The sequence below is a fragment of the Psychrobacter sp. Sarcosine-02u-2 genome, assembly GCF_002836335.1.
Classification (GTDB): domain Bacteria; phylum Pseudomonadota; class Gammaproteobacteria; order Pseudomonadales; family Moraxellaceae; genus Psychrobacter; species Psychrobacter faecalis.
Genome location: NZ_PJBX01000168.1, coordinates 1 through 53,260, shown reverse-complemented (window position 1 = coordinate 53,260; position 53,260 = coordinate 1). Strand labels below are relative to the sequence as shown.

General features: G+C 44.0%; 42 protein-coding genes, 1 tRNA gene and 1 other RNA gene. 18 read left to right on the top strand and 26 right to left on the bottom strand.

All coding sequences use genetic code 11. The annotated features are described in order from the left end of the window. Positions 1 to 82: 82 nt before the first annotated feature. From tsf to CXF58_RS09490, 5 genes are all read right to left on the bottom strand, one after another. Positions 83 to 964: a translation elongation factor Ts gene (gene tsf, locus CXF58_RS09515; RefSeq protein WP_068403979.1), complete on the bottom strand. Its 882-nt coding sequence runs from the start codon at positions 962 to 964 to the stop codon at positions 83 to 85. A gap of 245 nt (positions 965 to 1,209) precedes the next feature. Beyond that, the gene (gene rpsB / locus CXF58_RS09510) at positions 1,210 to 2,019 is read right to left on the bottom strand and encodes a 30S ribosomal protein S2 (protein WP_068403976.1); all 810 of its coding nucleotides are present in this window, start codon (positions 2,017 to 2,019) and stop codon (positions 1,210 to 1,212) included. Between the two features lie 301 nt (positions 2,020 to 2,320). Beyond that, positions 2,321 to 3,580 carry a multidrug effflux MFS transporter gene (locus CXF58_RS09505; protein WP_102077342.1) on the bottom strand — a complete coding sequence of 420 codons (1,260 nt, stop codon included), beginning with the start codon at positions 3,578 to 3,580 and terminating at the stop codon, positions 2,321 to 2,323. A gap of 259 nt (positions 3,581 to 3,839) precedes the next feature. Next, positions 3,840 to 4,652 carry a crotonase/enoyl-CoA hydratase family protein gene (locus CXF58_RS09495; RefSeq protein ID WP_102077340.1) on the bottom strand — a complete coding sequence of 271 codons (813 nt, stop codon included), beginning with the start codon at positions 4,650 to 4,652 and terminating at the stop codon, positions 3,840 to 3,842. Between the two features lie 138 nt (positions 4,653 to 4,790). Continuing rightward, on the bottom strand, positions 4,791 to 8,276 hold the full coding sequence (locus CXF58_RS09490; RefSeq protein ID WP_102077339.1) for an ATP-binding protein: 3,486 nt from the start codon (positions 8,274 to 8,276) through the stop codon (positions 4,791 to 4,793). A 456-nt stretch (positions 8,277 to 8,732) separates the two neighbouring features. On the opposite strand from CXF58_RS09490, the gene cysM reads away from it, so the two are divergent. The 7 genes from cysM to CXF58_RS14060 all read left to right on the top strand — a co-directional run bounded on the left by cysM (position 8,733) and on the right by CXF58_RS14060 (position 16,978). After that, the gene (cysM, locus tag CXF58_RS09485) at positions 8,733 to 9,701 is read left to right on the top strand and encodes a cysteine synthase CysM (protein WP_102077338.1); all 969 of its coding nucleotides are present in this window, start codon (positions 8,733 to 8,735) and stop codon (positions 9,699 to 9,701) included. A 24-nt stretch (positions 9,702 to 9,725) separates the two neighbouring features. Continuing rightward, a complete protein-coding gene (locus tag CXF58_RS09480) occupies positions 9,726 to 10,550 on the top strand; it encodes a 3'-5' exonuclease (RefSeq protein ID WP_102077337.1) in 825 nt (274 codons plus the stop codon). 136 nt (positions 10,551 to 10,686) lie between these two features. Further along, a complete protein-coding gene (gene rlmD / locus CXF58_RS09475) occupies positions 10,687 to 12,228 on the top strand; it encodes a 23S rRNA (uracil(1939)-C(5))-methyltransferase RlmD (RefSeq protein WP_102077336.1) in 1,542 nt (513 codons plus the stop codon). Positions 12,229 to 12,702: 474 nt separating this feature from the next. Continuing rightward, a complete protein-coding gene (locus CXF58_RS09470) occupies positions 12,703 to 15,255 on the top strand; it encodes a RelA/SpoT family protein (RefSeq protein ID WP_068403961.1) in 2,553 nt (850 codons plus the stop codon). Between the two features lie 64 nt (positions 15,256 to 15,319). After that, positions 15,320 to 16,255 (top strand): bifunctional DNA-formamidopyrimidine glycosylase/DNA-(apurinic or apyrimidinic site) lyase, encoded by a 936-nt coding sequence (mutM, locus tag CXF58_RS09465; RefSeq protein ID WP_102077335.1) that lies wholly within the window; start codon positions 15,320 to 15,322, stop codon positions 16,253 to 16,255. Positions 16,256 to 16,537: 282 nt separating this feature from the next. After that, complete coding sequence (locus CXF58_RS09460) at positions 16,538 to 16,828, top strand: hypothetical protein (protein WP_228706589.1); 291 nt, start codon at positions 16,538 to 16,540, stop codon at positions 16,826 to 16,828. A 6-nt stretch (positions 16,829 to 16,834) separates the two neighbouring features. Beyond that, a complete protein-coding gene (locus CXF58_RS14060; protein WP_228706588.1) occupies positions 16,835 to 16,978 on the top strand; it encodes a hypothetical protein in 144 nt (47 codons plus the stop codon). Positions 16,979 to 17,066: 88 nt separating this feature from the next. Here CXF58_RS14060 and mscL read toward each other — a convergent pair whose 3' ends face one another. From mscL to CXF58_RS09445, 3 genes are all read right to left on the bottom strand, one after another. Then, positions 17,067 to 17,510: a large conductance mechanosensitive channel protein MscL gene (gene mscL, locus CXF58_RS09455; RefSeq protein ID WP_102077334.1), complete on the bottom strand. Its 444-nt coding sequence runs from the start codon at positions 17,508 to 17,510 to the stop codon at positions 17,067 to 17,069. A 278-nt stretch (positions 17,511 to 17,788) separates the two neighbouring features. Continuing rightward, complete coding sequence (typA, locus tag CXF58_RS09450; RefSeq protein WP_102077333.1) at positions 17,789 to 19,636, bottom strand: translational GTPase TypA; 1,848 nt, start codon at positions 19,634 to 19,636, stop codon at positions 17,789 to 17,791. Between the two features lie 351 nt (positions 19,637 to 19,987). Beyond that, entirely contained in the window at positions 19,988 to 21,184 is a 1,197-nt protein-coding gene (locus CXF58_RS09445) for an OmpA family protein (protein ID WP_102077332.1), read from the bottom strand. 553 nt (positions 21,185 to 21,737) lie between these two features. Between CXF58_RS09445 and CXF58_RS09440 the strand changes: the two genes are divergently transcribed. Then, a complete protein-coding gene (locus tag CXF58_RS09440; protein ID WP_102077331.1) occupies positions 21,738 to 22,325 on the top strand; it encodes a pilus assembly FimT family protein in 588 nt (195 codons plus the stop codon). 19 nt (positions 22,326 to 22,344) lie between these two features. Here CXF58_RS09440 and pdxJ read toward each other — a convergent pair whose 3' ends face one another. The 13 genes from pdxJ to coaD all read right to left on the bottom strand — a co-directional run bounded on the left by pdxJ (position 22,345) and on the right by coaD (position 33,667). After that, positions 22,345 to 23,142 carry a pyridoxine 5'-phosphate synthase gene (gene pdxJ, locus CXF58_RS09435; protein ID WP_102077330.1) on the bottom strand — a complete coding sequence of 266 codons (798 nt, stop codon included), beginning with the start codon at positions 23,140 to 23,142 and terminating at the stop codon, positions 22,345 to 22,347. Between the two features lie 75 nt (positions 23,143 to 23,217). Next, positions 23,218 to 23,997 carry a DNA repair protein RecO gene (gene recO, locus CXF58_RS09430; RefSeq protein WP_102077329.1) on the bottom strand — a complete coding sequence of 260 codons (780 nt, stop codon included), beginning with the start codon at positions 23,995 to 23,997 and terminating at the stop codon, positions 23,218 to 23,220. A gap of 74 nt (positions 23,998 to 24,071) precedes the next feature. Next, on the bottom strand, positions 24,072 to 25,064 hold the full coding sequence (era, locus tag CXF58_RS09425; protein WP_373429179.1) for a GTPase Era: 993 nt from the start codon (positions 25,062 to 25,064) through the stop codon (positions 24,072 to 24,074). A gap of 369 nt (positions 25,065 to 25,433) precedes the next feature. Beyond that, positions 25,434 to 26,231: a ribonuclease III gene (gene rnc, locus CXF58_RS09420; RefSeq protein WP_102077327.1), complete on the bottom strand. Its 798-nt coding sequence runs from the start codon at positions 26,229 to 26,231 to the stop codon at positions 25,434 to 25,436. Positions 26,232 to 26,381: 150 nt separating this feature from the next. Next, a complete protein-coding gene (locus tag CXF58_RS09415; RefSeq protein WP_102077326.1) occupies positions 26,382 to 26,777 on the bottom strand; it encodes a DUF4845 domain-containing protein in 396 nt (131 codons plus the stop codon). A 169-nt stretch (positions 26,778 to 26,946) separates the two neighbouring features. Then, positions 26,947 to 27,849 carry a signal peptidase I gene (lepB, locus tag CXF58_RS09410; protein WP_102077325.1) on the bottom strand — a complete coding sequence of 301 codons (903 nt, stop codon included), beginning with the start codon at positions 27,847 to 27,849 and terminating at the stop codon, positions 26,947 to 26,949. Between the two features lie 102 nt (positions 27,850 to 27,951). Then, complete coding sequence (gene lepA / locus CXF58_RS09405; protein WP_068405877.1) at positions 27,952 to 29,751, bottom strand: translation elongation factor 4; 1,800 nt, start codon at positions 29,749 to 29,751, stop codon at positions 27,952 to 27,954. Between the two features lie 308 nt (positions 29,752 to 30,059). Beyond that, positions 30,060 to 30,136 (bottom strand) — tRNA-Met (locus tag CXF58_RS09400). Between the two features lie 138 nt (positions 30,137 to 30,274). Further along, an RNA gene (gene rnpB / locus CXF58_RS09395) (RNase P RNA component class A) lies at positions 30,275 to 30,641 on the bottom strand. 89 nt (positions 30,642 to 30,730) lie between these two features. Next, positions 30,731 to 31,450, bottom strand: a complete 720-nt coding sequence (gene bioD, locus CXF58_RS09390) for a dethiobiotin synthase (RefSeq protein ID WP_102077324.1) — start codon at positions 31,448 to 31,450, stop codon at positions 30,731 to 30,733. After that, entirely contained in the window at positions 31,447 to 32,781 is a 1,335-nt protein-coding gene (bioA, locus tag CXF58_RS09385) for an adenosylmethionine--8-amino-7-oxononanoate transaminase (protein WP_102077323.1), read from the bottom strand. The genes bioD and bioA overlap by 4 nt, the downstream gene beginning before the upstream one ends. A 6-nt stretch (positions 32,782 to 32,787) precedes the next feature. Continuing rightward, the gene (locus tag CXF58_RS09380; protein WP_068405886.1) at positions 32,788 to 33,036 is read right to left on the bottom strand and encodes a YfhL family 4Fe-4S dicluster ferredoxin; all 249 of its coding nucleotides are present in this window, start codon (positions 33,034 to 33,036) and stop codon (positions 32,788 to 32,790) included. Positions 33,037 to 33,157: 121 nt separating this feature from the next. Continuing rightward, on the bottom strand, positions 33,158 to 33,667 hold the full coding sequence (gene coaD / locus CXF58_RS09375; RefSeq protein ID WP_068405888.1) for a pantetheine-phosphate adenylyltransferase: 510 nt from the start codon (positions 33,665 to 33,667) through the stop codon (positions 33,158 to 33,160). A 248-nt stretch (positions 33,668 to 33,915) separates the two neighbouring features. Between coaD and smpB the strand changes: the two genes are divergently transcribed. Beyond that, on the top strand, positions 33,916 to 34,392 hold the full coding sequence (gene smpB, locus CXF58_RS09370) for an SsrA-binding protein SmpB (protein WP_068405891.1): 477 nt from the start codon (positions 33,916 to 33,918) through the stop codon (positions 34,390 to 34,392). Positions 34,393 to 34,506: 114 nt separating this feature from the next. Here the strand turns inward: smpB and rarD are convergent, their stop codons facing one another. After that, entirely contained in the window at positions 34,507 to 35,529 is a 1,023-nt protein-coding gene (gene rarD, locus CXF58_RS09365) for an EamA family transporter RarD (RefSeq protein ID WP_068405895.1), read from the bottom strand. 272 nt (positions 35,530 to 35,801) lie between these two features. On the opposite strand from rarD, the gene CXF58_RS09360 reads away from it, so the two are divergent. The 6 genes from CXF58_RS09360 (at position 35,802) to CXF58_RS09330 (ending at position 42,286) form a co-directional block, all read left to right on the top strand. Then, positions 35,802 to 36,269, top strand: coding sequence for an Lrp/AsnC family transcriptional regulator (locus CXF58_RS09360; RefSeq protein WP_068405899.1), 468 nt, complete (start codon positions 35,802 to 35,804; stop codon positions 36,267 to 36,269). 140 nt (positions 36,270 to 36,409) lie between these two features. Continuing rightward, positions 36,410 to 37,168 (top strand): YidX family protein, encoded by a 759-nt coding sequence (locus CXF58_RS09355; protein ID WP_228706586.1) that lies wholly within the window; start codon positions 36,410 to 36,412, stop codon positions 37,166 to 37,168. Positions 37,169 to 37,397: 229 nt separating this feature from the next. Then, positions 37,398 to 39,866: a YgiQ family radical SAM protein gene (locus CXF58_RS09350; protein ID WP_068405902.1), complete on the top strand. Its 2,469-nt coding sequence runs from the start codon at positions 37,398 to 37,400 to the stop codon at positions 39,864 to 39,866. Between the two features lie 521 nt (positions 39,867 to 40,387). After that, positions 40,388 to 40,801, top strand: coding sequence for a hypothetical protein (locus tag CXF58_RS09340; protein WP_102077321.1), 414 nt, complete (start codon positions 40,388 to 40,390; stop codon positions 40,799 to 40,801). 209 nt (positions 40,802 to 41,010) lie between these two features. After that, positions 41,011 to 41,544: a hypothetical protein gene (locus tag CXF58_RS09335; RefSeq protein ID WP_102077320.1), complete on the top strand. Its 534-nt coding sequence runs from the start codon at positions 41,011 to 41,013 to the stop codon at positions 41,542 to 41,544. A 34-nt stretch (positions 41,545 to 41,578) separates the two neighbouring features. Further along, positions 41,579 to 42,286, top strand: coding sequence for a hypothetical protein (locus CXF58_RS09330; protein ID WP_102077319.1), 708 nt, complete (start codon positions 41,579 to 41,581; stop codon positions 42,284 to 42,286). 77 nt (positions 42,287 to 42,363) lie between these two features. Here CXF58_RS09330 and ligA read toward each other — a convergent pair whose 3' ends face one another. The 3 genes from ligA to CXF58_RS09315 form a co-directional block, all read right to left on the bottom strand. Further along, complete coding sequence (ligA, locus tag CXF58_RS09325) at positions 42,364 to 44,472, bottom strand: NAD-dependent DNA ligase LigA (RefSeq protein WP_102077318.1); 2,109 nt, start codon at positions 44,470 to 44,472, stop codon at positions 42,364 to 42,366. A 264-nt stretch (positions 44,473 to 44,736) separates the two neighbouring features. Further along, positions 44,737 to 45,750: a cell division protein ZipA gene (locus CXF58_RS09320; protein WP_102077317.1), complete on the bottom strand. Its 1,014-nt coding sequence runs from the start codon at positions 45,748 to 45,750 to the stop codon at positions 44,737 to 44,739. A gap of 226 nt (positions 45,751 to 45,976) precedes the next feature. Then, the gene (locus CXF58_RS09315) at positions 45,977 to 49,897 is read right to left on the bottom strand and encodes an AAA family ATPase (protein WP_102077316.1); all 3,921 of its coding nucleotides are present in this window, start codon (positions 49,895 to 49,897) and stop codon (positions 45,977 to 45,979) included. A 139-nt stretch (positions 49,898 to 50,036) separates the two neighbouring features. On the opposite strand from CXF58_RS09315, the gene CXF58_RS09310 reads away from it, so the two are divergent. After that, positions 50,037 to 50,351: a DUF4298 domain-containing protein gene (locus CXF58_RS09310; RefSeq protein ID WP_102077315.1), complete on the top strand. Its 315-nt coding sequence runs from the start codon at positions 50,037 to 50,039 to the stop codon at positions 50,349 to 50,351. A gap of 3 nt (positions 50,352 to 50,354) precedes the next feature. Here the strand turns inward: CXF58_RS09310 and CXF58_RS09305 are convergent, their stop codons facing one another. Further along, a complete protein-coding gene (locus CXF58_RS09305; RefSeq protein WP_180952564.1) occupies positions 50,355 to 51,158 on the bottom strand; it encodes a sulfite exporter TauE/SafE family protein in 804 nt (267 codons plus the stop codon). A 207-nt stretch (positions 51,159 to 51,365) separates the two neighbouring features. Between CXF58_RS09305 and CXF58_RS09300 the strand changes: the two genes are divergently transcribed. Together CXF58_RS09300 and CXF58_RS09295 are read left to right on the top strand one after the other, a co-directional pair. After that, entirely contained in the window at positions 51,366 to 52,400 is a 1,035-nt protein-coding gene (locus CXF58_RS09300) for a biotin--[acetyl-CoA-carboxylase] ligase (RefSeq protein WP_102077313.1), read from the top strand. 59 nt (positions 52,401 to 52,459) lie between these two features. Next, a complete protein-coding gene (locus CXF58_RS09295) occupies positions 52,460 to 53,188 on the top strand; it encodes a pantothenate kinase (protein ID WP_102077312.1) in 729 nt (242 codons plus the stop codon). The last annotated feature ends 72 nt before the right edge of the window (positions 53,189 to 53,260 follow it).

The following is a 53,260-nucleotide window of genomic DNA, read 5'->3' as shown; positions in this document are numbered from 1 at the left end:
TAAGTTGTGTCCAACTTATGGGGGTCAGTTCAATATAACGGGCTTTTTAATATCTATACGATGTGCTTTTATGATGTAAAGCTTATTTGTTCGCCGCTTGCGTGGCAGCAACTTCAGCAGCAAAGTCTTCTTGCTTCTTCTCGATGCCTTCGCCAACTTCTAAACGTTTAAAACCAAGGACTTTTACGCCTTCAGATTTTAATACGTCACCAACTTTTTTCTCATTGTCCATAACGTATGGTTGACGTAGTAAGGTTACTTCGTCTAGGTATTTTCGCAAGCCGCCTTCGATCATTTTTTCAACGATATTGTCAGGCTTGCCAGATTCTTTCGCTTTGGCTTCGATGATATCTTTTTCGCGTGCTAGTACATCAGCATCTACGCTTTCGTCATCTACTGCAACTGGGTTGAAAGCTGCAATGTGCATGGCAAGGTTTTTACCAGTTTCTTCACTGCCGCCTTCATAAGATACGACCACACCGATACGTAGGCCGTGACGGTATGCAGCGATGTTTGCGCCTTCTAGGACTTCAACGCGGCGAATTTGAATGTTTTCACCGATTTTTTGTACCAAAGATACACGCGCTTCTTCAACGGTTTGCTCATCGCTATAAGACAATTCAGAGATAGCAGCAACGTCAGTGACATTGTTTTCTAGGGCAAGATTGGCCACTTTTTCTGCAAATGCAGTGAAGTTTTCATCTTTTGCAACGAAGTCAGTTTGGCAGTTTACTTCTAGCAAGAATGCTTTGTTGTCACCTTGAGCGATGATAATAGCGCCGTCAGCTGCGATGTTACCTGCTTTTTTAGCCGCTTTCGCTTGACCAGATTTACGTAGGTTATCAATGGCAACTTCGACATCGCCGTTTGCTTCTTCTAACGCTTTTTTACATTCCATCATGCCAAGACCAGTACGGTCACGCAATTCTTTTACCATTTTGGCAGATATTTTTACTTCTGACATAAGAGTTACCTTTTATGATGTAGGTGAGTATTGTTATGTAAGGGAGTGCACGATATCTAAACGCGCTGACATTCTGTGCAATAAGTCAGTAATGCTCGGCGCGTTAATAATAAGGCATGACGAGTAAAACTACATCATGCCTATTATAGATTTCCATAAACTTTATGCGATTAATAACCTTATATGGCTGCTAATAGCTAAACTATCAAGGCATCCTTACAAAGTTAAACCTTATCGCTTAGCAATTACTCTGCTGGAGTCGCTGCTTCTTCAGTTTTCGCGTCAGCTGCCGCTTCAGTGGCAGGAGCTTGCTCAGCGTCTTGTGCTTGGTCAGCTTTACCGCCTGCTTGAGTTTGCGCATATTCTTTACCAGCGATAATCGCATCAGCAATAGAAGTTACATACAAAGTCACAGCACGGATAGCATCATCGTTAGCTGGAATGATGTAATCAACGTTATCTGGGTTTGAGTTGGTATCAACGATACCGATAACTGGGATACCTAGATTTTTAGCTTCTTTGATAGCGATTGCCTCATGGTCTACGTCTACGACGAAGATAGCGTCAGGTAGGCCGCCCATGTCTTTGATACCACCCAATGAACGCTCAAGTTTTTCCATATCACGAGTACGCTCTAATGCTTCACGCTTAGTCAGCTTAGCAAAAGTACCGTCTTCAGATTGTTTTTCAAGCTCTTTTAGGCGATTGATTGACTGACGTAGGGTTTTCCAGTTAGTCAACATACCACCTAACCAGCGATGGTCAACGTATGGCATGCCAGCGCGTTGTGCTTGCTCGCGGATAACGCCGCTTGCTGCGCGTTTAGTACCGACGAATAATACTTTGTTTTTCTTAGCAGCTAGGCCGTTTACGTAAGTCAATGCTTCGTTAAACGCTTTTACGGTGTGCTCTAAGTTGATGATGTGAATCTTGTTACGGGCGCCAAAGATGTATGGACCCATTTTTGGATTCCAAAAACGTGTTTGGTGACCAAAGTGAGCGCCGGCTTGTAATAAGTCGCGCATTTCGATTTTGGTTGGATTGTTTGAAGCCATGTGAAATTCCTATTGGTTGGGTTATGCCTCCACATCACAAAAACTGCCTATCTAGCGACACGCATTTGCTAACGGTTGGTGTTTATTAGAACAGCACTAACTTTTTTGCAAATTAATCAAGTCGCCAAACACCCAGCAATTTTTCGCCATGATGTGTGTGTCATTGTTTGATGGGTTGGTTTAAAAATTGAGCTATGATTTGAAAGTTCAGAATAATACTGAATGATAAAAATAGCTGGGCTGTATTTTACCATATAACGCTTAGCGACTGCTAGCGCTATTATGCATCGCTACCCTTCAATCACTCCGCAGTGTCCAAATCCAAATCACGGTCTATCTGCCAAATTAAATACGCCCCCAAACTCATGAGTACAAAGAGTGCAATACCGATTTTTAACACAGGATTAAGAGGGAATAAGTTTAATAATAAACCACCAAAAATACCGACCGAAAACATCAACGAGCCTTGTAAAGCACTGGCCATACCCGCACGGCGTTTTTGAAAAGCAAGCGCAATCGCCGAGGCGTTTGGCTGTGTCAAGCCCAAGCCCGCAATACAAAAGAAAATACAAGCTAAAACTAGCGGCAACCATGCATCCGTACCAAAAACAATACCGGTTACAAATAGCGCGGCGGCTGAGATGACCTGCATCATTGCCCCAAATCGTAGAATACTTAAAATACGAAAACGATTAGTCAGCCATTGATTCAGCTGGGTCAAACCTACGAACCCTGCCGCATTCATTCCAAATAACCAACCAAAATGAGTGGCCGAGACGCCATAGGTATCCATGATTAATTCAGAAGCTGAGCTGATATAGACAAACATTGCACCCATTAATAAGCCGCCACCTATCGCTGGATAATTAAAGGTCGGGTCTTTTAATAAATCCCAATATTGACTGAGCACTTCTTTGGCAGGACGGACGTTACGGTTTTCTTCAGTCAAGGTTTCAAAGAAGAAAAACTTGGTCAGTAATAAATTCAACGCCCCAAAAGCCGCCAAAAACCAAAAAATAGAATGCCAACTAAAGAACTTTAAAAATAAAGCACCAAGCGATGGCGCTAATATCGGCGCTAAGCCCATGACCAATATCATAATAGAAAAAGCTTTGGCGGTTTGTTTGGCTGTCAGGCGATCACGTATTGCCGCCCGCGTCACAACCGCTCCCACGCATGCGCCGAGCGCCTGAAAGGTTCGACCGACAAACAATACGTATTCATTATCGGTCGTCGCACAGACAATCGAGGCAATCACATATAAAATCATGCCCATATATAAAGGTTTGACGCGACCTACACGATCACTAAAGGGGCCATAAAACAGCTGACCAAATACCAAACCAAGAAAATAGGCTGGCACAGAGTTGGCCATAAAGGCGGTCGATACGCCAAAATCCTCTGCCATCGACGGCAATGCTGGCAGATACATATCAATCGATAATGGCCCTACTGCCACGATAAGCCCAAGCATCATAATCCATGCAACGGGCAAATCAGCAGAGCGCACTCGGTCAGCAGCATTGGGTTTATTGGGCAGGGAGGGTTTTGGAGCAGACATAATGAGACCATATGATAAAGAAAGGATTATTTTATTATTGATACGTGGTTTGTTGAGTAATTTTAATCGACTTTTATTGCAAAACAAGCCTTTTAAAAATACCGTCTATAAACAAGCTGCAACGCAAACACAGCAACGTAAACAGATAAAAAAACAGATAGTGCTATATTGCACTATCTGCTTGTAATTCAATAGATGCTTGATGTGAATAAAATAAACCTATCTCACTCAAATACAGTGGCCAAATATGGCTGATTTTTTAACGGAATTGACGTTTGCCAAAAGCGGTACTGGCTTGCTTGGCTTTTCTAAGCGCCAGTTTACGGTTGCGTCCAAACATCATTTTTAGTTGCCAAAATTTTTCTTTATATAGCGTCGTAGCTGGCTGCTCGAACATGGCATTGATAACGCGCTTACTTGCCAGCACCGCATCGGGTGAGCGCTCAGCAAACTCGGCGGCAAGCTTTTGCGCCTGCTCAAGTGGCGTTTCACTACAATGGCTGACCAAGCCAAGCACTTGGCCTTCCTCGGCATTGACTGTACGCGCGGTCATTGCCAGCTCCTTTAAGACATCAGCGCGTACGACGCCAAACCCTGATTGCGTTAAGCCCATGTCAGGTACGAGCCCCCACTTAGCTTCCATAATAGACAATTTACACTCAGGATGGCTAATACGCACATCACAAGCCAGCGCCAGTTGTAAGCCCGCGCCAATACAGTAACCTTCTAAAACCGCAATCACTGGCACAGGCACATCACGCCAAACCAAGCAGACGCGTTGAAAGAGACTTTGCCAAGGTTTAACCAGCTCCCATAGCGCAAACGCTTGGTTTTTAGGATGGTTTAAATCGCCCAAATCGATACCAGCACAAAACGTGCCTTCTGCGCCATTAAGAATCACTGCGCGTACCGCTTTATCTTTACTGATACGCCCTGCGACCGCAATTAACTCTTGCACCACTTTAAAGCTCATGGCGTTCTTTTTTTCCGGTCGATTAATGGTCACCGTTATTATATTGTCGGTCGCGCTGACTTGTAATGTCTCATACTGGTAAGTGGCAATAGCGTGCATAATCATCCTTAATAATAAATAAAACACTTAGAGAGTTTGTTAATCCGTTTAATATTAACAGCCTTGAACTCGCCCTTCCTTATCAATAACTGACTACTAGGGTATCGTTTATCCTCAGCGGTTTGATAATTATCCGCTTTAAATCATTTTCCACGTCATATCATTTTCACTTAGACGATGATAATTAAGCTGCGGATACGCCGATAAATCGAGGGTTTGTAGATTGTTTAACGCCGTCAATAACGCTTCATAATAAGGCTCGAGCATCGCAAACTGAGCCGGCGTGGTATGTTGAATATTCAATAAGCACTTATCCTCTAGGTCTTGGCTGGCCTGACGTAGTTGCGGCACACCGGTATAGCGACTGCCACCCAAGATACGATGGGCAATTTGCGCCAGCGCGCTGCGGTTACGAGTGTCCCATGCCTGCATCAATGCTTGCTTTTCATCATTGATGGTATCAAACATCATAATGATGAGCTTGGCCGCTAAATCGGGTTTATTGGCTGAGCGCGTCAACGCATCTTGCCAATTTAAAATCTCCGAGGTATCAAGGATATTTGCGCCCATGTCCGTATTATTTTGCCCATGTGCGGTATTTACTGCTTGTTCATCTTTAGCACGCTCTGACATTTGATAAGGCAGATAAGATAAGGGTGCTTGCCCCTGCCCTTGATAATGCAGATTCTCATAGTGTGGCTTTTCATAGCGTGGTTTCTCGTAACGTGGTTGGGTTTCGCGCGGTGTCTCGCGTCTATAATCTTCACGCGGCTGACTGTCACGCAAATAGTTATCGCGGATTTTCTTCAGTGATAAAGGACGGGTAATTTTTGCCGGACTCTTCACTTTATTATCAGAACTTGTATTGGCGATATGATTATCCTCGTTATCTTTGAGCAAAGGATAAGTTGGGGTTGTCCCATCTACGTAAGACGTCAAGGCGTTTTGATTTGCCCCACTTTGTAAGTCAGCGTGCAAGTCAGAGCTATGCAAGTTATCACTATGAATAGTGGTTAATGGCGGCACTGAATCGGTACGACCAAGCCATTTTTGCAGCACTTGTAGCAACTGTGGCTGGCTAATAGGTTTGCCGACATAATCATTGATGCCGCTCGCAATTAGCTTATCGCGCTCATCGGCTAAGCCATGAGCCGTTAAGGCGATAATCGGAATGTGATGATCAGGGGTTTCGATATTACGGATTTGCCGCGCCGCTTCATGCCCTGACATACGCGGCATTTGAATATCCATAAATATCAAATCGATACTGTTTTTGTGCGCCGTACTACCTTTATCATCTGTCGTAGTATCGTCAAGATGTAATGGATTAACCGCCGATTTACTAGCATCATCACGCGCTTCGGCTTTAGAGATTTGGGTCTTTTTCGACAGACTTTGGCTATTAGTTTTAGCATTTTTAATATGTTTGGTTTGCTGTTTACTGATGATTTCTATCGCATCAAAACCGCTGCTGGCGGTAATGACATGGATGCCAAGTTCACTTAGCAGCGCATCAAGCACCAACAAGTTTGGCAGATGGTCGTCGACAGCCAAGACGGTTACGCCCTTCCAGCGCGGCTCTTGAACGCCACTCGGAGCGCTGCGTTTCTGCGTATCAAGCATCGCATAGAGCTGTCTTTTATCTAAAGGCTCATACAAAATATTGGCATGATAACGATTGAGCAGTGCTTGATCGGCGGCAACTTGATAGCCAAATACCGCCAGCTTTCCTTGATAATGCAGACGAATTTGTTTGAGTAGCGCCATCATATCGTCTTGGGTATCGTCATCTACGATGACCCAATCCCAATAATTACCGCGCTCTTTGAGCGACTCAAGTACGCCTGGTAAAGAGTTTGCTTGAGTCAGGGTAATCGGTAAATGTTGCAGGCTGGCTTTGAGCACCTGTATCGAGGCAGTATGATTGATCCAAACCAGCACATTAAACTCGTCCGTATCGCTGGCAAGTGGCGCGAGCACGGGCAACTCAATCGTTTGCCCAGTTGCCGCTTCCAAGACATCGACATGGGCTGGCATTCGAAACCAAAACGTCGCTCCTTGATTAGAGATGTTTTCTTGCACATTGTCATAAAAGCCAATGTCGCCGCCCATCAGCCGCGTCAATTGCTTGGAGATGACCAGACCCAAACCGGTGCCGCCGTATTGCCGCGTAATCGACGGATCGCCTTGGCTAAAGCTTTGGAAGAGCATTTTTTGGTCAGATAATGAAATCCCTTTACCGCTATCTTGCACGCTAATCATCAAATAATTGTCGCGATGATCATCCAAGCTCACGCGTACAACCACATCGCCACTATCGGTAAATTTAATCGCATTACCGACGATATTGGTCAGTACTTGTTTAAGGCGCAACGCATCGCCATTGATGCGCATCGGCACGTCGTTATAAAACAATACCGCCATGCGCAGACCTTTTTCGGCAGCAACCGGCGATAGCATATCGACCACATCATAAATGGTGTCGTAAAGGTCAAACTCATGACAATCAAGGACCAATTTACCCGCTTCAATCTTAGAAAAATCCAAGACGTCGTTCACTAGCGCTAATAGATGCGCCGACGATTTACGGATGGTTTGCACGTACAAATCTTGTTCAGGATTGAGCTCACCGTGACGCGCCAGCAAATTAATAAAACCATCGATACTGTTTAATGGTGTACGCAATTCATGGCTGATATTGGCCAAAAACGCCGATTTTGCTTGGCTGGTTGAAATCGCCGCATCACGCGCATTACGGATGGAGATATTTTGCATTTCCATCTCATCAAATGCCAAACGCAAATCATCTTCGGTCTGCTCGGCATGATCTTTTAAATCTTGGAAGCTGGCATGTAGGCGGCGTAAGGTCCTGACCAGATCTTGCTGCAATAAATTCAGCTCGCCATTTGATTCGACCGGAATAGGCTGATAAAGATTGTCGACATGGGTACGTTGTAATTGCAAACGCAGCTCGTAAATCGGTGCAATCCAACGTTTTGAATAAATATTTAAGCTCAATAACAAAATTAAAATCGTAAATAAACCCGTAATCGCGAGCGCCATGGCGATACGATAACGGGCGATATAAAGCGGCTCATTATCCATATCAATCATGAGCCACAATTGCTGCCCGTCAAACTCTCCCAAGCTACTGCCATAAGCGGTACCAATGGGCGTTGTTTGTTGCGATAAAAAGCGCTGTGAAGATTCTATCTGAGGCCAAGCTTCCTCAGTGCCATAACCGACGCTTGCCAGCACCTCATTATTTTGATTGATAATTGCAATACGCTGGACATGCTGCTCGGACTGCATACGCCCGAGCCTATCTTGAATACCTTCTAAGGCCGCTAACGCCGCTTGCGGGTTGTCCGCTGCCTTATTTTTATCATCGCCATTGTCTACCTGTTCTTGCTCTAATAACTCAGGAACCAACTCCGCAATCGTTGGCGTATAACGAATCAGTACCGCCTCTGCTAACGCTTCTTGCTCTGAATTACTGGCACGCATGGTTTCATAAAACACCAAAATGCCACCGACCGCTGCCAATAAACAAATTGGCAAAAACACCAATATAATCAGCTGACCATAAGCGCTACTGGTATCAAAACGTTTTTTGTAAGCCATGCTGGGTTTATTCTCCACTGATTTTGGCGCTAAATATTATTACTGGTGAATACTATTATTGATAAACACTGTACGGTGCGCTCATGTATTCATTATTGATTAAGCATTAAAGATGAGCCATCAAGAATGACTTGCGATTATCTTAGCAGGATTCTAACGAAGGCGGTTAACCATTCCTTGGCAAACTTTTCTCGCTTCACTTACTCATGCACTTTCATTGCTCAAAGGCGATTACTAAAGGGTCAGCTTTTCGTATTTTGTTTATGCCTATTTGTTTATGCAGATAAGTACACTGCTTATCCTCAATAAAAATTTATGCATTAAGCGCAGGCGAAAACAAAATGATATAATGACGCAACTTTTTATTGACCACAATCAATCCCTGACGGTCATCAAGTACTGACCTGCTATTTAAACAGCGCCTATTAAAAAACTAATAATCGATAAGGATACCTTATGTCCGCTACGGCCCAGTCAAACGCCAATTTTATTACGCAAATCACTGACCTTGCCGATTGCGTGGGTAAGACGCCTTTGGTCAAATTGAATCGCCTGCCTGAGCAAGAGCAGATTGCCAATGGCGCGGTATTGCTCGCCAAACTCGAAGGCAATAATCCTGCTGGCTCGGTAAAAGACCGTCCGGCCTTTAATATGATTTATCAAGCTGAGCAGCGCGGTGATATTAAACCTGGCGATATGCTCATTGAAGCGACCAGCGGCAATACGGGCATTGCTTTGGCGATGGTGGCGGCGATGCGTGGCTATCCAATCACCCTATTTATGCCAACCAACTCGACCCAAGAGCGTAAAGATGCGATGGCCGCTTATGGTGCGACGCTTATCGAGGTGGACGAAGGCATAGAAGCTTCGCGTGATATGGCGCTGCAAATGCAAGCCGATGGTAAAGGTATTGTACTCGATCAGTTTAACAATCCTGATAATAAACAAGCGCACTATTTGACCACCGGCCCTGAGCTGTGGGCGCAAACGGACGGTAAAATCACCCATTTTATCAGCTCGATGGGCACCACAGGTACTATCACTGGCGTTGCGCAATATCTTAAAGAGCAAAACCCTGACATTAAAGTCATCGGTCTACAACCTGACGAAGAAGCATCTATCGCTGGCATCCGCCGCTGGCCTGCCGCTTATATGCCTGGTATTTTTGAAGCAGATTTGGTTGATGACATCATGGATGTTGATCAGCGGGTCGCCGAAGTTTATATGCGTAAATTGGCGAAAACTGAAGGTATTTTTGCTGGTGTGTCATCAGGCGCAGCGGCATGGGCCGCTACCGAAGTCGCAAAAGCAAATCCTGATGCCGTGATTGCTTTTATCGTTTGCGACCGCGGTGATCGTTATTTATCGACGGGCCTATATAATGTGAATGACGCTAACGATAGCACGGATAACGCCACCCCATAAGCTTATAAATAGGCAGGATTATGTATGTCAAACGCCCTTTCGTCCAAACCTATCTTGGTCTTTGATATTGAAACGGTTGCCGATACCGAGGCTGCCCGCCGTATCTATCCGCAGTTGGCTGAGCTAAACGATGCCGATGCTTTAAGCGCATTGACAGCGCTGCGTGTCCAAGAAGCAAGTCACGATTTTATGCGTTTGCCCTTGCAGCGTATTGTCTGTATCTCTGCGCTCTATATTAAAGACGGCAAATTTTCCCTGTTTTCTTTGACCGCCGATAAGTTTAGCGAAAAAGACATTTTAAGCAAATTTTTTCGCGCGTTCAGTGACCTTGAAAAGCTGCCACAATTGATTAGCTGGAACGGCTCAGGCTTTGATATTCCGGTGCTTATTTATCGCGCCATGCAGTATGACTTATCGGCGCCGTGGTTATTTGAAGAAGGCGAGCGTATCAAAAACATGCGCTTTGATAATTACGTTAATCGCTTCCACAGTCGTCATCTTGATTTGATGGACAGATTTAGCCAATACGGTGCCAGCCGCCGCGAAGCCATGGATATCGTCGCCAGTCTTTATGGCTTGCCAGGTAAAACCGATGTCGATGGCAGTATGGTTGGCGAGTTGGTCAGCAATGATGATTGGCAAACGTTGTCAATATATTGCGAATCTGATGTGATGAATACTTGGCTGATTTATTTGCGCTGGCTGCGATTGACAGGGCAATTGTCCTCACCAGATTTTGAGGCGTGGCAGCAGCAAAGCCGTGATTATTTAGCAAGTTATACCCAAGCAGATGGCAGTCCTCGCCATCATGAGTTTATTGCTGATTGGTCCTCTGCGCCTGCGCCATAGCAGAAATTTTTATCTAACGAGCGTTTTCATAAAAGCGTCTTTATAAAGATGACGTTTTGTTTTAACAGCTAATGTCTCGCCCTTATTTTTAGTTATTTACCCTTTATTGCTTATTATTTATTATTAAGGCAGGTTTATGCAGCCCACCGACCCAAAAGATTCTACCACTCTAAACGCCAACCAACCGCCAGACGAGACTCAGACCATTACTATGCCGCCAAGTAAGAAAAAATCTAAGCCCTCATCAAAAACCCGTCGCCGTTTAAAAGATGCTGAGCCATTACCCTTTAAAATAGATGGCTTATCGCATGACGGTCGCGGCGTTGCTATTTATGGCAATGGTTTCGGTGAAGCCGACGGTCATATCGAAGACAAACACGGCAAAAAGATTTTTGTCAGCTTTGCATTACCGGGTGAAAGCGCCTTAGTCAAAATCACCAATAGCCGTAGCAGTTTTGAAGAAGGCGATGCGGTGAGCATTACTGCCAATCCAAACCCTGAGCGTGCTGTAGCGCCCTGCCCGCATTTCGGTGTTTGCGGTGGCTGTAACTTGCAACATTGGCAGCCTGATGGTCAAATCAACTTTAAGCAATCGGTACTCGCTGAATTGCTTATGCATCAAGCCAATGTTGAACCAGAGCATTGGCTCGCGCCCGTGGTTGGCGATCGCTTAGGTTACCGTACCAAAGCGCGGCTCGGCGTGCGTTATGTCGCCAAAAAAGAAACCGCCTTGGTGGGTTTCCGTGAGCGCTCAAGTAACTTCTTAGCGGAATTAAATGAGTGTCATATCTTAGACCCACGTATTGGCTTTGAAATTGAGAATCTAAAAGCGCTTATCAGCACGCTTGAGAGTCGTGACAAGATTGCTCAGCTTGAATTAGCCATGGGTGAAACGCTGCCAGAGCTACCTGATGGTAATCAGCCGGTTGCACTGATTGTACGTAACTTGTCACCCTTGTCAGATGCGGATATTGAAAAATTAAAAACCTTCTTCGCAGCGCGTAATTGGCAGCTCTATTTACAATCAAAAGGCGCCGATAGCATTCAGCGTATTGCCTTAGCTGAGCATGAAGATATGACTGAGCAGTTTGGGCGCTTATATTATCAATTGCCTGAGTATGATTTGACCTTTGAATTTATCCCAACCGACTTTACTCAAGTTAATTTATCGGTCAATCGTCAAATGACCAAGCTTGCTTGTGATTTGTTAGACTTAAAAGCGGGTGAGCGGGTGCTCGATTTATTCAGTGGTTTGGGTAACTTTAGCTTACCACTCGCGCGTTTGGTCGGCGAAACTGGGGCGGTGGTCGGCGTCGAAGGCAGTGAAGCCATGACTGCCCGCGCGGCCGATAATGCACGCCGCAATGGCATTACTAATACGGAGTTTTATAGCCAAGATTTAACGCAAGATTGCACCGATAAACCTTGGGCCAATCAAGGCTTTGACGCGCTACTCATTGACCCACCGCGTTCGGGCGCGTGGGAGATTATGCAGTATCTGCCGAAGTTTAATGCCGAGCGTATTGTCTATGTCTCTTGTAACCCTGCTACACTCGCCCGCGATACCAAAGCTTTGTTAGAGCAAGGTTATCGTTTGACGCATGCAGGCGTGATGGATATGTTCTGTCATACCGGTCACGTCGAATCAATCGCACGCTTTGAGAAAGTTGCAGTTTAGCGTCAGCTTTAGTAGTGCTGATATTTTAAAATAAGAAGTTTAAAAAAACATATTGTAGCGCAGCGTGTTTTAACACACGCTACGCTATAGTATGAAAACAACGTATGACAGGTATAAATAAGCACAACCTTTTTGACCCTATTACTTTAGATAAAGTGGCTTAAATGCCAGGGTTAAACAGGCGTTATGTTATCGAAAGCGACATTATCATTACAGAGCCTTGCTTGATTTGTCATTGTGAAATGAGATAATAACAGCCAATGTATTTAGGCTTTCTTCAACAAGATATCGTGAGTATCCTTTATCCTTACTCAGCGCTTTATATATTATTTATGTCTGTCATTTTATAGCTGCTAGAAATGGATTTTTTAGCGGCTGAATTGATTTATAGCTGACACTTTACCTATGGAAACCTAAAAGTGTGGTTGGTAAATGGGCTTTTAATCAATTTAGAATAGCTAAGAGGAGTGGGCTATGGTAAAAATTCGTGAAGGGCTACCGCTGGTAGATGGACAAACCACGCAAGCCGATAGCGCAACATTGGCCGCACAACTGGTCGCGAGCCAACGCTCTCATCAGTCTGCCAATAGCTATGCCCAAATTCCACACGATATCAAATATCAGCTGTCCACTCATAAACTGCATACCACCTTTGATCGCTCCGCGCAGTATGCTTATCACAGCCATGACCCCAACCTCGAAGATGAGTATTTAGACAATCAACTGCTGGATGATGCCAATGCGCTTTCGGCACAAGAACTAGAAGCCATTGATTTAGATCAGATAAATATCGACGTCCCTACTTGGCTGGATAATGTTGCCAAGCGTATCGGGCAAGAGTCTGTGCCCAATCTTGCTAGCGCTTGCGAATTTATCCGCAGTCATATGAATACCAGTGAATCTGAGCGTTCAGGCGCTTACGTCACCGGTATTGCCATGACCGATATCTTGACTTACCTTTATCAAGATGAAAATGCGCTTGTCGCCGCGATGCTCTATCGTAGCGCCCGCAAATCGATTATTAGCCTCGCGGAAATTGAAAAAAAATTCGGCGCCGATATCTCAACCTTGGTTAAAGATACCTTGGCGATGGGAAAACTGTCAGAAATAATCGAAAGCAATAAACGCTTAGAAGACCATTTCGTTAATAATCAGCGTGATCAGCTCTCCAACATTTATAGTATGCTCATCTCTGTGACCAACGATGTCCGCGTGGTGCTGATTAAACTGGCTGAGCGTACCTTTGCCATGCGCGAACTGACTTTTTCTGGTGAAGAACGACAATATCGGGTCGCGCGTGAGGTTATGACCATTTATGCGCCATTGGCTCACAGACTGGGCATTGCCCAATTAAAATGGGAGCTTGAAGACTTAGCCTTTCGCTATCTGGCGCCTGAGCGTTATAAAGAGATTGCCAAACTGTTATCAGAAAAACGCAGCGAACGTGAGTCTTATATTCAGCGTGTGCAAGATAAGCTCAATGAAGCGTTGGCAGAAGCGGGTATCGAAGGCGAAGTTTCAGGCCGCGTCAAGCATATTTATTCTATTTACCGAAAAATGAAGCTCAAAGGTTTATCCTTTGATCAGCTATATGACATTCGCGCCCTACGGGTCTTGGTCAATAATCCTTCAGATTGCTATCACGTTTTGGGCTTGGTACACGGTTTATGGCGCTATATCCCTGAGCAATTTGACGATTATATTACCAATCCAAAATCAAATGGTTATCGCTCGCTTCATACCGCCGTTATTGCCGAAAATAAATCGCTAGAAGTGCAAATTCGCACTCAAGAAATGCACTTTGAAGCCGAGCTTGGCATGTGTGCGCATGTTAATTATAAAGAAGGGCTAAAAAATAAAAAGGACAATTACCTTAACCAAAGAATCAGCTCATTACGTCAGCTCTTATCGATTAATAACGAAACGCGTAATCAGCCGCGCTCAGCATTACTGACTGGCGAAGAATTAGAAGAAATCGAGTTCGACGATGATGAGCAGTTGGTTGATTTTGATGAGCTCGAGCGTATTTATATCTTTAGTCGTGATGGCGATATTACAGAACTACCAAAAGGCGCAACGGTACTGGACTTCGCTTATTATGTACATACACAAGTCGGTAATCGGGCGCAAGCGGCGCGCGTCAATCAGCGCTATGTGCCGCTGACTTACCAGTTAAAAACGGGCGAACAAGTTGAGATTATCACCAAAGCCTCGCGCGAACCCAATCGCGATTGGCTAGTCGCCTCGCTCGGTTATATCCATACCAACCGCGCGCGCTCAAAACTGCGTCAATGGTTCAATAAGCAAGACCGCGATAAAAATATCGAGATAGGTCGCCAAATGCTCAGTAAAGAGCTTGAGCGCTTATCGGTGCACCCAAACAGTATTGATTTAAACGATTATATCCAGCATTTTAACGTCAATAATACCGATGATATCGTGGTTGGTTTGGTCACGGGTGATATCAGTCTTAATCAGTTGACCAGTCACATTTCTCGCCAGTTAGATTTAGAGCCTGAAAAACCTGAGGAAGATTTCACCCCAAGTATTGATACAAGAAATGCGGGGAAACTTGACGCTTATAAAATTCGTATCGATGGTTTGGATAATATCGAGATTAATTTAGCGGGCTGCTGCCATCCTGTCCACGGTGAACCTATCGCAGGCTACATTACCTTATCGCGCGGCGTCAGCGTGCATAACCGCGGTTGCCCTGAATACCTACGCTTAATTGAACGGGATCCTGAGCGCGAAATTGAAGCCGCTTGGACAGTTAAAGCTGGTCGTTATCAGCCGGTAGATATCCATGTCGAAGCCTATGACAGGCGCGGGTTATTGCGTGATTTGACCCAAATTATTGATAAAGAAAACGTCAATATTCGTCAGGTTGAAACGCTCAGTAACGATGACAATATCGCCTTTTTAAAGTTTCATGTTGAAGTTTCAGGGCTGGCACATTTGTCTAAGTTACTGGCCAAGCTCGAGCAACAACATGGTATCTTGCATGCTCGCCGTGCTGTTGTTTGATAGCTTAAACTTTAAAATTTTTGTAGATAACCTTTATATATAATAGAGTCTGATAAGAAATACTATGCCTGAGTTGCCGGAAGTAGAAACTACCAAAACCAGCCTGACACCTTTATTAGGTCAACAAGTGGTCGATGTCAAAGTTTTTCAACCAAAATTACGCTGGTCGATGCCCGATGATTTAAACCAACTGGTTGATTATACTTTGGACAGTGTCGAGCGCCGAGCGAAGTATTTAATCCTAAATTTTATACCGCTCACTTCTGTTAATACCAACGCTTCTATTCAGCCAAATAGCTTAGCACCGCGTCAACTTTTGATTCACCTTGGTATGTCGGGTAGCTTACAGCAACATAGCTATGGCACCGATAAGCGTAAACATGACCATTTAGTAGTGACATTTAGCGGCGCTGATAATAGCCAAACACAGCTACATTATTATGATCCGAGGCGATTTGGTTCAGTACTATGGTTTAAAGATTACGGTCCTAAGCTTTTAGGTCATTTGGGTCCGGAGCCATTATCAGCAGACTTTACCGCTGATTATTTATATCATTTAATACAGCGCTCGGACAATCCAAATCAAACCTCGGATAACAACATAGCTAACAAAACCAATAACAAGCAGCCTATCAAGCGCGCGATTAAATCAGTAATTATGGAGCAGCAAGTGGTTGTTGGCGTTGGTAATATTTATGCAACTGAAAGCCTTTATTTATCAGGTATTCATCCGGCAACACCAGCTAATGAAGTTTCTCATGAGCAAATAGTTATCTTGGTTGAGCATATCAAAGCCATTTTAAAAAAGGCCATCACGCTAGGTGGTTCCACATTACGCGATTTTACCGTTGCCAGCGGTCAAACCGGCTACTTCCAGCAAACCTTAAATGTTTATGGTAGACAAGGCGAAACCTGTCCAAATTGTGATACGCTATTAGAAAATATTAAGTTAAATGGGCGTGCCAGTGTCTTCTGCCCTAACTGTCAGCCTACCAAATGATGCATTTTCTAAATAGCTCCAAAATAAAGATTTAAAAAGTCTGTACAGTTCTGAAGCTATATACTCGAAATATTTTTTGCAGATAAAGATATTCTGCGCATTTTTGTTGCTTATTAACTTACATCTTGCTTTAATAGGGCTGATACTCTCTTTTATAGTGCAAGGTATTTATATAAGCAAGATATTAAGAATACTTATTAATATCTATCGTTGTCGCATTATTCCTATATGGAAATAGCAGCAGCTATGAATCATACTTCTTATGAGTTTTAGGATATCATTATGAGCGCTCCAGCTAAAATGAAACGCACAGCTAAATATAAACTACTTACCATGATGGCAAGCATAAGCTTGATTTTTGCTAGCATGCAGCCCGCTCTAGCAGCAATAGAAATCGATGAAACGGATTTTGGCCCCTCTTATGATACCATGGCAGTTGATACTATTGTCGGTAAACCATTACAGCTGGTGACCGCTGTGGCAGGCACCGCCGCTTATCTTGTTAGCCTACCCTTCTCGCTTATCGGCGGTAACGCCGACCAAGCACAGCAGAAATTATTCGTTGAACCTTGAAATGCCATGGGACGCTGCCTAGGCTGTACAGTTGCCGAAGACAACTATTATAAGTCGCAAGTCGTTGACAATAATGTCGTCCGCATTGTAGTCGATGGTCCTTCAGAAATTCTGATTAATACCAATGACTATGTGGTAGTGACACCATAATTGATAAGATTCGAGCTTTTCAATTGCTAATAAAATAGGTTAACTTATCGTTAGCCTATTTTGATTCTGGTGAGCGAATTATATGATTTTATTTTGTAAGGTGAGTATTACTCAGTTTAGCGCTAATCTCACGCAGTAATCGCACCTCTTCTGACGGCTCTACAACCGCTTCTTCTACTTCATCTGCACGGCGTAATCTATTAACCATTTTTACCATCATAAAGATGATAAACGCCAAAATTAGGAAGTTAATCAACACTGTGATAAAGCTACCATAAGCCAACACTGGTACACCTGCTGCCTTAAGTGCATCATAAGTCATTGCAACGCCTTCAGGCGCATCACCTAATATAAAAAACATGTTTTTGAAATTAATTTCGCCGCCCGCAATAAAAGCAACGATAGGCATAATAATATCTTCAACTAAAGAAGTCGTGATGGTCGCAAAAGCGCCACCAATGATGACACCGACCGCTAGGTCCATTACGTTACCTTTTAAAGCAAATTCCTTAAACTCAGATACCATACTCATGATGTCACTCCTTGAAAGTTTAATTGATTATTATATAGATAATGAATCGAATTTTCCGATATTGATTTTTTAAACCTGTCTAAATAAATAACACTTATTGATTAGATCATTTTTATTATATATGAAAACCAAGCACAAAAAAAAGCAATATAAAGTGAACTTTACTTTGCTCACCTTGTATTGCTAATTTTCGATGTCAAAGCTAATCATGAACCATTAGCTTTGAGTACTTTTTTAATATTGAAAATATAAATTACCAAGTAATTTACGTATCGATATTAAGCGTTTTTCTTGCGACCATGACGCTTACGTTCATTTTCAGTCAAATAACGCTTACGCAGACGTATGGCTTTTGGCGTTACTTCTACTAACTCATCATCTTGAATGAATTCAAGCGCTTGCTCAAGGGTAAACTTAACCGCTGGCGTTAGCGTCAACGCTTCATCAGTACCACTGGCACGGACGTTGGTTAACTGTTTAGCAGTCGTTGGATTAACAACCATATCATCATTACGAGAGTTTAGACCAACAATCATACCTTCATAAACTTCAAGCTGTGGCTCAGCAAATAATTTACCACGTTTTTGTAGGTTAAATAGGGCGAAACCTAGGCAAACACCATTGGCCATAGAAACCAATACACCGTTTGAGCGACCACCAACATCACCAATCTTTTGTGGACCGTAATGTGAGAAGCTTGAAGTCATGATACCAGTGCCCGAGGTCAAGGTTAAAAACTCTGAACGGAAACCAATCAAACCACGTGCAGGCATCGTTGCTTCAATACGCATACGACCTTTACCATCAAGCTCCATATTGGTCATCTCGCCTTTACGCAAGCCGACTTGTTCCATAATTGGACCTTGATGCGCGTCTTCAATATCAAAAACAACGTTTTCATACGGCTCTTGTAGCTTGCCATCTACTTCTTTAACGATAACTTCTGGACCTGATACACCAAGCTCAAAACCTTCGCGGCGCATGTTTTCGATCAATACTGATAAATGCAGCTCACCACGACCTGATACTTTAAATTTATCTGGAGACTCGGTATCTTCTACACGTAGTGCCACGTTGTGAATCAATTCACGCTCAAGACGCTCACGAATATTACGTGACGTCACAAATTTACCTTCACGACCGGCGAATGGCGAATTGTTTACTTGAAAGTTCATTGATACCGTTGGTTCATCGACAGTCAAGGCTGGCAATGCTTCAACGTGGTTAGGGTCACAAATAGTGTCTGATATATTTAGCGCATCAATACCGGTAATACAAACGATATCGCCCGCTTGCGCATCGTCTACTTCAATACGCTCAAGGCCATGATAACCCATAATTTTTAGGATACGACCATTACGCGTTTTACCATTTTTATCAATCACAGTCACAGGCGTATTGGTTTTAACTTTACCGCGCTGAATACGGCCAATACCGATAACACCAACGAAGCTGTTATAGTCAAGACTAGAGATTTGCATGCGGAAAGGTGCATCTGCATCGACTTGCGGTGGCTGTACCACATCAACAATAGTTTTGAACAGGGGTGTCATGTTATCCGCTAAGTTGTCGGCTTCTAAGCCGGCAATACCGTTTAAAGCTGACGCATAAACCACTGGGAAATCCAACTGCTCATCAGTGGCGCCTAGATTGTCAAACAGATCAAAGATTTGATCCATTACCCAATCAGGACGTGAACCAGGACGGTCAATTTTATTGATAACCACAATCGGCTTTAGGCCTTGCTCAAATGCTTTTTGAGTCACGAAACGGGTTTGCGGCATTGGGCCATCAACACCGTCAACAACCAATAATACGCAGTCAACCATTGACATAACGCGTTCAACTTCGCCACCAAAGTCGGCGTGACCTGGGGTGTCGACAATATTAATGCGGTATTCAGTACCATCAGTGTCATCTGTCCAGCGGATGGCCGTATTTTTCGCTAAAATAGTAATGCCACGTTCTTGCTCAATATCACCTGAATCCATTGCGCGTTCCGCAATGTTTGCACGATCGCCAAAAGTACCAGATTGATGTAATAGCTTGTCAACCAAAGTGGTTTTACCGTGGTCAACGTGGGCAATAATTGCAATGTTACGCAGGTGTTTGATATCGTTCGCCATATAAAATGCTCGTTTTGTCTTAAAAAAATGCAGTAGCAGTAAGCACCGCTGGATAAACTGTTAACATCAACCAGATAGACATGATTGGCTTAGGATTAAATAATTGCACAATACGTACAGCAATTTAATATTAACGAAATCAAATACCTATGCTGATAAATCCATCGTACAGATAGCTATGCTAATGTACACTTTGTCAATTTACAAAGTGTTTGGGTCGCTAGTATAACATTATTGCGCCATCAATTTATGCAATAACTTACTTTTCTTACTACATAAATAAAAAAAAGCCACCCAATGGATGACTTTTTTTGTAACTAATTAAGTTGACACATAATTAGTAGCAACTATTTACTGAACAACCATATCTTTAGTTTGTTCAACAGTCATGGTTTTGTCACCAGTGATGATGGCATATACACGACGGTTCATAGCGCGACCTTCTTCAGTGTTGTTATCAGCGATTGGTTGGTCATAACCATAGCCAACTGTTGATAGACGGTTTGGCTCGATACCAAATTCGTTAGTCAACATAGATTTAACTGCAACTGCACGGGCTTCAGATAGACGTTGGTTATAACGTGCTGAAGGACCTGTTTTAGAAGCGTGACCTTCAACGCGAGCGGTAGAGTTAGGATACTCACGCATCTTCTCTGCTACTTTAGCGATTTCAGGTTTGTATTGGTTTTTGATAGTTGATTTGTCGTTATCAAAGAATACACGTAGCTCCATTTTTAGCTCATCAGTAATATCTACTGGTACTGGGCAACCACGCTCATCAACTACTACGTTCATTGGAGTGCCTGGGCATGCATCGATGCTATCAGGTACGCCATCACCGTCAGAATCAAGATCAGACTCAACTACCACTACTGGAGCTGTATCAACTAATGGTTCTTGCATTGGCGGTACAGCAACAGTAGGTGCTAAGTGGCCACCTAATACAACTTCTAGGCCAGCCAAAGCCATGCCTTCCCACCAGTTGTTATCAAAGTTATGAATCGCACGAGCTTCACCACGTAGGCTTAGTGCGTCATTGATACGATACATAGCACCTAGGCCTAGGTTACCAATAGTATCTTTTGAACCAGTAACGAAATCACCTGAAGCATCTTCAACTTCAATCTTAGAACGACCAGCACCAATCAAGGCATATGGTTTGAACGCATTGTCAGTATAACCACTGAATTCTTCAAAGCCGATCAAGAAGTTACCAGAAATCATTTCTTGTTCAGCGTCAAATGAACCAGGAACATCATTTCCAGTATTTCTATTTACACCAACACCATCAGTATTAGATACACCATATTCTACTTGAAATTGAGTAGAAGGAGTTAGCTCGATACCTAGTGCTGCACCAGTATAAAGACCGTTTTCCTTATAAAAACCATTTCCGTTACCGTCACCCATAATTTCGACTTGCTCATCATCAGCGCCTTCACTGTAATGATAACCAAGTAACAATGGGCTAATAGTAACACCAGCGTTTGCTGCTAGTGGAGCCGCTGTAATGGCAAACAATGCCAAAGCAATTTTATTTAATTTCATGAACTTCCTCCAAAGGATAATTTTAGTAATGCGTCAAGCAAAACCGCATCTCAAGATGCCAAAAGCAGACATCATTTACGAATTTGAAATTACAAAGCAAAACCAATTAAGAAGTAGCTTAGCTATTATCAATTCAGTTTACAACTTTTTTCGTTAACCAGCTACACATTATTACACGATAATGTCATAACTAAAACACATTAGCCAGCTTAACTTACTGACAACTAACACACTTTACACTTTTTATCTTTTGTGTGTGAGGTCGCAATAGATGATGAAACGAATCCTATCTATTGTTTCAAGATATTTTAATACAAAACGTTAATTTTCTCTATTGCTAAAACTCCTTATTCACGAATTGAAACATTCTTTGACAGTAGGCATATATTTGGTTTATATTTAATAATGTGAACATTATTCGACTTATATAAGATGCATTGCATAAAGATTAAGCCAGCTTTATACATCTTTAAAATTTGGACATGATCTTTAAGTTGTTCGATTTTTCGTATTTCTTATATAGCCATACCTCTTATATAGGTAGCAGTCTCTTATGATTGAATTATATAAAGTATTGTCAAGAAAGCAAACCCACTTTCAAGCTTGTAATAGGTATGGCTTTACGTTAATAGAGCTGATTGTTACAGTCGCAGTGTTAGCTATTATCTTAATGATTGCGACGCCTTATATCTTACAGCAACTCGCCAGCATGGAAGCAAAGCGTATTGAGAGCCAAATTAAAAATACGCTAAAGTTGGCGAAAGCTGAAAGCCACATTAGAAGACAAAACTTGTTGGTTTGCCTTTCTAATGACGGCGCTACATGTCATAGAGACAGCTATAAGAAGCTATTATTATTTTTAGATGCAAATGACAATAAAAACTTCGACTTAGGAGTTGATGACCTGCTAGAAGAGCAAGCTTTAGAACCTAAATATAGTACCTTGTATTTACGAGTAGGAGATAAGCGTCATTACACCAAATTCTGGGGCGATAGCGGTAAACCCCGCGGCCATTTCGGACATATTAAGTACTGTCCAACCTCCACCTATAATCATACCATGTATCAAATCTCTTTTAATCAAGGGGGTGACATTACTTATAAGCCTAATGCAAGCCACCCTACTGATTGTGGACAATAGAAATTACGACATTAGGTGTTTAAACATTTTGACGCATAGCAGACTTCATCATAACAACCGCTTGCTCTAATCCTACAAAAACAGCATCAGCAATAAGAGCGTGTCCGATATTTAGCTCATATATACCATCAATTTGCGCAATAGCGTGGACATTATCACGTGTCAAACCATGACCAGCATTAACCAAAAGCTTGGGATTAGCAAGTTGGGCGGTTTGCACAGCTTGCTTAATGCGAGCAAGCTCATCATTCATTCTATCGATATTACCGGCTAAACCCGCTTCAGCATAAGCACCAGTATGCAATTCAATTGCATTTGCCCCACAGCTAACTGCCGCTTCAATCTGCTTATCTTCTGGATCAATAAATAAAGAAACCTTGATACCGACTGCTTGTAATTTACTAACATAATCTGTCAGCCAAGCTACCTGCCCTGCAACGTCAAGTCCGCCTTCTGTCGTCAACTCTGCCCGTTTTTCAGGTACTAAGCATACCCAGAAAGGCTTAACCTGACGAGCAATCTCTAGCATCTCAGCCGTTGCTGCTATCTCCAAGTTCATTCTGGTGGTCAGCTGCTCAGCTATCTCATAAACGTCAGCGTCTTGAATGTGACGGCGGTCTTCACGCAAATGAATGGTGATACCATCGGCTCCAGCTTGCTCACATAGCAGAGCAGCTGCTAATGGACTGGGATAACTGACGCCGCGAGCCTGACGTAATGTCGCTACATGATCAATATTTACCCCTAACAGAGGCTTTTTTAAGGCATTTTCTGAAGTTTGTGCTAAGTTGGAAGTCTTTACTGTTGTATTAATCATAAAAAAATCCTTTTGTTCATATTTGGGTAATTTACTAAAAAATAGTTTGTAAAATATTGGTACTTTACGCTCAAGTTAAGATTGATAGCGCTGTTGCTGCTGCCAAAGTAAGCGACTTTGTAAAGGTTGATAATCGAGCAAATGGTCAATCAATTGCCGATGCAAACGTGACCATGCATTGAGATTTGAGGTGGATAAACCTTGCTCTGCCATCGATAAAATCTCATTACCTTTAAAAATATTTTGTGTAATAGCTATCTCATCGTCATCATGAACAATAGGCACTAAGCCCACATCAGGTAAAAAACGGTACCAAGTGTCGAGCTCGATAGCTTGATCTAAACTGTCATGTTTTAAGGTTAAAGCAAAGCCCAATTCGTTAAACAAATACGCTTCAAACTGACGCAAACACAAACGTAGCTCGTTCGCAGTTAAAGGCTGCTTAAGCTGCTGTAGGCTATTTTGGTAGTGTTGCCATAATATTGGCATGGGATCTTCGGTGGGTAATAGTCGCCACAGTATTTCATTTAAATACAAGGCTGCATACTGATGTTGGCCGCTGATATTTTCATGATGCAGCGTCTCTGCTAGATTTACGTTACTGTCTTTTACCACTAGAGAATTTTGGGCCACTGAATCTTGAATCGAACTTAGTGGCGCAATATTAATCTGCGTGAATGTTTTTAAATCGCGTTTACCGCTGGCAAACAGTTGCAAAGGCATAAAAAGCGGCGCACCTTTTTTGCCAACACCATGGATGACGCCATGTTGCTGAGAAAACAGATAGTATAAAGCGCGCTTTTCTTGGTAGGGGCGCTGATGTAATAAATAACCGATTAACGCTTCATTACGCATGGATTATTACCTCAGCCGTGGTGATATAGATACATGGCGGTAAACATCTACCCACCATGCTTTTTTAATCGTGCTTAATATCCTAAACTGGTCAAAGCGCGCTCATCATCAGACCAGCCGCGTTTCACTTTCACCCACAGTGTTAACATGATTTTTTTATCAAACAGCTGTTCCATGTCTTTACGCGCATCCATGCCGACCTGTTTGATACGCTGACCCTTATCACCAATGACAATCGCTTTTTGTCCGCTACGCTCAACATAAATGGTCGCATCGATAAAAGTGACCGCTTTACGCGGACGACCAGTTTTTGGGTCAATATGCGCCGCTTCGTCTTTAAAACCATCAATCTGTACCGTCAAATCGTAAGGTACTTCATCGCCGGCACTACGCATGATTTTTTCGCGAATAATTTCACTGGCTAAAAAGCGCTCTGAGCGATCGGTAATCTGCTCGCTATCATAGATAGGATCGGCGATTGGCAAATGCGAGGCTATCACTTCTTGCAAACGGTCTAGGTTTTGGTTTTTTAAAGCAGAAACAGGGACGATATCAGCGAAATCAAAACTTTCATTAAACGTTTCGATCAGCGGTAACACACTACCTTTATCTTTTAGCGTATCGGCTTTATTAATCACCAATACTACGGTCAGATTGGTATCGCCAAGTTTTTGTAGGGTTAACAAATCGTCGTCACGCCACTGATCTGAATCAACGACAAATAAGACCAAATCGACATCTACCAGTGCTGACACCGCGGCTTTATTCATACGCTCGTTGATAGCGCGTACCTCATTGCGATGAATACCTGGGGTATCAACAAACACCGCCTGCATCTCGTCATTGGACAAAATGCCGTGAATACGGTGACGGGTGGTTTGCGGTTTACGCGACGTGATAGACAGCTTTTGACCCAATAAATGGTTCATTAAGGTTGATTTACCCACATTTGGGCGACCAACAATCGCCACATAACCGGCTTTAAAATCTTCAGCGACATGAGCATTGTTATTTGATGAAAAGAACTCTTCGATAGCCAGATCGTTTTCTAGGACGTTATCTTCTATAGCGTTATTCTCTAACATAGCATCTTCCGAGCTATCAACCGTTAGCTTCGCAGCGTTTAGTCTGGCGTTATTTTGTTCAACGTCCTTTGCTACAGTCGCACTTTGGCTTGAACTCATATCTGGGTTTTCGGTCATATTTTTGGCATTATCTTCATTATTTAATGGCAAGTCATGGTGATTGCTCATGGATTAATCCTATGGAGGTTGTCATCAGTGATGCCACTTATTAATTGTTTAAAGAAAAGCGGCATAAGACTGATCATGTTAAAAGTATGAGTTATTTCAAAAAACAATTCCTTGAAATTGTTTTTTGAAATTATTAAATTTAGTATTAAGTAAAATGGTTTTTAAAAAATTAGCTTTAAAAAACTAGGTACGTCTTTTTGGCTGTCCTGGCAGTTTATGTAGCTGATTAATCATTAATTCTGCCGCTTTTTGCTCAGCGATACGGCGACTTTCACCAGATTCGGTAATATCAGGACAATTATTTATATTAACCTGACAGCGCACCACAAAGATTTGGTGCGGAGCGTTACCACGGGTTTCCATCAGCTCATAATGTGGCAAATCAAACTGCTTAGATTGCAGCCATTCTTGTAAACGGCTCTTGGCGTCTTTTAGCGCTTTTTGGTCACTGACATTGTCTATGAGATCACCATACCACGATAGCACGCACGCACGGGTAATATCCATATCTTGACTGTCTAAATAAATAGCGCCTATCAATGACTCTACCGCATCTGCCAAGATGGAAGCACGATTACGCCCGCCGCCTTTACGCTCACCAACGCCCAATATCAAATGATTAGACAGCTCTAGGTTTTGCGCAATAATCACTAGCGATTCCTGCCGTACCAATGTTGCCCGCATGCGCGTCAGACGGCCTTCATTTTGCGTCGGATAGCGGTGATACAATGCTTCACCGACGATCATTCCTAATAATGCGTCGCCCAAAAACTCTAAGCGCTCATAGTTTTTCTTACTATCAAAGGAGCGATGGGTAAGCGCCAGTTTAGGCAAGCTTAAATCATTAAACACATAGCCCAACTTGCGCGATAATACCGCTAACCGTTGAATAAATTCTGCGCTAATAATAAGCGTGTCATCAGACACGCTATTTTTATGGGGATTGGGAACCGCCTGAGGAGACTGCGAAGTTGGTTTCATGCGTGGTCTGTGTGTATCCCTTTTTTTCAGTGGTAAATATAATGCAATACCAGTGTTTTAGAAATTGGTTAGAAAATTAAAAATAACAAAGTACTTTATTACTTTGATTTTAACGCTTTAAGTTTTGAGATATAAGCTTTAATAGTTAAATTATTCAGCAGTAGTAGCATCAATGTCGCCTTCAAAGCGATTAACGATATCGATATTACCAAAAAAATTATTGGTGGTTTCATACTTCTTATGAATAGCCAGCTGACCTGGTTTTTTATCGGTGAAAGTAAACACTTCTTCTGCTTTAGTATCATAATCGGCGTTAATAGACAGCTGCTTATTCATGCGCTCTACAAACTGCTTGGCCGTTTCTTTATTGGTATTGGACTCTTTAAGCTGCGCACTTAAGGTTTTTGTTAATTGGTAATCGCCAATTTGCGCTGGAGCAATAGCGACGAGCAATTTAGCAGCCACGCCCAAAACGATAATAATAAAAACGACACTCGTTACACTAGCACCGCGCTGCGAAGACAACCCAGATAACTGCTGCACCATAAGACCCCTCAAGGGGTAAGTTGCTATAGGTAAACTGCCATATTTAAAAAACTGTCTTATATATAACCTTTAATATGATGGCTTTCATTGGCTGGCCATAATACTAGCACAATCTATTATCGGTACATTATTCTTTAGCGCAGCATTATTCTTTAGTGCAGCAATAATATCAATCAATACTACCATTACGCTTAAAGGTTGGTAAGTTAAGACCGGGCGGTTTATGCATCCAAATATAGACCGCTTTACCCGCTAAATTATCATCGGGAACAAAACCCCAAAAACGCCCATCAGCACTACGATCGCGGTTGTCACCCATTACAAAGTAATGACCTTCTGGCACTTTGATACGCCACTCTGTGCCTTCAGAGCTGACCACTTCTGGTGACTCTTGCTGTAAAAACGGTGCGTACTGCGAGCTATTCATATCCGCTAAATAGCGAACCAAGTGTTTGTTGTCGCCTTGAATCTCTTCAAAGTACTTTGCTTGACTTTCTTCTTGCTGCCCCATTCGTATGGCATTGTCTTCAGTCAAGACTTGTCCGGGTGCCACTTGTCCGGCTGGATATAGCTGTGAGGTCAGCTCAGCATCGGCATCAAAATTGATCGCTTTGGTAGGAACTGGCGTATCATTAATTGCCAGCGTCCCTTGATTATAACTGACGGTATCGCCCGGCAGGCCGATCACGCGCTTAATATAGTAAATACTTGGGTTTTCTGGGTAGCGGAAAACGGCCACATCGCCATGCTCAGGCGCGCCTGTATCAAGCACTTTATTATAAGTCAGCGGTAGACGGACGCCATACGCGTATTTATTGACCGCGATAAAATCACCCGTGTATAAAGTCGGCACCATCGACGATGAAGGGATATTAAACGGCTCAATCAAGAACGAGCGCACTATTAACACCACCGCCAACACTGGGAAAAAATCATACGCCCAACGGACCAGTAAGCTTTCTTTACCGCGACCGCGGGTTTTACGCTGTTTGAGCGTCAGCTTCTCTAATAGCCAAATAATACCTAGGCCAATGGTTAATGGCACTAAAATTAAATTAAAATCAAAATCCATACGAATTTGCCTATTAACGAGCTGAAAATCAGACTACGGTTGCAGTAAAGCTGTCTATGCCAAATATTGCTGTGTTTTTATCTTTTAAAAGATAATGAACGTTTAATTATCAACCTGCAAGACGGCTAAGAAGGCTTCTTGTGGAATCTCGACGTTACCCACTTGCTTCATACGTTTTTTACCCGCTTTTTGCTTAGATAATAGCTTTTTCTTACGCGAAACGTCACCGCCATAACACTTAGCCAAGACGTCTTTACGCATGGCTTTGACGGTACTACGACCGATAATTTGACTGCCAATCGCCGCTTGAATCGCCACATCAAACATCTGACGTGGAATCAGCTCTTTCATCTTAGTGACCAGCTGATTGCCGCGGAAACGCGCTTGATCTTGGTGTACTATCATCGCTAAGGCATCGACTTTATCACCGTTAATCAACACGTCAACTTTGACCAATTTATCAGCTTGGTAACGCTCAAAATTATAATCGAGCGACGCAAATCCGCGCGACACTGATTTTAGGCGGTCAAAGAAGTCCATGACCACCTCGCCCATCGGAATATCAAAAATTAGCTGCACTTGGCGGCCCATAAAACGCATATCGACTTGGACGCCGCGGCGCTCAATGCATAGCGTCATGACGTTACCCAAGTAATCTTGCGGCACTAGAATCTGACAGCGGGCAATTGGCTCACGGAACTCTTCGATATTATTTGGTTCAGGCAACCTTGACGGATTATCTACGTAAATGACTTCGCCATTTTTCTTTTCAATCTCATAAATAACCGACGGCGCGGTGGTGATTAAATCCAAGTCATATTCACGCTCTAAACGCTCTTGGATAATCTCCATGTGCAGCATACCTAAGAAGCCACAGCGAAAGCCAAAGCCGAGCGCATCAGAGGTATCAGGCTCAAAGTATAGCGACGCATCATTAATCTGTAGTTTTTGCAGCGCTTCACGGAATTTTTCAAAATCACTAGAATCTACTGGGAACATACCAGAATAAACTTGCGGCGTGATTTGCTTAAATCCAGGAATGCGCTCAACATCAGGCGTACTGGCATGGGTAATCGTATCACCAACAGGCGCACCAGCAATATCTTTGATTCCTGCAATAACAAAGCCTACTTCGCCCGCTTGTAAAATACCTGTGTCTACAGGTTTCGGGGTAAAGACACCAATTGAGCCCACTAAGTGCGCCTCTTTGGTCGACTTAATATACAGCTTATCGCCTTTTTTAATCGTTCCTTCACGCACACGCACCAAAGAGACCACGCCCAGATAGTTATCAAACCATGAGTCGATAATCAATGCCTGTAGCGGTGCATCACGGTCGCCCGTTGGCGCAGGAATAAATTCAACCAAGGCTTCTAGTAATTTATCAACTCCAAGACCGGATTTTGCCGAGACGCGCGGCGCATCAACAGCATCAATCCCGATAATGTCTTCAATCTCTTGAATCACGCGCTCAGGCTCAACTTGCGGCAAGTCAATTTTATTTAAAACTGCCATCACCTCTAAGCCCTGATCAACAGCGGTATAACAGTTGGCGACCGACTGTGCTTCGACGCCTTGCGCGGCATCAACCACCAATAGCGCGCCTTCGCAAGCCGCTAATGAGCGTGAGACCTCATAGGAGAAATCGACGTGACCGGGCGTGTCAATGAAGTTTAGCTGATAACGCTCACCGTTAGGATGGTCATAAAACAAGGTCACAGACTGGGCTTTAATAGTGATGCCGCGCTCACGCTCAATGTCCATAGAATCAAGGACTTGCGCCTGCATTTCACGATCTTGCAGCGCGCCGCACATCTGAATAAAACGGTCAGCAAGGGTCGACTTGCCGTGATCAATGTGGGCAATAATAGAAAAGTTACGAATATTGGCTAATGCAGTCACAAAGCGCCTACTAAATAATGGAGGATTGAATAACGGATATACATAGTGTCAGATGGCAACCGTCGAATACATACTTATAGCTCATACTGGCCAATACGCCAAAAGAGACAGTTTAAGTACCTACTGTATTGCCGCAATTGAAATGCCCACAGCGCAAATGACTAACTTTTAATACGCGCAGGCATACGAAGGTATTCTAGCAGTTTTCCGCTATAAAGTAAGTGGATTTTGTCAGCAAGCAAAAATCAGGCAAAAAAAAACCAATCATAAGATGATTGGCATTTTACTACTGCTGGTCTTACTATATATGGTGGCGATGAAGAGACTTGAACTCTTGACCTCACGATTATGAGTCGTGCGCTCTAACCAGCTGAGCTACATCGCCATTTAAGGCTCGGTATAATACCGATAGAGAGGGCTTGCGTCAACCCCTAATTAGCATTTTTTGCGAAAAAGACGCATTTCATTCAAATTAACGGCAAATATGCATAATACTAACAATAAAAACGAACCGCAAAACAAAAAAGTTGGTAGACCGATAAGCCGGGTTCTGTCGTGGACGATCATTCCTCTAGGCGTATCATCGCTGATACGCTCAAGCAACCTACCCGCATCGAACGCGGGCCGCGCCATATCGATGCCTATTTGGTCTTGCTACGCGTGGAGTTTACCCTGCCGTGAGATGTTGCCATTCACGCGGTGCGCTCTTACCGCACCCTTTCACCCTTACCGATAATGTCTTGCGACACCAAAGGCGGTCTGCTCTCTGCTGCACTTGTCGTCAAGTTACCCTGCCCAGCCGTTAGCTGGCACGCTGCCCTATGTAGCCCGGACTTTCCTCCCCTGCGCATCTGTTGCCAGTGTGCAGCGGCGATCGCCTAGTCTACCAAGCGCGCTAGTATAGCAAAATTAGTATGAGGTGTGGAAAGTGTTTTGCGCTTATTTATTTGTTGTTATAAAACTATTTAAATAAAAGCGTTTAAATAAAATCTGGCGGTAAAGCTAAATTATCATTACCTATAGCGCTATTTGTCTGTTGCGCCATTTGCAGCCAGTAAGTGTTTGGATAATGGCGCGCTAAGTAGTTTTTCAAATAATCAATCGTACTATTGGCAATCTCATCATCTGTCTGAGCAGCACTATCATGAATATGGTTATAAATGACGCTATGCAGCGTTAAACCGCGCGCTTTGATTGCTTCCAAACTGAGCAAGGTATGATTGATACTACCAAGCCGCCCTGAGGTTACCAAGATAACTGGATAGCCTTGCTCAGCAATATAATCCAAGGTTAATAACCGCTCGGTTATGGGCACCAGCAAGCCGCCTGCGCCTTCTAACAGCACCGCGTCGTAGCTTTGTTGCAATTGCTGCGTAGATTTAGTAATGACTTTGGGGTCTAGAACGTCATTAGCAAGCTTGACGGATAGATGCGGCGATGCGGGTTTTTCATAACGGTAAGGACAAGTCGTATAATCGAGGTCACAAGGTTGTAGCGGAATGTTCATTAATTGACGATGAATAACAATATCATCGGCAATATTCATTTTGCCACTAGCTGAATTGACGCTAACCCCTGTTTGTACCAGCTTTTGAGTGATGACGTTAATACCTTGCTGCATCAGCGCTTTCGCTATCATGCCTGTGGCATAAGTCTTGCCAATATCGGTATCAATGCCGGATATAAATATTACACTCATAGCGAAGCTCTATCGGTGACAGGAACTTGCTCCAAATACGAAGTAATAACGGTTAGTAGCGCTTGACATAACGTCACCAGTTCGTCATCGCTAATGACATAAGGCGGCATAATATAGACCAATTTGCCAAAGGGTCGCACCCAAATTCTATTTTCAATCAGTAGAGATTGAAAAACTGGCATATCAACCGCCTCATCTAGCTCAATCACAGCGACCGCGCCTAAACAACGTACCTCTTTAACACCGTCTAATTTTGCCGCTGTGGCTAGCTGCTCATCCATCAGCGCTTGCATATTTACCGTACGCGCTTCGATATCATAAGATAAGATTAAATCAATCGAGGCACAGGCCACCGCACATGCCAACGGATTGCCCATAAAGGTCGGACCATGCATCAGGGCAGGATACTCGCTTTGGCTAATGGTTTCGGCAACCTCGCGGGTACAGAGGGTCGCTGCAAAGGTCATATAACCGCCTGTTAGCGCCTTACCAATGGTCATAATATCAGGGCTGATACTCGCATGTTCGCAAGCAAACAGCTTGCCACTACGCCCAAAACCAGTGGCGATTTCATCAGCAATCAGCAGTACGTCATGCTTATCACACAATTGGCGTAGCAACTGCAAATACTCGGGATTATAAAAGCGCATCCCGCCTGCACCTTGAATAACAGGCTCAATGATAAATCCAGCAAGCTGATGGCTGTGTTTAGCAAAAAATGTGGTTAATTCATCACGCTCATTTTGAGCTAGCTCACGCTCAAATCCTAATGGCGGTGCAGGGACAAAATGCTGCAAAGGCAATTGTTTACCATACAGGCTATGCATGCCGCCGACTGGGTCACAGACACTCATTGCATGCCAGGTATCGCCATAATAGCCAGAATGGGTCGAGGCAAATTGGTTTTTATTGGGACATCCGGCTGCAATTTGATATTGCAGCGCCATTTTTAGCGCTACTTCGACGGCAATGCTGCCGCTATCGGCATAAAATATCGCATCAAGACCATCCGGGACAATGGATAATAATTTTTTACCCAAATCTATGGCTGGCTGATGGGTTAAGCCGCCAAACATCACATGCGCCATTTTGCCCAATTGTGCAATCATCGCTGCATTGAGCACTGGATGATTATAGCCATGAACGCTTGCCCACCATGACGACATACCATCAATCAGGCGCGTACCATCTTTAGTAACGATATAAACCCCTTCAGCATGGTCAATAACGATATTTGGATAGGTGGGCGGCAAGCTGGCATAAGGATGCCAAAGGTGCTGTTGGTCGAAATCGTTGGTTGAGAGGTTATTTGTTAAGGGGTTGGATCTCATCATTTTTTATTTGCCAGTAATACGTTTGTATTTTGCCAATAAATCGCTTTGGGTTTCGACGTGGTTTGGGTCATGCGGGATACAGTCGACAGGACAGATGACCACGCATTGCGGCTCATCAAAATGACCGACACACTCTGTACATAAATCAGGGTCGATGACATAAATATCATCGCCCTCTGAAATGGCTTCATTTGGGCAAGCAGGCTCGCAGACATCGCAATTGATGCATTCATCGGTAATTAATAACGCCATAAACTGCTCCTTATTTGCTAGCAGTTGATAATAAATGAGTACGTCCGTGGTTTACGATTACACTTAATATTAAACCACCAGCCCATCATTAAAGCTTAGCTTGTTAAGCGTTTAGCTAAATTTAGCTGCTGAGTTTTTGTATAAAAGCTTCTGAAACGCAAGGTGGCACAAATTTCGTCACATCGCCGCCAAGTTTGGCAATTTCACGAATCATGGTTGATGAGATAAACGAGTAATTTTGCGACGGGGTTAAAAATACCGCTTCAAAGTTTTCATCAAGCTCGCGATTCATATTGGCCAGCTGAAACTCATATTCAAAGTCTGACATCGCTCGCAGACCTCGTAATACGGCGGTGGCATTTTTTTCGCGCATAAAATCGACCAGCAAGCCTTCAAAGCCAATCACCGACACTTGCGGCAAATCCGTAAATACCGTCTCAACCAAATGCACGCGCTCTTCGAAGTCAAATAAAGGTTTTTTATGATGACCAGAGGCCACGGCGATGACGACCTCATCGAACAATTTAGCCGCGCGTTTAACCAAGTCGACATGACCGTTGGTAATCGGGTCGAAGGTACCAGGGTATAAAATTTTGGTGTGCAATTTTGAAGAAGTAGCAGAAAGGCTCATAACAGGGCTAATATGGTTAATGATAATGACCCATATGCTAGCAAATTTTGCTCAAACTTCCTACTTATCTGCTACATTTGTCCTAACAGCCGATTTACCTTTTCGCTGTGCGCTTTGCTACAATAGGCGGTTCGACTCATCGCTCTTAATAGGTAAAAAAATATCTACATTTAAGGGTTAGAATGAGGAACAGTTAGACCGGGACAATCTATACAAACCATGTAGTTTGAAGTCCTTATGGAGAAATTATGTCAAAAAAATCAAAAAAACCTGACAATCAAATCTGTGCCAATAAAAAAGCTCGTCACGAGTATTTTATTGAAGAGACCTTTGAGGCAGGTCTATCGTTACAAGGCTGGGAAGTGAAGGCCATTCGTGCCGGTAAAATGACCATTACCGAAGCGTATATTATCTTTCGTAATAATGAGGCGTTCTTGTTTGGCGCCCATATCCAGCCGCTGCTTTCAAGCTCAACGCATGTCAGCCCTGATAGCATCCGTACCCGTAAGCTGCTGCTTAATCGCCGCGAAATTGAGAAACTCATGGGCGCGGTCAATCAAAAAGGCTATGCCTGCGTACCATTATCTTGCTATTGGAAAAACTCTTTAGTGAAATGCCAAATTGCGCTTGCCGTTGGTAAAAAGCAGCATGATAAACGTAAAACGCTAAAAGACCGCGACTGGGAGCGTGATAAGCAGCGCGGCTTTAAGCAGCATTTGGATTAAAATTTTCGTAAGATAAGTTTTAATCTAATGCAAAAAGGACGATTCAGCATATTGTTGAGTCGTCCTTTTTTATGACATTGCTAAGGTAAACTTATTAATTTAACGGAGCAAATTTTAGACCGTTTGGGCAATTTTGCTCACTTTTGACTCTTTATGAGCGCGGCGTAATTGACGGATACCGTGCGCGATTAGGCAAGCGATTCCGAGCCAAATTAAGCCATAACTATAAATCATCGCTGATTCAAAAGGATTGCCCAAGACAGTGATTGCTAAGATAAATAATAACGCCGGCTCAATATAGCTCATCATACCGTAAACGTTGACAGGGAGCATTTGACTGGCGTCAACATTGGTTTTCATCGCCAGCACGCTAAGCATGCCAAGTCCTACCAACATCATGATAAAAAAGCTAGAGCTGCCAACCAATCCTAAACTGCTCGGCGCAATGAATAATAAATAGGCGACGGCAAACGGTGCAAAGATGGTCAAATCCACCAGCAAACCTGTAATCGCGCCGATACCTTGTAGGCGGCGTAAGATATAATAAACAGGATAAGTGCCGCAGACCCAAAGCGTCGCCCAAGAAACACTTTGGGTACGTACAATCTCACTACCGACGCCGAGGGCGGCAAAGCCAACGGCCAACCATTGCAGACGGCTTAATTTTTCGCCAAATAGGACGCAACCAAACACCACCATCATCAGTGGAAAGAGAAAATAACCCATTGCGGTTTGCACGCCTTGACCATTAACTGGCGCCCACATAAACAGCCAAAACTGGCTGAGAAATATCGGCGTTGGTAATAATAACCATACCCATTGCTTTACCGTGCGCAGCGCCTTTAATTTATCGAGATGTAAACCTAAACGCCCACTAATCAGCAAATACCCTATTAGCGCCGCCCACATCGCTAGCATACGCCAGATAAAAACTTGGGTGCCAGATAATGGCGCTAAAAAACTGCTATAGGCATAAAGTACACCAAACAACAAATTCGATAATATCGCCAGCGCCACGCCCATTATTAATGTACGCTGCTGTTTGCTACCTGCCGTCCAAACAGCAGGCAACGGCAAGCGTGAAACGGTAGCTGCGAGCATATTAGTAGAGACATTAGAGGGCGTTGGATTGGACATGATAAGCACCGTAAATATAAATAGACGTTAGAAGGCTTAGCGATTTCTTTATTTTACTTATTCAATTATTCACAAGCTTTGATTGCTAAGCTTTAATCAATAGCGTCTATTTTACTAAGATGCTATGAGAAATTATTTCTATATAATCTTTTATTAGAATAAATTTACTTCGGAAATTACTAAAACTTAGTTATTTTCTTATATTTATATCATTAACAATAATATTTATAATAAAAATATTAATATTTGTGATTTTCTAGGGAAGAGATACTGTGAGCCATATTTTAGACGATACCGATAAAGCGATTTTAAATTTGCTACAGGACGATGCGACTTTGCCGTTAAAAACGGTCGCAGAACGTGTACATGTTTCTATCGCTACCACCCAGCGCCGTATTCAAGCATTAATAGATAGCGGTGTGATTACCAAACAAGTCGCTATTGTTGATCCAAATAAGGTCGGTTACGGGCTTACGGCAGTGGTCATGATAGAGATGTCGCGCTCCAATACCTCGATGCAGCATCGATTTGAGCGCTTAATGCATGATCAGCCGCGAGTAATGAGCTGCTATGAAGTGTCAGGAGATGCCGATTTTATGTTGATGGTCAATGCCAAAAACATGAACGATTATCATGAATTTACCCGTAATTTGCTGACTTACGAGAACAATGTGCGCAGCTTTAAAAGCCAGTTTGTAATGAACTTTACCAAGAGCGGCACCAAGATTTTGCTTGATTAATATCAGCTACAAAGCCCATGCAATTTTTATCATTAATAAAAGTGGATAAGTCATCGCTAAAACAGGTACGATAGCAACGAATGTTTGGCATTAAATGCTAGATAAACTATCAACCGTATAGCAGACAAGGAAGCCTGATAATGAGTAAAAAGATACCGCCTATCGATACCAATAAGAATGCTCAGACCCTATCGAAGTTATTCAATCCAAAAACCTTATTAACAGGCGCATCACTTGCGGCATTGCTTGCCAGCTCAGGCTGCGCCACCAGCTCTTTATTAGAAAGTGACAATCACGTCAGCACCAAAGCTAGCAAGCAAATCTTGTCTGAAGACCAAATTGTCGCCTTTGGTCGTCCTGCGCAGGCATTACCAAAAACGCCCAACGCTACCATGGTTATCGTCGGTGAAAAGAACAGCTATGTGCTGACCCAAGGCGGGACGGAAATGATTGGTTTATTAAGCAATCTGACGCCAAAAAATATCCACGTCGATAACGACATGAGTTTTTATGTGCCCAATAATGATGGCTATTTTCAGGGTGAAATGAAGCTGTCGTATGCCAAATTAAAAGATGAATTCCAGCGCTCAGATTATCAATTCTTTTTGCAAAACAATGGGCGCGACTGTACTTCAGCCAGCGACCAACGCATCAATGCTCAGCGCTTTTGCTTTAGCGTGCCTGTCAAAGGTGCTATCTATCCGCAAGTGAGTAATTTAAGCTTGATTCAATCTAATTACCGCGCTTTAAGTAAACCTTATACGGTCAGTTTTTATACTCAAAATCATCAACAACAAGTGTCTCGTAGCGGTGCCAATACCGCGCAAAAGCTGGTGTTATTGCCATTTGCCTTAGCCTTTGATGTAGTCACCTTTCCCTTTCAACTATTAGATCAATAAATTTTTTAGTTTAATTCATACATAAACAAAGAAGGGTTGTTAACGTTTAATAATCCTTCTTAGCAAGAGATTATCCCAAACTATCAATAACTTACCTCGCTATTATAAAATCTCTTTTTTACATAATGAAAGCAATTCATGTTAAAATGAGCGCTTTTAAATGAGCCGTTGTTTATAAATAACGATAACGGCTTTTTTAGTGCCACTTTTTTAATTAACAGGTCCGCTCATGTCTGCCGATACCATCGCCCGCACCGCCTTTAAACAAGGCACCAAACCACTTTACGACTACGACAAACATTGGGCGAGCTGCTACGAGCCTGCGCCTTATTTGCCAATGAGCCGCAAAGAAATGGACGATTTGGGCTGGGATGCCTGTGATGTCATCATCATCTCAGGCGATGCCTATGTCGACCACCCAAGCTTTGGCATGGCGATTATCGGCCGTTTATTAGAAGCGCAAGGCTTTCGCGTCGGTATCATTGCCCAGCCAGATTGGAAGAGCAAAGATGCCTTTATGGAGCTTGGCAAACCGGTTTACGCGTATGGTGTGACCGCCGGCAACATGGATAGCATGATTAACCGCTATACCGCCGATCGTAAAATCCGAAGTGATGACGCTTACTCGCCCGGTAACGTGGCTGACAAACGTCCTGACCGCGCCGCTATCGTTTATAGCCAGCGCTGCCGCGAAGCCTATCCTGATGTTCCTATTATCTTAGGCGGAATCGAAGGCAGTTTACGCCGAATCGCTCATTATGATTATTGGTCAGACAAAGTCCGCCGCAGTATCTTGATGGATGCGCGCGCTGATGTCTTGTTATATGGCAATGCTGAGCGTGCCATCGTCGATGTGGTGCATGGTTTATCAAAAGGTTACACCTTTGAACAAATGAGCAGTTTGCGCGGTACGGCGTACTTATTGACCCCGACCCGCCGTCATTGGCAAGCGGGCATGACCGAGGTTGCTAGCAATGATGTCGATACCGTTGGCCGCGTTGATCCCATTATTAATCCGTATGTCATGACTGAAGACGTTGATCAATGCTCAATCGAGCAAGATAAGACTAGCCCCTCACCCGTTGGACAAGCTACGTCAGCAATGACAGGCATGTCAGCCCAATATGCGAAACAGTATCAAGGCTTTGTCGCCGAACCCGTGACCAATAAAGTCTTAAATGCTGAGCAAGTCGATGAAGATACGCAAGTGGTGCAAATGCGCGGCTTTGATAAACCACAAACCGCACGTAAACATAAACTTAAAATGCCGCCGCGTGAGCAAACGGTCATTCGCCTGCCTGATTATGAGCACGTCAAAGCTGACCCAGTGTTGTACGCACATGCCAACCGTATCTTACACCTTGAAACCAATCCGGGTAACGCGCGTGCCTTGGTGCAGCGTCATAGTAGCGGCGCTGGTAACTCGCATACCTCGATTGACGTTTGGCTCAATCCGCCACCGATTCCGCTCTCAACCGAAGAGATGGATTACGTCTTTGATTTGCCGTACGCGCGTCTGCCGCATCCAAGCTATGGCGATGCGCGCATTCCTGCTTATGACATGATTAAATTTTCGGTCAATATCATGCGTGGCTGTTTTGGCGGTTGTACGTTTTGCTCAATCACTGAGCACGAAGGTCGTATTATTCAAAACCGCTCAGAAGAGTCTATCTTGCGTGAAGTTGAAGCGATTCGTGATACGGCGCCAAACTTTACTGGCGTTATTTCTGACCTTGGTGGGCCGACCGCCAATATGTATCGACTCAACTGTAAAGACGAGACGATAGAGAAGAACTGCCGTAAGCCGTCTTGTGTCTATCCTGATGTCTGCGATAACTTGATTACCGATCACAGTAATTTAACCCAGCTATACCGTAAAGCGCGTGATATCAAAGGCGTGAAAAAGATTCTTATCGCCTCAGGTTTGCGTTATGACTTGGCGATTAAAGACCCTGAATACGTCAAAGAATTGGTCAGCCATCATGTTGGCGGTTATCTAAAGATTGCCCCTGAGCACTCTGAAGAAGCGGTACTGTCAAAAATGATGAAACCTGGCATGGGCAACTACGATAAATTCAAAGCCATGTTTGAGCAGTACAGCCAAGAGGCCGGCAAAGAGCAATATCTGATTCCGTACTTTATCGCCGCTCACCCCGGCACTAGAGACGAAGATATGATGAATCTTGCGCTGTGGCTAAAAAGTCATGGCTACCGCGCTGACCAAGTACAGGCGTTTTATCCGAGTCCGATGGCGACCGCGACCACCATGTACCATACGCATAAAGACCCACTGCATAAAGTGAGTCGCAGTGAGGGCGATATGGATATCGTCAAGTCTGGCAAGCAGCGTAAACTGCATAAAGCTTTCTTACGTTATCATGACCCAAAAAACTGGGTCATGCTGCGTAAAGCGCTGCAAGATATGGGACGTGGGGATTTGATTGGTAAAGGTCGCGGCTGCTTAATCCCGCCATTTAACGCCAGTTTAGAAGGTCGCGATGCCGCGCAAGACAGCTATCAATCGGCGCGTAAAAAGAACAGTCGCTTGGGCAATGACTCAGTGAAACGCAGTAATAATAGTCCTAACGCTGCAAAAAACACCTCGGGTAAAAGCACATCGAGCAAAAATCACAAAAAAGTCAGTAAAGGCAACTTCCAAACACAGCATACAGGTCTGCCACCGCGTAAGACTAAATAGTTCAATACGAAACAGTTAAGCAGCTGTTAACGTTTTTTTGTCTTAACCATGCCCAAATTAAAGCGCCTACTTAACCATGCCCAAATTAAAGCGCCTATCAGCTCAGCAGTCGATAGGCGCTTTTTTATGTTTTGCCCATTAAATATATTGGTCTTTTTAAATAACTGTTTGAGCTTATAGTCAAAATATCCTAAAAACGCGGCGGTATTGCTGATATCAATTTTTTGTAGCCTCTGTCTGCGTAGGCACAGCAAGCAAGAAAAATTGATATTAGCAGTGCGTGATGTATTGATATTATTTTTCATCCGCTATAGTTATTTTACAAAGGCTATTAAGGTCAGCGTTACATTAACCAGTGTTTAAGTAACTTAACGAACATGTAACAAACAATTTCTAACATTATCTAGAAAGTCTTTTCGTTAACATAGGCGCTATATGCATAAGGCGCCGTTAAAAAGCGCACGATTAGAAAAAGCATAGTCGAAAAATACCTGCTAATTTTTACATTTTTGGAGAATGCCATGAATACCCTAACCAAAGTTGCTGTTGCCCTACCTACTCTAGCGCTACTTAGTGCCTGTGCGACCACCGCACCTACTACGCCAAACAAAACCCCTGCGTCAGAAAGCGTGACCGATGTCGCCTATGACCGTATGGCGCCAGCCCCTTATACCTGTACCGATGACAGCAAACTCTTGGCAAAACAGTCAATCAATAAAAAACAAGTTATGCTAAATGCGACTTTACCTAAAGTAAACTGGGCCGACCAACCTATCATTCTAAATGGCGGCGTCCAAGGTGATACGGCAAGCTATGTCAATGAGTCAAACCCAGAAGTAGTCTATGCTTGGCACATGAAAGAAGACAAAGGTATCCTTGCAATGAAATGGGCAGACGGTAAAGAATACCAAGTAAACTGCCAAATAGGCAGATAATGATTTTGGTTTAATCGTGCATTAATAATGATTAACCTATCATTGTTCAATCTAGCAATAATATAAACAGTCATCGAATGGTGGCTGTTTTTTTATGGCTGGAAATTTAAAAGCGTACTCGCCAATGCTTTATTTTATTATGCTAGAGAAGCAACGCGAAAACTGGCAAAATAGCGCTCATAATAATTGCATGATAAAAGGATAGTTCGATGGTTAAGCGTCTCATAAGTATGATGATAATGGCTAGCATAGGCTTGGCGGCACTAATGAGCTGCGATAATAGCGCCAACGATTCTAATGACACTGCTAAATCTTCTACTACGCAAACACCTGACGCAGCAGACGTGCATACTATCGACTGGTCATTGGTCGCAAGCGGCGAAAAAGCTGTTGACCCTGCCAACTATGATTATCCGTTTGCGCTTGATAGCCAAAATGTGCGCGATTATGCGGAGTATTTCGGTGTGGATAATACCACCGCGCAGCACAATCTGACCGTAAGTATGGCAAGCAATGAAGCCCTCTCAAAAGTACTCGATCAGCTTAGCGAAACCTATACTTCACATGAGCTAACCGATGATAAAGAGATGAAACTTATTATTTATACCACGTCCGATGTCGCTGCCAGTCGCTATGATTACGTGCTGTCCGATGACTTTGCTAAGGGACTGGTATTACCTATCGTGATTCAGCCGGATAGTAAGAAGGGTGAGGTTAAAGGACATGGAGAGGTGGCGAAATAGAAGGGTAATTAATCTTATAAAATAAGGCAATTAAATGACTGAGAACATGCAAGAAAGATGCACTATAGACCTTTCAAGTCCTTTTTGGCTACATTACCTATCTTTAGAGAAATCTCTCAAGGAAATAAGTGAATATATAGCTATCAATGAAGATAATTCTAAAAGCTATTCATTTAAAAATATGCAATTGTATTTTGCAATTTGTACTGAGATAGATAGTATATTTAAGCATATAAGAGATAACTTACATCTAAAGAAAATAGAAAGGCCTAACATAGGTCATCACATAAAGATGATTAAAGACTATTTCCCCAAAATCGAAGAAACCATTCTAACGCTTAATATGAGCGGATTCGACTTAGACTTTCAACCTTTTAGCATCTTATTTGAAAATACTAAAACAGAAAAAAGTAATGAGGACGTAGAAAAAAATTCAAACTATGAAGGTTGGTGGAAAGACTATAATTCAGTCAAGCACCAAAGGCTTGAAAACTTCAAAAAGGCTAATTTAGAAAACCTACTAAACTCATTTGCAGCCCTACATATATTAAACTTAGTTTATGTTATCAGTTTGGAAGAAAAACTAGTACCTATATATGACAAAGTATTAATTCAAGCAAATGCTTTACGCGACTATCCTTTCTTTCAAGTTAGAGGAAGTGAAGTTATAAGATATGTTGGTGTCGGTGGCGACTTTTACGGTTGTTATTTAAGCAATAAGCATATCTATTCAGAAAATTAAAATAGCTATAATGTCATAGACTTAAAATGATGCGGGTTACGCTATCGTTAACCCACTATACCATTTAACCTTAACCCCTATACTTTTTTCAACATCGCCAAGAACTCTTCTTCACCCACCACTTTCACGCCAAGTTTTTCAGCTTTAGCCATTTTCGAGCCAGCTTTATCCCCTGCCAGTAGCGCGGTAGTTTTTGCCGAGATGCTGCCCGAGACTTTTGCACCGAGCGCTTGCAGTTTGGCTTTGGCTTCATCACGCGCCATGCTATCAAGCGCGCCTGTAATGACCCATGTTTGCCCATCGAGTGGCAAGCCTTCTGACAGCACTTGCTCAACCTTATCCCAGTGCACGCCAGCTTCGCGCAGTGCCGTGATGACTTCGATATTATGCGGAGCGCGGAAAAACTCATGGATAAGCTCAGCGGTGATCGCCCCAACGTCAGGTGTTTGTAGGAGCTTGTCGATATCTGCTGCCATCAGGCTGTCAAGGTCGCCAAATTGCTGCGCCAAATTCTGTGCTGTTGTCTCACCGACGCCGCGAATACCGAGCGCATAAATAAAACGTGCCAGCGTCGTCTGTTTACTGGCTTCGATAGCATTAACGATGTTTTGCACCGACTTTTCGCCCAATTTTTCAAAATTAATCAGCTCGTCCGTATGTTTATGTAACTGATAGATATCGGCGACGGTCTTGACCAAACCGTGCTCAAAAAAGCTAATCAGCCAACTTGCGCCTAAGCCATCGATATCCATCGCCCGGCGTGAGACAAAATGAATGAGGGCTTCTTGCTGCTGCGCGGGACAAAATAGTCCGCCTGTACAGCGTGCCAACGCTTCACCTTCAGGCAAGACCACAGGTGAGTCGCAGACAGGGCAAGTCGCTGGCAATTTAACCGGCTCTGAATCTGCTGGACGTTGATCAACCCAAACGCGGGTGACTTTGGGGATGACATCCCCTGCACGGTGCACGCTGACCATATCACCTGCGCGCACATCCAAGCGCTGAATTTCACCAAAGTTATGCAAGGTGACATTGCTGACGGTAACGCCGCCGACTTTAACAGGTTCAAGCTTACCAACAGGGGTGATTTGTCCGGTGCGTCCGACTTGCCATTCGATATCATTTAGACGCGTCATGACGGTTTCGGCAGGGAATTTATACGCCGTTGCCCAGCGCGGCTCACGGGATAAAAAGCCAAGCTGCTGCTGCAATGCCAAGTTATTAACCTTGATGACCATGCCGTCAATTTCAAACGGCAGCTGACTACGGGTTTCAATCATCGACTCATAATAGGCTTGTACTTCGCGTGGGTTTTTTACCACTCTCACCGCGCTGACGCTAAAACCTATGTCACCAAGCCAAGCCAATGCCGCTGATTGAGTTTCTATATTTTCAGGTAAACCTTGATTGACTGAATAACAATAAAAGGCCAGCGGACGGCTAGCAGCAATAGCGGGGTCAAGTTGACGTAAGCTACCAGCAGCGGCATTACGAGGATTGGCAAAGGTTTTATCGCCTTTTTCTTCTGCTAGGCGATTGAGACGCTCAAAACCTGCTTTTGGCATCAGCACTTCACCGCGTACTTCTAACAACGGAATATCGCTTGCCGCCGTAAGCCAAAGCGGTAGATTACGAATGGTTTTGGCATTTTGGGTAATATCCTCGCCGGTTTGCCCATCACCGCGCGTCACCGCTTGCACAAACTGACCATACTCGTATTTGAGTGACACCGCCAAACCATCAAGCTTTAGCTCTATTTCGTATTCAGGATTTTTCTGCGCGTCATTGAGACGATCATTGACGCGGCGCATAAAGCCATGCAGCTCGTCATAATCAAAGACATTACCAAGCGATAGCATAGGCACGTCGTGCCTGACTTGGGTAAAGGCGGATAGCGGCGTATCGCCAACTTGATTGATTGAGCTATCGGGCTGTATTAAATCAGGGTACGCCTCTTCAAGCTCCAATAAAGAGCGCCGCAGCTGATCGTATTCACTGTCTTCTAAAATCGGATTATCGAGCACATAATAGGCATAATTATGCGTTTTTAAATTATCAATAAGCGTGCGCATTTGAGCAACGATGGCAGCAGCATTGTCTGCAGATTGGGTATCAGCAGTATTTTTAGAAACAGTATTTTTAGAAACAGTATTTTTAGAAGCAGTCGGTACAATAGGATCAGTCATAGTCGGCGTCTTTTTTTTGCAATTCAAGATGCCGATATGATAACAAGTTTGCAGGTTAGTCGGATATGATTTTGTTGAAAACTCATCCTGTAGAGAGCCGCTTCTGTAGAGAACTAGGTTTATAGACAACCAAATTTATAGAAAATCGGGCGAATGCAATGCTCTGCAATCAAAGCTCAAAAACTAAAAAAGGCAAATAACGTCAAGCGCTATTTGCCTTTACAATACTTTAGGAATAATTTTAACCGTTTATCTATTCAGATTTTACCCTTCATAATCGCGAACTTGGTTACGCAATTGCTGTTTATATTCTGGGGTAATGGGGTCATTCTCTTCGTCGAGCATCACAGCGTCCAGATCACTTGCCATCATATAGGCAATACTCATCATACTGTCAAAGCTGCGTAGCGCTTGCGGATGTGGCAGCGATAAAAAGAGCACCACACCATTATAGGTATTGGTCGCCACGCTATGCGGGTCAAAAGGCGCGATACCACTATCCGTAATGCCCATCATGCTAAACCACAGCATGCCGGTGCCGTCTTTTTGCTCATAGCGATGGAACATATTCATCGCGCCATAACGCAAACCATATTTATCTACTAACGCCAGCAAATCACGCCCACGAATTACTGCTGCTGGGCGGTCGCGATACTGATGCGGCAAGATGGTGATATTGATATTGTCTTTGGCATTAATTAACGGACCGTTTTGCGCTTCATCAACTGGCTCTGAGAGATGCTGATCAAGGATTGGGCTATTATTATCAAAGCTTGGCTCATCAGCGGTATCAATGACTGGCATCAAGCTGTCAGTCGCTGACATGAGGCTTGAAAACGCGTCCGGCTCTTGCTCGATATGCATCTGCTCAGCCGCTTCGGTAAACTCGCTGTTGTCTGCTCGCTGCTGCTCCTCTTGCCAGCGCGCATAGTCGGCGTCATCTACCACGCCATTATCCTCATTACTATCATGGCGATCAGCGGTTAGCTGGGCATTGACATTGCTATGAGATTGGGTCAATGGCTCTTCTTCAACCACGGCATTGAGATAACTGCGATCAGGGGCGATGCTGGTTTCGCCTGCGACCGTATCGTCCAAGTCTGGCTGCTCGACGATATTGCGCTCATGACGCGGAATAATGGGAATACCGTTTTTATCATAATTGACCGCGGCAGCCTCAGCAGTTTTGCGCCGTTTAAAGCTGCGAATGACCATAAATAGCCCTGCAAGCACGATAAATGCGGCAATGGCGATCAAGATAAACTGGATAGCGGTCATGAGAAATACATCCTAATATATGACAAAAGGGAGAGTACAAGTGCGAAGAAATGGCAATAGTCTAGCATGGCTAATGCATATCGTCACCATATAGTCAGCGTTTATCATTGGCCCTGAAGCCTTCACTGACTAATTTTCCGACTACTCGCCTGACTTTAAATGCTAGCCCTAACTATACCACTGACAAGCGCTTGCCGTTATTAATTATTTTGCTACTCGGCCGCTCTTAATCAGAAAGGTAATTTGCCGCTTCGTCGAGTGACACACTGACCAAGGTAGAAATCCCCGCACTTGGCATGGTAACGCCTTTTAACTCATCAGCAATCTGCATCGTCAGCTTATTATGACTGATAAAAATAAACTGCAAATCATCTGCCAACTCATTTATCAAGCTGGTAAAGCGGGCGACGTTGGCATCATCAAGCGGTGCATCGACTTCATCAAGCACACAAAATGGCGCTGGATGCTGCTTGAATATCGCAAAAATTAAGCTAAGCGCGGTCAATGTTTTTTCGCCACCCGACAGTACCGCAAGGCGACTATTGCGCTTACCTTTTGGCTGTGCCATTAAGGTCAACCCTGCCCGCCACTGTTCTGACTTTGGCGCATTGGTAGGCATCTCGTCCGTATTAAGCGTTAAGCTTGCTTGCCCGCCACCAAAGACTTTAGCAAATAAATTGGCAAGCTCGTTATTGACCGCGTCAAGCGTCTGCATAAATAGCGTCTTGGTGGTTTCATCAATTGAGGCAATCGCTTCCGTCAAGGTCTGCATACTGGCGGCAATATCTGCTGTTTGCTGCGCAAGTGGCTCTAAGCGCTCATTAACTTCTGCCAATTCTGCTACTGCGGCGAGATTGACCGCGCCAATTTTACTTAATTGCTGCTCAAGCTTCGCACGCTCAGATTCTAATTCTGCGATTTTATCTGGGCGGACGCGGCGATCATGGGCGATAAAATCCGTCAATAAATTTGAGACGCTCATTACTTGTTGCTGATGCTGCTGAACTGTGTCCGATTGCGCTTGATATTTATGGCTGATCTTGTAATAAGCCTCTAGCGCTTCTTGGGTATGGCTACTGGCATCCTCTAATTTTGCAGCGCTTAATGCCAGCTCAGTGGCAAGACCGGCAAGCTCAGATTGCTGCGTTTGCAAGGTATCTTGTAGCGTATCTAGCTCAACTTGCTGCTGATTATATTCCCCTTTAAGCGCCGTTAATGCAGTCTCGCGTGTCGTTAATACGACCTGCTGCTCATCGCGCGCGCTTTGCGCAATTTGTAATGCTACTTGCAGTGCTGGCAGCTTAGCTTGCTGCTGTTCATGACGCGTTTTTAAACTGTGCTCGTTTTGCAGCGACTTTTCATGCTGCGCAGTTGCCCGAGCAAGACTGCTAACACTATGCTCTAAGCGCATCTCGCTCTGCTGAATACGCAGCTGCATTGCTTGCCAAGTGTCATCATCTACCTGCCGCGCGCGATTTAGCTCACTGCGCTCGGACTGTAATTGCTGACTTAATAAACGCGCATCGGCTATTTGCGGCGTCAGCGCTGCTATCTCACTTTGGATATGCTGCTGCTCATGAGTTAGGGTCTGCTGTTCTTGCTCTAATTCTTGCTGTTCCTGCTCAAGGGCAACTTTATCAGCATTTAGGCGCTGACTGTCTGCTTGTAGTCGTTCCGCATTGGCGCGCTTGGTGGTGAGCTGTTGCTGGTATTGATGCTTATCGCGGGTTAATTGCTCAGCTTGCGCGCGCGTTTCCTCTAAGCTGACCGTTAGGGCATCATAGTTGCGTTGATTATTAGCAATCGCCTTTTGCTGCTCTTGTATTTTAGTCTCGAACTCATCAAGTAAATCTTCTAACGCTTGCAAACGGCTGCGCTGCTGCAAACGCTGGCTTAAGAATTGGCTATTGCTCTCATTTTGACCATTTTGCGCGCCAGCAAATTTGCTCAAATTAATCGTACCCTGACGACTGATAATCCAACCATCAGTCGTGAGTAGAATAGCGGATGCTGGCAATGCTTTTAAAGTAACAGCCAAATCTTCAAACGTTTGCTGATTATTAATTTCATGTTGCGCGCTATATAAATAGCAGTGCTGCCACAACGCTAAATTTGGTGCAGTAATCAGCGCTGATAATGACAATACTTTATCCGTTAAGTGATTTGGCAAAGCACTGATAAATGATTTTGCGCCTTTATCATTTGTCTGAGCAGGTAGCCATAGACTATGACCATTTTCTAGCTGCGATTTATTCTTTGAATTGTCGTTCTCGTTTTGCATGGTTTGATAAGTAAATAAATCTGTTAAATCCTGCTCGAGCGCTTGCCATAAACTATCATCTTTTTGAGAATTGTCATTAATCTTTTTATCGCTTGACTGCTTAGAAATCAGCACATGGCTATCCAGCCATAACGCCAATATGCTATCGAGTAGCTCTGCGTGCTGCTGCCCTTTGGCGCTTAACTCAATCTGCTCACGCAAGGTGATAATCGATAATTCGTTTCCTAAATCATTGTTTAAATCGGCAGTTTTTACGTTAGCAAGCTGTTGTGGTTTTGGTAAAGGCTTCGGATGTAATATCTGATGCAAGGTGTCGTATTCACCTGCCAAGACCGCATGACGTTTTTCATCCTCGCTTAACTCACGCTGCTGCGTGTTTAGACGCTGCTGTAATTCATGCGCTTGCGGTTGTAGCTCGGATAGGCGCTCATCAACGCTATCTTGTTGACGCTCAATCTGCTGCAGCTGTTTATTGAGCTCGGTCACTTGTGCATTTAACGTCTGCTGTAAACTTTTCGTATCAGCGTCATTTTGCAAACCAGCACTTTCGACTGGTGATAGCGACTGTTGTAGCTGCTGCCAGAGATTTTGCCAGTTTTGCTGGCGGCGCTGCCATTTATCATGGTTTTGCTGCTGGCGTTTTTGTGCCTGGTTATTAATCGCTTGCTGCTGCTCAAGAGCGCGCGCATTATCTTGCAGGCGGGACAGCTTATTTTGCGCATCATGGTAAGCGCGCTGTAAGGGCTGCTCGTTGCGTTTATGCCTGTCGCGTTTATCGTTAAGCTCGCTAAGCTGTGGGCGCAACTCTTCTAGTACATTTTTCTGCTCGGCTTGTTCAGCTTTTAAGCGCTTAATCTCGCTCACCGCTTGCTGACGCTGCTGCTCTAGACTGGCAAGCTGCTGTGCAATAACGTTTAATTGTGATTTGGCATCGCCTAATTGATGCTCTGCTTGTTGATAGCTTAGCTGCTGCTGATAGTGGCTGCTTTGCGCATCGTCTTTGAGCCACTGCTCTTGATTGATATGCGCTGCAAGCTTGTCTTGTTTGGCTTTTAGCGCGTCATAACTGGCTTGTAAAACGGCAACTTCACTAGCGCTGCGCTCATGAGCGATTTTTTGCTGCTGCTGATGATGCTTGGCTTGATAAAGCTGTTGAATGGCAAGTTGCTGCTTGATATCGGCAAGCGCTAACGCTAGCTCTTCATAACGCTCGGCACTGGCCGCTTGTTTAGATAAGCGTTTTTGTTGGCTGACTAGCTCGCTTTGCATATCGTGCAGACGTGCTAAATTATCCTGGGTTTTCTCAAGTTTCTTTTGCGTCTCTTCACGGCGCGCTTGATAGCGCGAAACGCCAGCAGCCTCTTCGATAAATTCACGCAGCTGCATGGGGCTTGATTCAACAATCCGCCCAATCATACCTTGCTCGATGACCGCATAACTGCGCGCGCCAAGCCCTGTGCCCAAGAACACATCGACCACATCACGGCGGCGACAGCGCGTACCATTGATAAAGTAGTCCGAGCGTCCCTCTAAATTTACCTGACGGCGGACAGACAGCTCATGGTACAGATTAAACTCATGGCGAATCCCCGTCTGCTCATCTTGCGTATGCTCAAAGGTCAGCTCGACGCTGGCAACACTTTTGGCGGCTTTATCCTGCGTGCCGGCAAAGATGACATCGCTCATCGCCCCGCCGCGTAATTGCTTGGCGGAAGTTTCGCCCAATACCCAGCGAATGGCATCAATGACGTTGGATTTGCCGCAGCCGTTTGGCCCGACGATGGCGGTGATACCATGACGGAAGGTAAAAGTGGTTGGATTGGCAAAGGATTTAAAGCCTGCCAGCTTGAGAGATTTTAGTCGCATGGAGAATCGATAAACTTAGCAAAAACAGGCGGCTATTCTACCGCAAATTGTGACGAGTTTTTAGGGTTTGTGAAGGATGCTATAATAGTGGTGAAAATTTGCATGATGCATTTAAATAATAACAATTAAGGCCATGACAATGACTGAAGATAGTTTTGAAAAATATAATCCGCAAGAACTACAACAAAAATATGAAGAATGGTGTGAGCTGCATCGTCAGCAGCTTGAGGCGCAGCAGCAGTTTTTGCGCGCTGAAGCCTTGCAAAACGAGTTGAAAGACTACTATCTCAACCCGCAATGGATGACAGACCGTGAAGCGGATCTGCCGATTGAGCACTCGGGTCAAGCGCACTCAATCTTTAGTGAAGATGCGCTATGGAGTATGCTCAGCGACCATGATGAGCTAGCCAGAAAGTGGATGCGTTTGGGGCTTGATGCGATTGATAGGAGATAAAGTCTAAATCACCCCAATCCCACTTAACAATAATTGCCCGCCAGCAAATAATAACAATACGCCGAAAGCACGCTTAAGCGTCAGCGCGGGCAATACATGGGCAAGCTTAGCACCGACTTTTGCCATCGAAAAGCTAGCGACAGATATGCATAAAAAGCCCGTGATATGCACAAATCCTATCGTACCTATGGGCAGATTGACCACGTCTTGACCGAACCAGGCAAAGCCTATCGCACCAGCGACGGCAATGGGCAAACCGCAAGCAGCAGACGTACCGACCGATTGTTTCATCGGCAATCCTGCCCAGTTTAAAAACGGTACGGTCAAACTACCACCGCCAATGCCAAAAATAGACGACGCCAAACCAATCCCTGTCCCTGCCCCAAACTGAATACCAGTTGACGGTAACGGCTTACCCAATTGTTCTTTATTGGACAAAAACAACATTTTTAAAGCAACCAATAACGCCCCGACACCGATGATAGCTTGCAAGACTTTTCCGTCAAGCATATCGGCGATACCGGCACCAACCAAGCTGCCAATGACCAAGCCCAACGCCATTTTGCGCCACACTTCCCAGCGTACGCCGCCGCGCTTATTATGGGCAGTCAGTGAGCTGATAGAGGTCACCACAATTGTCGCCAGTGAGGTGCCAATCGCCAAATGGGTGACCACTTCGGGTGAAAAATGATAGGCGGTAAAAATCCAAACCAATGCGGGTACGATAATCATGCCGCCACCAACGCCAAATAATCCGGCGCTGACACCCGCAAACGCCCCTGCAATCACAAACCACACATATAACATCATCGAATCGGCCTTTTATCCTGCGTCTTTTTTATTAAAATCGTATAATCATCTAATTGTATAGTCACTCGAACATTACCTGCTCAATCGCATTTGCTAAATCATAATCCGACCTTTATGCTGTTTGTTTTGTATTGTTAATGAGCAACAATCGCTCAGTATACCAAAGTTTATCCACGCCAATTTATCCCATCGACGAAACTTATTATGCCGCCATTTAATCCATCATCTGACGCTTTGTCTGCCCAACCTTTTGAGTCATTGAAGTCATTAGAGCTTGAGCATTTACCTAAGCTTAACCACCGCCATCTTATTAATAGCCCCTCGACCAATAGTGAGCTGATAACAGCGCTACAAAATGGTAGCCTAAATGCAGCCGAGATGCATCTACTAACAGCGGAAACCCAAAGCGCTGGTCGCGGACAACACGGGCGCTCATGGCAATCGCCGCGCGGCAATGTTTACCTGTCGTTATATCATCCAGTGCATCTACCGATTAGCGGTTTATTGTCGCTGATTATCGGCGTTGAACTGGCAAAAATGCCCGTTATCCAAGTGCTAAACGAACAATTGCGCACGCAAGGATTGGCAACAATCGGGGTAAAATGGGCTAATGATTTGGGCTTTTATTCAAAGCAATATTCGCAGCAGCATTCATTTCAAAAACAATCTGAACCTAAATCGAATGACGCTGCTTTAAAGCCGCTTGAATCTACCAAACAAACCCTACCTTTTCATAAGCTTGCTGGCATTTTAATAGAACCCATAACAAAAGCAGGAAAATTGGTGGGCGTGGTGATGGGCGTGGGTCTAAACGTGCAAGCTACGCCTAAGCTTACGGCACAAACTTGCGAGGGTATGAGTTATCAGGCGATTAGCTTACGAGATATTTGTGCCATGCTTGAGCCAAAAGCGCCGCCTATTTTACTTCCAGACCTAAAAACGCTTTATCAGCAAATGAGTGAATCTTTAATAGCAGCGATGACCCGCTTTGAGTATTTAGGATTGGAGAAGCCAACCGGGCAGCGTTATTATTTGGACAGTTTTTTGGCGCAGTTTGACGCGATGGACGCATTGGCAGGGCTGCGTTTGCGCGTCACCCAAGACTACAACGGCAATGTCGAGACGCTGACCGGTTATGCATGCGGTCTTGATACACATGGATGTTTGCAATTACGTGAATATAACGGTAAGATTTCTGCGCTTTTTACCGGTCGTATTGATGTGATTGGTGACGCTTAAACCTTTCAGCCCCACCCTTAAAAAACCATACTGAACGAGCACTATATAAAGGGATTTTTATGCTCTGGTTAGATCTTGGCAATACCCGTCTTAAATACTGGCTCACCGATGATATCGGGCAGATAGTTGCGCACGATGCCAAGCAGCATTTGCAAGCGCCTGCCGAACTGCTCATGGGTCTGACCGATCGTTTTGCGCGTTATGCGCCGGATTTTATTGGAATTTCCTCGGTATTGGGCGATGACTTAAATTTAAAAGTATCTGTAACCTTGAGCCGCCTGAATATTCCGTTTGAATTTGTCCACGTCGATGCTGAGCATGCCTTGATGCAAAGCGCCTATGATGACGAACAGCTCGGCTGCGATCGCTGGCTACAGATGCTAGGCGCGGTGGATAAGAAAAAACGCCAGTGTGTGATTGGCTGCGGCACGGCGGTGACGATTGATTTGATTGATCACGCTGAGCACTTAGGCGGTTATATTTTCCCCAGCATCTATCTGCAACGTGAGTCGTTATTTTCTGGTACCAAGCAAATTACTATCTCTAATGGCACTTTTGATAGCGTGAGCCCCGGCATCAACACAAAAGACGCCGTCCATCGCGGCATTATGTTGTCCATCGTTGGCGCGATTAATGAAATCAGTAACCGTTATCCAAACTTTGAGCTTATCATGACCGGCGGCGACGCGCATATCATTGCCCAACATATCAATCGTTCGGTGCGTATGCGCGATGATTTATTATTAAATGGTCTGGCTCGTTATTTTGACCATAGCAGACAGGTTTAGAGCGTTGTAAGTTTTTCGAAATAAAAAAGCAGGCCGTTTTAAGCGACCTGCTTTTTTATTTTTAGTTTATTC

Bases quoted from the DNA above. Each gene is read 5' to 3' on its own strand.
- tsf (WP_068403979.1), bottom strand. From the start codon at position 964: ATGTCAGAAGTAAAAATATCTGCCAAAATGGTAAAAGAATTGCGTGAC.
- rpsB (WP_068403976.1), bottom strand. From the start codon at position 2,019: ATGGCTTCAAACAATCCAACCAAAATCGAAATGCGCGACTTATTACAA.
- CXF58_RS09505 (WP_102077342.1), bottom strand. From the start codon at position 3,580: ATGTCTGCTCCAAAACCCTCCCTGCCCAATAAACCCAATGCTGCTGAC.
- CXF58_RS09495 (WP_102077340.1), bottom strand. From the start codon at position 4,652: ATGCACGCTATTGCCACTTACCAGTATGAGACATTACAAGTCAGCGCG.
- CXF58_RS09490 (WP_102077339.1), bottom strand. From the start codon at position 8,276: ATGGCTTACAAAAAACGTTTTGATACCAGTAGCGCTTATGGTCAGCTG.
- cysM (WP_102077338.1), top strand. From the start codon at position 8,733: ATGTCCGCTACGGCCCAGTCAAACGCCAATTTTATTACGCAAATCACT.
- CXF58_RS09480 (WP_102077337.1), top strand. From the start codon at position 9,726: ATGTCAAACGCCCTTTCGTCCAAACCTATCTTGGTCTTTGATATTGAA.
- rlmD (WP_102077336.1), top strand. From the start codon at position 10,687: ATGCAGCCCACCGACCCAAAAGATTCTACCACTCTAAACGCCAACCAA.
- CXF58_RS09470 (WP_068403961.1), top strand. From the start codon at position 12,703: ATGGTAAAAATTCGTGAAGGGCTACCGCTGGTAGATGGACAAACCACG.
- mutM (WP_102077335.1), top strand. From the start codon at position 15,320: ATGCCTGAGTTGCCGGAAGTAGAAACTACCAAAACCAGCCTGACACCT.
- CXF58_RS09460 (WP_228706589.1), top strand. From the start codon at position 16,538: ATGAGCGCTCCAGCTAAAATGAAACGCACAGCTAAATATAAACTACTT.
- CXF58_RS14060 (WP_228706588.1), top strand. From the start codon at position 16,835: ATGGGACGCTGCCTAGGCTGTACAGTTGCCGAAGACAACTATTATAAG.
- mscL (WP_102077334.1), bottom strand. From the start codon at position 17,510: ATGAGTATGGTATCTGAGTTTAAGGAATTTGCTTTAAAAGGTAACGTA.
- typA (WP_102077333.1), bottom strand. From the start codon at position 19,636: ATGGCGAACGATATCAAACACCTGCGTAACATTGCAATTATTGCCCAC.
- CXF58_RS09445 (WP_102077332.1), bottom strand. From the start codon at position 21,184: ATGAAATTAAATAAAATTGCTTTGGCATTGTTTGCCATTACAGCGGCT.
- CXF58_RS09440 (WP_102077331.1), top strand. From the start codon at position 21,738: ATGATTGAATTATATAAAGTATTGTCAAGAAAGCAAACCCACTTTCAA.
- pdxJ (WP_102077330.1), bottom strand. From the start codon at position 23,142: ATGATTAATACAACAGTAAAGACTTCCAACTTAGCACAAACTTCAGAA.
- recO (WP_102077329.1), bottom strand. From the start codon at position 23,997: ATGCGTAATGAAGCGTTAATCGGTTATTTATTACATCAGCGCCCCTAC.
- rnc (WP_102077327.1), bottom strand. From the start codon at position 26,231: ATGAAACCAACTTCGCAGTCTCCTCAGGCGGTTCCCAATCCCCATAAA.
- CXF58_RS09415 (WP_102077326.1), bottom strand. From the start codon at position 26,777: ATGGTGCAGCAGTTATCTGGGTTGTCTTCGCAGCGCGGTGCTAGTGTA.
- lepB (WP_102077325.1), bottom strand. From the start codon at position 27,849: ATGGATTTTGATTTTAATTTAATTTTAGTGCCATTAACCATTGGCCTA.
- bioD (WP_102077324.1), bottom strand. From the start codon at position 31,450: ATGAGTGTAATATTTATATCCGGCATTGATACCGATATTGGCAAGACT.
- bioA (WP_102077323.1), bottom strand. From the start codon at position 32,781: ATGAGATCCAACCCCTTAACAAATAACCTCTCAACCAACGATTTCGAC.
- CXF58_RS09380 (WP_068405886.1), bottom strand. From the start codon at position 33,036: ATGGCGTTATTAATTACCGATGAATGCATCAATTGCGATGTCTGCGAG.
- coaD (WP_068405888.1), bottom strand. From the start codon at position 33,667: ATGAGCCTTTCTGCTACTTCTTCAAAATTGCACACCAAAATTTTATAC.
- smpB (WP_068405891.1), top strand. From the start codon at position 33,916: ATGTCAAAAAAATCAAAAAAACCTGACAATCAAATCTGTGCCAATAAA.
- rarD (WP_068405895.1), bottom strand. From the start codon at position 35,529: ATGTCCAATCCAACGCCCTCTAATGTCTCTACTAATATGCTCGCAGCT.
- CXF58_RS09355 (WP_228706586.1), top strand. From the start codon at position 36,410: ATGAGTAAAAAGATACCGCCTATCGATACCAATAAGAATGCTCAGACC.
- CXF58_RS09350 (WP_068405902.1), top strand. From the start codon at position 37,398: ATGTCTGCCGATACCATCGCCCGCACCGCCTTTAAACAAGGCACCAAA.
- CXF58_RS09340 (WP_102077321.1), top strand. From the start codon at position 40,388: ATGAATACCCTAACCAAAGTTGCTGTTGCCCTACCTACTCTAGCGCTA.
- CXF58_RS09335 (WP_102077320.1), top strand. From the start codon at position 41,011: ATGGTTAAGCGTCTCATAAGTATGATGATAATGGCTAGCATAGGCTTG.
- CXF58_RS09330 (WP_102077319.1), top strand. From the start codon at position 41,579: ATGACTGAGAACATGCAAGAAAGATGCACTATAGACCTTTCAAGTCCT.
- ligA (WP_102077318.1), bottom strand. From the start codon at position 44,472: ATGACTGATCCTATTGTACCGACTGCTTCTAAAAATACTGTTTCTAAA.
- CXF58_RS09320 (WP_102077317.1), bottom strand. From the start codon at position 45,750: ATGACCGCTATCCAGTTTATCTTGATCGCCATTGCCGCATTTATCGTG.
- CXF58_RS09315 (WP_102077316.1), bottom strand. From the start codon at position 49,897: ATGCGACTAAAATCTCTCAAGCTGGCAGGCTTTAAATCCTTTGCCAAT.
- CXF58_RS09310 (WP_102077315.1), top strand. From the start codon at position 50,037: ATGACTGAAGATAGTTTTGAAAAATATAATCCGCAAGAACTACAACAA.
- CXF58_RS09305 (WP_180952564.1), bottom strand. From the start codon at position 51,158: ATGTTATATGTGTGGTTTGTGATTGCAGGGGCGTTTGCGGGTGTCAGC.
- CXF58_RS09300 (WP_102077313.1), top strand. From the start codon at position 51,366: ATGCCGCCATTTAATCCATCATCTGACGCTTTGTCTGCCCAACCTTTT.
- CXF58_RS09295 (WP_102077312.1), top strand. From the start codon at position 52,460: ATGCTCTGGTTAGATCTTGGCAATACCCGTCTTAAATACTGGCTCACC.